The 57,671-nt window shown below is 52.2% G+C and carries 60 protein-coding genes and 2 tRNA genes (1 of these 62 running past the window's edge); 61 read left to right on the top strand and 1 reads right to left on the bottom strand.

Features of this window, described 5'->3' with window-relative positions; translation table 11 throughout:
- From folE to EDM54_RS14500, 41 genes are all read left to right on the top strand, one after another.
- Positions 1-292, top strand: the 3' portion of a protein-coding gene (folE, locus tag EDM54_RS14695) for a GTP cyclohydrolase I FolE (protein WP_003387096.1). 269 nt of this gene lie to the left of the window's left edge; only the last 292 of its 561 coding nucleotides appear in the window; its start codon lies off the left edge, out of view; its stop codon occupies positions 290-292.
- 67 nt (positions 293-359) lie between these two features.
- Positions 360-436, top strand: a tRNA-Pro gene (locus EDM54_RS14690).
- Between the two features lie 263 nt (positions 437-699).
- On the top strand, positions 700-978 hold the full coding sequence (locus tag EDM54_RS14685) for a hypothetical protein (RefSeq protein WP_003387095.1): 279 nt from the start codon (positions 700-702) through the stop codon (positions 976-978).
- A 296-nt stretch (positions 979-1,274) separates the two neighbouring features.
- Entirely contained in the window at positions 1,275-2,546 is a 1,272-nt protein-coding gene (locus EDM54_RS14680; protein ID WP_122958397.1) for an MFS transporter, read from the top strand.
- A gap of 274 nt (positions 2,547-2,820) precedes the next feature.
- Positions 2,821-2,897 (top strand) — tRNA-Pro (locus EDM54_RS14675).
- A gap of 156 nt (positions 2,898-3,053) precedes the next feature.
- Complete coding sequence (locus EDM54_RS14670; protein WP_003387093.1) at positions 3,054-3,728, top strand: lytic transglycosylase domain-containing protein; 675 nt, start codon at positions 3,054-3,056, stop codon at positions 3,726-3,728.
- A 40-nt stretch (positions 3,729-3,768) separates the two neighbouring features.
- Positions 3,769-4,011: a trp RNA-binding attenuation protein MtrB gene (gene mtrB / locus EDM54_RS14665; protein ID WP_003387092.1), complete on the top strand. Its 243-nt coding sequence runs from the start codon at positions 3,769-3,771 to the stop codon at positions 4,009-4,011.
- A 43-nt stretch (positions 4,012-4,054) separates the two neighbouring features.
- The gene (locus EDM54_RS14660; RefSeq protein ID WP_003387091.1) at positions 4,055-4,570 is read left to right on the top strand and encodes a hypothetical protein; all 516 of its coding nucleotides are present in this window, start codon (positions 4,055-4,057) and stop codon (positions 4,568-4,570) included.
- A 103-nt stretch (positions 4,571-4,673) separates the two neighbouring features.
- The gene (locus EDM54_RS14655; protein WP_003387089.1) at positions 4,674-5,507 is read left to right on the top strand and encodes a heptaprenyl diphosphate synthase component 1; all 834 of its coding nucleotides are present in this window, start codon (positions 4,674-4,676) and stop codon (positions 5,505-5,507) included.
- The gene (locus tag EDM54_RS14650) at positions 5,507-6,232 is read left to right on the top strand and encodes a demethylmenaquinone methyltransferase (RefSeq protein WP_003387088.1); all 726 of its coding nucleotides are present in this window, start codon (positions 5,507-5,509) and stop codon (positions 6,230-6,232) included. The genes EDM54_RS14655 and EDM54_RS14650 overlap by 1 nt, the downstream gene beginning before the upstream one ends.
- A 42-nt stretch (positions 6,233-6,274) precedes the next feature.
- The gene (locus EDM54_RS14645) at positions 6,275-7,144 is read left to right on the top strand and encodes a UbiA-like polyprenyltransferase (RefSeq protein ID WP_003387086.1); all 870 of its coding nucleotides are present in this window, start codon (positions 6,275-6,277) and stop codon (positions 7,142-7,144) included.
- Complete coding sequence (locus EDM54_RS14640; protein ID WP_024984992.1) at positions 7,141-7,737, top strand: UbiX family flavin prenyltransferase; 597 nt, start codon at positions 7,141-7,143, stop codon at positions 7,735-7,737. Before EDM54_RS14645 ends, EDM54_RS14640 begins: the two co-directional genes overlap by 4 nt.
- A 4-nt stretch (positions 7,738-7,741) precedes the next feature.
- The gene (locus EDM54_RS14635; protein ID WP_024984993.1) at positions 7,742-8,593 is read left to right on the top strand and encodes a menaquinone biosynthesis protein; all 852 of its coding nucleotides are present in this window, start codon (positions 7,742-7,744) and stop codon (positions 8,591-8,593) included.
- 19 nt (positions 8,594-8,612) lie between these two features.
- Complete coding sequence (locus tag EDM54_RS14630; protein WP_003387083.1) at positions 8,613-9,578, top strand: polyprenyl synthetase family protein; 966 nt, start codon at positions 8,613-8,615, stop codon at positions 9,576-9,578.
- Between the two features lie 103 nt (positions 9,579-9,681).
- Positions 9,682-10,125 (top strand): nucleoside-diphosphate kinase, encoded by a 444-nt coding sequence (gene ndk, locus EDM54_RS14625; RefSeq protein ID WP_003387082.1) that lies wholly within the window; start codon positions 9,682-9,684, stop codon positions 10,123-10,125.
- Between the two features lie 150 nt (positions 10,126-10,275).
- Complete coding sequence (locus EDM54_RS14620) at positions 10,276-11,049, top strand: CheR family methyltransferase (protein WP_003387081.1); 774 nt, start codon at positions 10,276-10,278, stop codon at positions 11,047-11,049.
- A gap of 73 nt (positions 11,050-11,122) precedes the next feature.
- Positions 11,123-11,290, top strand: coding sequence for a hypothetical protein (locus tag EDM54_RS26505; RefSeq protein ID WP_170208335.1), 168 nt, complete (start codon positions 11,123-11,125; stop codon positions 11,288-11,290).
- A 181-nt stretch (positions 11,291-11,471) separates the two neighbouring features.
- Positions 11,472-12,632: a chorismate synthase gene (aroC, locus tag EDM54_RS14615; RefSeq protein WP_003387080.1), complete on the top strand. Its 1,161-nt coding sequence runs from the start codon at positions 11,472-11,474 to the stop codon at positions 12,630-12,632.
- Positions 12,632-13,732 (top strand): 3-dehydroquinate synthase, encoded by a 1,101-nt coding sequence (gene aroB, locus EDM54_RS14610; RefSeq protein WP_122958396.1) that lies wholly within the window; start codon positions 12,632-12,634, stop codon positions 13,730-13,732. The genes aroC and aroB overlap by 1 nt, the downstream gene beginning before the upstream one ends.
- Positions 13,733-13,738: 6 nt before the next feature.
- Positions 13,739-14,104 (top strand): chorismate mutase, encoded by a 366-nt coding sequence (aroH, locus tag EDM54_RS14605; RefSeq protein ID WP_024984995.1) that lies wholly within the window; start codon positions 13,739-13,741, stop codon positions 14,102-14,104.
- A gap of 439 nt (positions 14,105-14,543) precedes the next feature.
- Complete coding sequence (trpE, locus tag EDM54_RS14600; protein ID WP_024984997.1) at positions 14,544-16,061, top strand: anthranilate synthase component I; 1,518 nt, start codon at positions 14,544-14,546, stop codon at positions 16,059-16,061.
- Positions 16,055-17,080: an anthranilate phosphoribosyltransferase gene (gene trpD, locus EDM54_RS14595; protein ID WP_003387074.1), complete on the top strand. Its 1,026-nt coding sequence runs from the start codon at positions 16,055-16,057 to the stop codon at positions 17,078-17,080. The genes trpE and trpD overlap by 7 nt, the downstream gene beginning before the upstream one ends.
- Positions 17,070-17,879, top strand: coding sequence for an indole-3-glycerol phosphate synthase TrpC (trpC, locus tag EDM54_RS14590; protein WP_122958395.1), 810 nt, complete (start codon positions 17,070-17,072; stop codon positions 17,877-17,879). Before trpD ends, trpC begins: the two co-directional genes overlap by 11 nt.
- Complete coding sequence (locus tag EDM54_RS14585) at positions 17,876-18,520, top strand: phosphoribosylanthranilate isomerase (protein ID WP_024984999.1); 645 nt, start codon at positions 17,876-17,878, stop codon at positions 18,518-18,520. Before trpC ends, EDM54_RS14585 begins: the two co-directional genes overlap by 4 nt.
- Positions 18,517-19,749, top strand: a complete 1,233-nt coding sequence (gene trpB, locus EDM54_RS14580; RefSeq protein WP_122958394.1) for a tryptophan synthase subunit beta — start codon at positions 18,517-18,519, stop codon at positions 19,747-19,749. The genes EDM54_RS14585 and trpB overlap by 4 nt, the downstream gene beginning before the upstream one ends.
- Complete coding sequence (trpA, locus tag EDM54_RS14575; RefSeq protein WP_003387070.1) at positions 19,746-20,564, top strand: tryptophan synthase subunit alpha; 819 nt, start codon at positions 19,746-19,748, stop codon at positions 20,562-20,564. Before trpB ends, trpA begins: the two co-directional genes overlap by 4 nt.
- A 30-nt stretch (positions 20,565-20,594) precedes the next feature.
- Positions 20,595-21,689, top strand: a complete 1,095-nt coding sequence (gene hisC / locus EDM54_RS14570) for a histidinol-phosphate transaminase (protein WP_003387069.1) — start codon at positions 20,595-20,597, stop codon at positions 21,687-21,689.
- Positions 21,690-21,759: 70 nt separating this feature from the next.
- Entirely contained in the window at positions 21,760-22,860 is a 1,101-nt protein-coding gene (locus tag EDM54_RS14565) for a prephenate dehydrogenase (protein WP_024985000.1), read from the top strand.
- A 114-nt stretch (positions 22,861-22,974) separates the two neighbouring features.
- The gene (aroA, locus tag EDM54_RS14560; RefSeq protein ID WP_003387067.1) at positions 22,975-24,255 is read left to right on the top strand and encodes a 3-phosphoshikimate 1-carboxyvinyltransferase; all 1,281 of its coding nucleotides are present in this window, start codon (positions 22,975-22,977) and stop codon (positions 24,253-24,255) included.
- Between the two features lie 313 nt (positions 24,256-24,568).
- Positions 24,569-25,690 (top strand): amidohydrolase family protein, encoded by a 1,122-nt coding sequence (locus tag EDM54_RS14555; RefSeq protein WP_170208334.1) that lies wholly within the window; start codon positions 24,569-24,571, stop codon positions 25,688-25,690.
- Between the two features lie 147 nt (positions 25,691-25,837).
- Entirely contained in the window at positions 25,838-26,428 is a 591-nt protein-coding gene (locus tag EDM54_RS14550; RefSeq protein WP_003387065.1) for an RNA polymerase sigma factor, read from the top strand.
- A gap of 14 nt (positions 26,429-26,442) precedes the next feature.
- On the top strand, positions 26,443-27,072 hold the full coding sequence (locus EDM54_RS14545) for a zf-HC2 domain-containing protein (protein WP_231504352.1): 630 nt from the start codon (positions 26,443-26,445) through the stop codon (positions 27,070-27,072).
- 120 nt (positions 27,073-27,192) lie between these two features.
- Positions 27,193-28,131 (top strand): tetratricopeptide repeat protein, encoded by a 939-nt coding sequence (locus EDM54_RS14540; protein ID WP_003387063.1) that lies wholly within the window; start codon positions 27,193-27,195, stop codon positions 28,129-28,131.
- Positions 28,132-28,249: 118 nt separating this feature from the next.
- Positions 28,250-29,365, top strand: a complete 1,116-nt coding sequence (locus EDM54_RS14535; protein ID WP_003387062.1) for a hypothetical protein — start codon at positions 28,250-28,252, stop codon at positions 29,363-29,365.
- Between the two features lie 9 nt (positions 29,366-29,374).
- Positions 29,375-29,590, top strand: a complete 216-nt coding sequence (locus tag EDM54_RS14530; protein ID WP_003387061.1) for an IDEAL domain-containing protein — start codon at positions 29,375-29,377, stop codon at positions 29,588-29,590.
- 81 nt (positions 29,591-29,671) lie between these two features.
- The gene (locus EDM54_RS14525) at positions 29,672-30,079 is read left to right on the top strand and encodes a DUF2487 family protein (RefSeq protein ID WP_122958392.1); all 408 of its coding nucleotides are present in this window, start codon (positions 29,672-29,674) and stop codon (positions 30,077-30,079) included.
- Positions 30,080-30,308: 229 nt separating this feature from the next.
- The gene (locus EDM54_RS14520) at positions 30,309-30,827 is read left to right on the top strand and encodes a QcrA and Rieske domain-containing protein (RefSeq protein WP_003387058.1); all 519 of its coding nucleotides are present in this window, start codon (positions 30,309-30,311) and stop codon (positions 30,825-30,827) included.
- 1 nt (position 30,828) lies between these two features.
- Positions 30,829-31,500 carry a menaquinol-cytochrome c reductase cytochrome b subunit gene (gene qcrB, locus EDM54_RS14515; protein ID WP_003387057.1) on the top strand — a complete coding sequence of 224 codons (672 nt, stop codon included), beginning with the start codon at positions 30,829-30,831 and terminating at the stop codon, positions 31,498-31,500.
- A 26-nt stretch (positions 31,501-31,526) separates the two neighbouring features.
- Complete coding sequence (locus EDM54_RS14510; RefSeq protein ID WP_003387056.1) at positions 31,527-32,324, top strand: menaquinol-cytochrome c reductase cytochrome b/c subunit; 798 nt, start codon at positions 31,527-31,529, stop codon at positions 32,322-32,324.
- 74 nt (positions 32,325-32,398) lie between these two features.
- The gene (locus EDM54_RS14505) at positions 32,399-32,998 is read left to right on the top strand and encodes a DUF1405 domain-containing protein (protein WP_003387055.1); all 600 of its coding nucleotides are present in this window, start codon (positions 32,399-32,401) and stop codon (positions 32,996-32,998) included.
- Positions 32,999-33,046: 48 nt separating this feature from the next.
- Positions 33,047-33,862, top strand: a complete 816-nt coding sequence (locus EDM54_RS14500) for a sporulation protein YpjB (protein WP_003387054.1) — start codon at positions 33,047-33,049, stop codon at positions 33,860-33,862.
- Positions 33,863-34,004: 142 nt separating this feature from the next.
- On the opposite strand, the gene EDM54_RS14495 is transcribed toward EDM54_RS14500, so the two are convergent.
- Positions 34,005-34,862, bottom strand: a complete 858-nt coding sequence (locus EDM54_RS14495) for a YitT family protein (protein ID WP_003387053.1) — start codon at positions 34,860-34,862, stop codon at positions 34,005-34,007.
- 332 nt (positions 34,863-35,194) lie between these two features.
- On the opposite strand from EDM54_RS14495, the gene EDM54_RS14490 reads away from it, so the two are divergent.
- The 20 genes from EDM54_RS14490 to EDM54_RS14395 all read left to right on the top strand — a co-directional run bounded on the left by EDM54_RS14490 (position 35,195) and on the right by EDM54_RS14395 (position 57,526).
- On the top strand, positions 35,195-35,536 hold the full coding sequence (locus tag EDM54_RS14490) for a nucleotide pyrophosphohydrolase (RefSeq protein WP_003387052.1): 342 nt from the start codon (positions 35,195-35,197) through the stop codon (positions 35,534-35,536).
- Entirely contained in the window at positions 35,536-36,288 is a 753-nt protein-coding gene (gene dapB, locus EDM54_RS14485) for a 4-hydroxy-tetrahydrodipicolinate reductase (RefSeq protein ID WP_003387051.1), read from the top strand. The genes EDM54_RS14490 and dapB overlap by 1 nt, the downstream gene beginning before the upstream one ends.
- Positions 36,289-36,342: 54 nt before the next feature.
- The gene (locus EDM54_RS14480; RefSeq protein ID WP_003387049.1) at positions 36,343-36,744 is read left to right on the top strand and encodes a methylglyoxal synthase; all 402 of its coding nucleotides are present in this window, start codon (positions 36,343-36,345) and stop codon (positions 36,742-36,744) included.
- A 5-nt stretch (positions 36,745-36,749) separates the two neighbouring features.
- Complete coding sequence (gene bshB1, locus EDM54_RS14475; RefSeq protein WP_003387048.1) at positions 36,750-37,445, top strand: bacillithiol biosynthesis deacetylase BshB1; 696 nt, start codon at positions 36,750-36,752, stop codon at positions 37,443-37,445.
- Between the two features lie 18 nt (positions 37,446-37,463).
- Positions 37,464-38,585: an N-acetyl-alpha-D-glucosaminyl L-malate synthase BshA gene (gene bshA, locus EDM54_RS14470; RefSeq protein WP_031933270.1), complete on the top strand. Its 1,122-nt coding sequence runs from the start codon at positions 37,464-37,466 to the stop codon at positions 38,583-38,585.
- A 132-nt stretch (positions 38,586-38,717) separates the two neighbouring features.
- On the top strand, positions 38,718-39,941 hold the full coding sequence (locus EDM54_RS14465; protein ID WP_024985007.1) for a CCA tRNA nucleotidyltransferase: 1,224 nt from the start codon (positions 38,718-38,720) through the stop codon (positions 39,939-39,941).
- Complete coding sequence (locus tag EDM54_RS14460; protein WP_024985008.1) at positions 39,931-40,914, top strand: biotin--[acetyl-CoA-carboxylase] ligase; 984 nt, start codon at positions 39,931-39,933, stop codon at positions 40,912-40,914. The genes EDM54_RS14465 and EDM54_RS14460 overlap by 11 nt, the downstream gene beginning before the upstream one ends.
- A gap of 263 nt (positions 40,915-41,177) precedes the next feature.
- A complete protein-coding gene (panB, locus tag EDM54_RS14455) occupies positions 41,178-42,041 on the top strand; it encodes a 3-methyl-2-oxobutanoate hydroxymethyltransferase (RefSeq protein ID WP_003387044.1) in 864 nt (287 codons plus the stop codon).
- The gene (panC, locus tag EDM54_RS14450; protein WP_003387043.1) at positions 42,038-42,898 is read left to right on the top strand and encodes a pantoate--beta-alanine ligase; all 861 of its coding nucleotides are present in this window, start codon (positions 42,038-42,040) and stop codon (positions 42,896-42,898) included. Before panB ends, panC begins: the two co-directional genes overlap by 4 nt.
- A 23-nt stretch (positions 42,899-42,921) precedes the next feature.
- A complete protein-coding gene (gene panD, locus EDM54_RS14445) occupies positions 42,922-43,305 on the top strand; it encodes an aspartate 1-decarboxylase (RefSeq protein ID WP_003387042.1) in 384 nt (127 codons plus the stop codon).
- Between the two features lie 76 nt (positions 43,306-43,381).
- A complete protein-coding gene (locus tag EDM54_RS14440; protein WP_039070942.1) occupies positions 43,382-44,947 on the top strand; it encodes a tetratricopeptide repeat protein in 1,566 nt (521 codons plus the stop codon).
- A gap of 87 nt (positions 44,948-45,034) precedes the next feature.
- Positions 45,035-47,959 (top strand): ATP-dependent DNA helicase DinG, 3'-5' exoribonuclease type, encoded by a 2,925-nt coding sequence (gene dinG, locus EDM54_RS14435; protein WP_031933272.1) that lies wholly within the window; start codon positions 45,035-45,037, stop codon positions 47,957-47,959.
- Positions 47,960-48,000: 41 nt separating this feature from the next.
- Positions 48,001-48,900 carry a ComEC/Rec2 family competence protein gene (locus tag EDM54_RS14430; protein ID WP_024985011.1) on the top strand — a complete coding sequence of 300 codons (900 nt, stop codon included), beginning with the start codon at positions 48,001-48,003 and terminating at the stop codon, positions 48,898-48,900.
- Between the two features lie 16 nt (positions 48,901-48,916).
- The gene (locus EDM54_RS14425; RefSeq protein WP_003387037.1) at positions 48,917-49,540 is read left to right on the top strand and encodes a redox-sensing transcriptional repressor Rex; all 624 of its coding nucleotides are present in this window, start codon (positions 48,917-48,919) and stop codon (positions 49,538-49,540) included.
- Between the two features lie 15 nt (positions 49,541-49,555).
- A complete protein-coding gene (locus EDM54_RS14420) occupies positions 49,556-50,854 on the top strand; it encodes an amidohydrolase (protein ID WP_024985013.1) in 1,299 nt (432 codons plus the stop codon).
- A 375-nt stretch (positions 50,855-51,229) separates the two neighbouring features.
- Entirely contained in the window at positions 51,230-51,922 is a 693-nt protein-coding gene (locus tag EDM54_RS14415; protein ID WP_003387035.1) for a hypothetical protein, read from the top strand.
- A 26-nt stretch (positions 51,923-51,948) separates the two neighbouring features.
- Complete coding sequence (locus tag EDM54_RS14410; protein WP_122958391.1) at positions 51,949-52,437, top strand: cell wall elongation regulator TseB-like domain-containing protein; 489 nt, start codon at positions 51,949-51,951, stop codon at positions 52,435-52,437.
- A 153-nt stretch (positions 52,438-52,590) separates the two neighbouring features.
- Positions 52,591-53,112, top strand: coding sequence for a hypothetical protein (locus tag EDM54_RS14405; protein WP_003387033.1), 522 nt, complete (start codon positions 52,591-52,593; stop codon positions 53,110-53,112).
- Positions 53,105-54,616 carry an AAA family ATPase gene (locus EDM54_RS14400; RefSeq protein WP_024985016.1) on the top strand — a complete coding sequence of 504 codons (1,512 nt, stop codon included), beginning with the start codon at positions 53,105-53,107 and terminating at the stop codon, positions 54,614-54,616. The genes EDM54_RS14405 and EDM54_RS14400 overlap by 8 nt, the downstream gene beginning before the upstream one ends.
- A gap of 111 nt (positions 54,617-54,727) precedes the next feature.
- Positions 54,728-57,526 carry a WIAG-tail domain gene (locus tag EDM54_RS14395; protein WP_122958390.1) on the top strand — a complete coding sequence of 933 codons (2,799 nt, stop codon included), beginning with the start codon at positions 54,728-54,730 and terminating at the stop codon, positions 57,524-57,526.
- Positions 57,527-57,671: the final 145 nt, after the last annotated feature.

Here is a 57,671-nt window from a genome sequence, read left to right as displayed (position 1 = left end):
TGCCTATATTCCCCGCGGAGGTCGTGTCGTAGGATTGAGCAAGCTGGCTCGCGCCGTCGAGACTGTCGCTCGCAGGCCGCAGCTTCAGGAGCGCATTACGGCTCATGTAGCGGATGCGATCGTTCGCAAGCTGGACCCTCACGGAGTAGTTGTCGTCGTCGAAGCTGAGCATATGTGCATGACGATGCGCGGAGTGAAAAAGCCAGGCTCCAAAACAGTCACCTCGGCTGTACGAGGAATCTTTGCAAATGACCCCGCGGCACGGGCAGAGGTATTCAGTCTGATCAAGTAGACGGATGCTGAACGGAAATTTTTTCTTGACAATGTAATTAAAATTTTGTATAGTGATGATGTACAGTCGGGATGTGGCGCAGCCCGGTAGCGCGCACCCTTGGGGTGGGTGAGGTCCAGGGTTCAAATCCCTGCATTCCGACCATTCGTCAAAATCAGCGTCTTCACGCTTGATGCAGGTAACCAAGGTGCACAGCAGCGGCCCGTCGCCGCTTGAGATTATCTGTTGGAGTGAACGAGTGTACACACCGCGAAATAGAACGCTTCTCATTGATCAGTTCCGATCAATAGAGAGGTGTTTTTTGTTTTCGAGAAAGACAAATACATCGGAACATAGAAACCGGAACATAGAAACGAAAGCGACTCCTGGATTCTGGTATAATCAGAATCAAAGGGGGAGAGGAATGCATGCGTTTCAAAACAAGCTGTTCAAACTGCAATCATGCAGGCGGGTATAATATCCACCACTTGGTGGAGGTAGACGACTTATGGTGCCTTGCTTGTGAAAAGTGCGGGAATCGATTGCTCACCTTTTCTCCCGAGGAGCGACAGCAGATTATCCGCGGCATTCAGTTAACGGAAAGCTATGTGCCTGATACTATCGATGCTTACCGTCATATCGGTGTTGACCCACTGCCCTCCAGAGTTCGGTTTGGCGTCATTGCCTCCGAGGAAAATGAGGAGTAGGCCATCCAGGCAGTTAAAATGTTATTGGCACCAACCAGATCCAAAGTCAAAAGTAGTAGCATTCTGGTACGCTTCGGTCATTTCCCTCGCAGGAAGCCGAGTATGCCATTGAAAGAGAAAGGCTGTATACGTTGCCGTGAAAAACCTACTGAGCCCACGGAAATTCCGGGAGCCTGATCATTGTTGAGTGTAAACACTCTCCAATATTCAGGCTCCTTTTATGTTTTTATTAGGGCTGCAAAATGGGTTGAAAATTGATCCCCCATCAGCCCTAATAAACCGAAGGAGTGACGGAAGTGGGAGAGGTTTTTGGCAATCGGAATTTTCGGAGGTTGTTCTTTTCAAATTTATTTTCAGGATTTGGTCAGGGGATGACCATGATTGGGATCTCCTGGCATTTGGTTGAGTCGACAGGCTCAGCCAGCTTGCTTGGCTCTGCGATGCTTATCTCTTCAATATTGACGCTTCTCATCGGACCGTATTCAGGTACACTGATTGACCGCTTTTCGCGCAAGGCGATATTGCAAGTCGAACAGCTGGGAGGCTCTACTGTTTTAGCGCTTTTGACAGTATGGGGATTTTTCGGTGCCTACCATGAGTGGATGATGGTCCTCATTTTTTTGGCATCCACGTTTATGCTCCATATTCACGAACCGGCACAGGCTGCCTTCGTACAGGAAGCATTTGACCAAAAGCATTACAAGTCGATCAACTCCTTGCTGGAGATGGAAAACCAATCTGCTCTGGTCCTGGCTGGAGCATTTTCCGGGCTGCTTTTGGAGAGCTTTGGGTTGCAGGCGGTATTGCTGATTAACTCATTGACGTACTTGCTTGCCTTTCTGATGCAGTGGGGAATGGAGTATGCGTTTTCCACGGAACAACAGAAAGCAACGGCCCCTCGAACATCTTGGATGATGCAATTTCACCAAAGCTGGGTCTATATCAACGAAAGACGTGGTTTTCTGATTTTTGGCGTCTCGGCTCTGATGCCATTTCTAGCCGTGATGCTGGCAAATCTTCTGAACCCTATCTTTGTGAGCCAAGCATTGCAGAGCGATGTAAGGATCTATTCACTTGGGGAGGTTACCTATTCGATTGGAGCAGTGGTGGCAGGAGTGCTGGTTGTCTTGCTTTGCCGAAAATTCGGCGCATTTCCGTATATGGTTTTTACCTACGTGCTGATGGCGATCGCTCTTGTTTTGACAGTTGCCATGCCGAAAGCCTGGGTCTTTGTACTGCTATCTGCCCTATTAGGCTGGTGCAATGTCTCGACCCGGCTTATCCGGCAAACTTTGTATATGGAGCTGGTGCCAAATCGATTTATGGGGAGGGTAATCAGCTTCTTCAGATCGGTCGGTACGTTGATGAGGCTGCTGCTGCTCGCTTTGTTCACCGTCATGCTTGATTACACCGGGGCAGCGGCAGGTTACCTCGTACTTGCTGGCCTATTGCTGATGGCGGCGCTAGGAATAGCCTTTTCTATGGGCAAATTGATGCGGTCGGCAGCCGGTTTGGATAAAGTCAGCAGTGAGCAAGAGCGGGGAGGCAAAACCAAGCAAGTACAATAGGCAAAAGCAGTGATGCCCGCTCATCTGAGTTGAATGAGTCTTCAAGGTGATTTTCTGATTGCATTCAAGGCGGGGTATCGTATTGCTGTAAAAAGAGCTCTGTTCAAAAAACCTAGCCCGTCCGCACTTTTTCATATTATGGCGGGCTGGTTTTTTTCTTGCGAAGGTGAGTAAATGTATGATAAAATAAGTCCTGAAAGCGTGGAATGTCAAGTTCAAAAACTTTCAAGTTTGCTGTGATTGGATATTTCCGAATATACGCTTGAATGATTTTCGGGATGTGGCGCAGCCCGGTAGCGCGCACCCTTGGGGTGGGTGAGGTCCAGGGTTCAAATCCCTGCATTCCGACCATACACACAGCGAGCAGCTCGTTGTGAAAAGAAGCCTCTGATTGTGTATCGATCAGTCAGGCTTCTTTTTTTCTGTCAGTCAAAATGCCTCTTGGCTTCCTTATTTTTCTTCCCTATAATATGATAGAAGAATGACAAGCAGAAAGGTTGTTCACTGATGAAGATGTCACTGCCTATCCAACCCTATCTGTCGGCAATGAACAGGTATGATCTGAGCGAAAGCGAGCCTGCTTCTTATGTGCCTTCAGCAGAGATGCCTTTTTCTGAAGTGCTTCAAGCGGAACTAGCAAATGGTCAAAGGGTTATTCGGGCCGAGCAGATATTGGCCGAGCTAGACGGATCAACAGACTGGGATTTTACTGATGCTTCTGATACATATACAACCGGATCGAGCAGTCAAACACCGCAGAACGTGCAGGGAATATTGGACAAAATTAGCCGAGTCGCCCGTTCGTACGGCGTCGATGAAAATCTGGTTCGGGAGGTCGTTCGCGCAGAATCGAACTTCAATCCCAACGCAGTCTCTCGTGCTGGAGCCAAAGGCTTGATGCAGCTGATGGATGCCACGGCCAAGTCCTTGCATGTGCGAAACGTCTATAATCCGGACGACAATTTGGCCGGGGGAACAAAGTACTTGCGCGGCCTGCTTGACCGTTACGATGGCAACGTGAAGGTCGCTCTGGCTGCCTACAATGCCGGCCCCGGACGGATCAGCCGCCTGGGCATTGATACGGATGATGAGCTAGAGCAAAAGTACGAGCTTCTTCCACAGGAGACCCAGAGGTATGTTGACAAGATCATGAAACGCTTGGAACCAGGCGGGACATCCTAGAAACGAAAAACTACGGAATTGCCAGTTAGGAGGAACTTAGGTGGCACAAACACCGAATGGGCAGCAAGAATATTTTGTGGTGAAGGCAAAAGAAAACGGGGTCCACGTGATCGGTTTGACAAGAGGCTCCGATACCCGTTTCCATCATACGGAGAAATTGGACAAGGGCGAGGTCATGCTGGCCCAGTTTACCGAGCACACCTCCGCGATCAAGGTAAGAGGAAAAGCCGTGATCTATACGCATCACGGGATTATCGATACGTCGGATGAAAAGCAGGCATAGCCTGCTTTTTTTATTTGTACAATGGTGGTGAGGAGGGATGTCTATGCCGCGCAGACTGTTTGTCGCCATCGCTATGTCCGCGTTCCTGGCCGCCATGTTGTCATGGGTTCCGACATTGTCCTGGAAACAGGAGGATGTGCCTGCTTTTCAAGCCGCCAGACCAGTAGAGCTGAGTGAACAAAATGTAGTGGATTTATTTACATTCATGACGACTCATTATAATATTAAGCGTGTAAAATGGGAAAATCCGTCGGTTTTTGTCGATCTGGCGGTGAGTCCAAAAGACCGGATAGATGCAAATCGGGTGTTTCATGATTTTTACGCAGTAACGTACGATCTCTTTCGATTGACCGGCAATGTGGAGCATGTATATTTTCGGCTGCTGGAAAAAGAAGAGGTAGAGAACACGAGCAAACTGCTTGTAGCCATCGAAGCGAATCGTCCGGATCGAGCAGCCTACTTCGTCTCACCGACGGATGTGGAGGATTATGAGACGCACGTCAAGACAAGATTCCCGGTGCGGGTAGAGCCTTATTTTTACGAGAGAGTTAGTCCTTGACGGGTGAAGTATGGTATGATGGTAGGGATGGTATTTTGCCGACACTCGGTAAAAGCATGAAACCGAACGGAACAGGTAATGACCAGGTTGTGGAGGAGGACGCATGAGCAAAGAAAAAAACCCATTCATCGACGAGATCCGTGCCATTATCGATCAGATCTACCAGCGAATATCCATTTCCTATGTGGAACAATACGTAGACGTACCGGCCATAGCTGAGAATCGGCTAGCGCTGTTGTACCTCTTTTTATTGAACCGGGGAATAGGCAAGGAACGCGCACGGACGTTCTCAATTACAACCGGCCTCATGCAATTAGGATTGGACATGCATGAAACTGTCAAAAATGCTTATGGCGATACACTTGTGGAAGAACGGAACAGGCAATTAACGGTTTTGGCAGGCGATTATTACAGCAGCCGTTACTACCAGTTGCTCGCTCATGCCGGTGAAGTAGAAGCCATTCGCGTCTTGGCGGATGCGATTCAGCATGTAAACGAGGCCAAGATGAAGCTTTATTTGGCAGATAAAGAGGGAAAATTGTCCTCCGAAGCGTATTTGGAGCTGCGAACTGTCATTGATACGGGCTTGTACGTCGCGATGGTTGACAAGTATGCCGAATCGGAGGAAGAACGCCGCTTCTGGACGTCGCTCCTAAAGGACACGTCAACGGTGGAAAGCATGATAAACGAATGGGAACAATTAAAGTGGCAAGACCAGGTTCCTGCCGGCTTTGCCCGTTTTTTGCTGCAAAAACCAGGGGCGACACTAGCCCAGGTACTGGCCGGGATTGAAACAAAAGCGACTGAACTGATCAACATGTGCGAACAGCTATTGCGTACCCTTCATCAGACTGAAGCCCAGGACGTGCTCGTTTGGTTTACATCTCGATATTCCCACCGCGTGAATCGTCTGAAACGGGTTATTGAGGAGATGTGATGGAAGTGAACGAGATGCAGATGAGAGAAAAAGCACAGCACGTGCACAGCGTGTTTGAAAGCATCGCGCAAGAGTACGACAAGATGAACAATGTCATCAGCTTTGGCAGCCACGTTGCCTGGCGCAACTATACGATGAAGCGAATGAATATCCAACCGGGCCAAACGGCGATTGATGTGGCTTGCGGCACGGGTGACTGGACGATCGCATTAGCGGATGCCGTTGGCAAGGATGGTCGTGTCGTCGGACTTGATTTCAGCCAGAATATGCTGGATGTAGGCGCATACAAGGTTGCGCAGAGGGGCGTGGGCGGAATCGTGCAACTGGTAAACGGTGACGCCATGAAGCTGCCGTACGAGGATAACTCCTTTGACTTTGCAACGATTGGCTTTGCGCTGCGGAACGTCCCTGATATCCAAACCGTGTTGAAAGAAATGGCTCGAGTGGTCAAGCCTGGGGGCAAAGTCGTGTCGTTGGAGGTGTCCAAGCCTCCTTTTTATCCGTATCGCCAGCTTTTCTATTTGTATTTCTACAAAATCTTGCCATTGATTGCGAAATGGACAGTTAACAAGTATGAGGAGTACGCCTGGCTGCCACAGTCACTGACGAATTTTCCCGATAGCCGAGAGCTTGCCCGCATGTTTCAGCAGGCAGGCCTTGACCCGGTTGAGGTGAAATTGTTCATGGGTGGAGTGGCTGCACTGCATATCGGGACCAAGCCCTGATCAATCATCGGGTATCTCTTCAGTGGATAGGAAGTGTATTTTGTGAGTCTCCGTAAATTAAAAATTATTTTGGAAATGATTAAATTCGAGCACTCTATTTTTGCGTTGCCGTTTGCTTTTATGGGTGCCGTATTGGGTAATATTGTAGTAGAGCAAACGTGGCCGACCTGGATGGAAATTTTATGGGTGACTGTCGCGATGGTAGGGGCACGAAGCGCGGCCATGTCGCTCAATCGGTTGATTGACCGGTTCATCGATGCGAAGAACCCGCGAACCGCGAACAGGGCGATTCCTGCCGGTTTGATCTCGATAGTAGAAGTTGTCGTCTTCATCGTCGTGTCTTTTGCTGTGTTGTTCTTTGCTGCCTTCCAGTTGAATTCACTTGCGGTAAAATTGTTGCCTTTAGCTGTTTTTGTACTCATTCTGTACTCCTATACGAAGCGCTTTACCTGGCTCTGCCATTTTGTGCTGGGTGTAGCGATCGGGTTTGGGCCTCTGGGCGGTTGGGTGGCAACGACAGGGCAGGTAGACGGCACCGGTCTTCTGCTGTTTATCAGCGTGCTGTTCTGGACAGCCGGCTTTGATATTATGTACGCTTGTCAGGACGCGGACTTTGACCGCAAGGAAGGTTTGTACTCCATGCCAAGCCGGTTTGGCATCAGCAAAGCGCTGCTGATTGCCAGAGGCTGCCACGTGATTACGTTCTTCGGCCTTTTGTCGCTGTACATGATCGCAGATTTGTCCATTTGGTTCCTGGTCGGCGTTTTGATCTCCGGGGCCATTCTGCTGTACGAACACAGCTTGGTGAAGCCGACGGATTTGTCCAAGCTTGACGTCGCCTTTTTCAATATGAACGGAATACTCAGCATGGTTATGTTTACTTTTACCATGCTTGATCTGGTGATATCATGAGTACACAAGCATGGGCTGTTGGAATCACAGGTGCTAGTGGTGCGATTTATGGCGTGAGACTGGTTCAGGAGCTCTTGAAGAGCGGGCATACCGTACACTTGATGGTGACGGAGGCAGGCTGGCAGGTGTTTCATGACGAACTGGACTGGAATACGGAAAACCGCGAAGGACTATTGGCGGAAAAGCTTCAGCAGGATTTTCCCGGAGAGCTTCGTTACTGGGGCTTGCGCGATTTTAATTGTCCCGCTGCGAGCGGATCGTACCGCTGCGAGGGGATGATTGTTGTGCCTTGTTCGATGGGAACTCTTTCCGGCATTGCGCACGGTGCCTCAGGCAACCTGCTTGAGCGTGTCGCAGATGTCATGTTGAAAGAAGGACGAAAGCTCGTACTCGTTCCCAGAGAAACGCCTTTGAACGCGATCCAGCTGGAGAACATGCTGCGATTGAGCAGGCTCGGTGTCAAGATATTGCCGGCCATGCCTGGTTTTTATCAAAAACCGCAGACGATGGATGACCTAGTCAATTTTGTCGTAGGCAAAGCATTGGACGCACTCGATGTGCCGCACGCTTTGTTTCGGCGCTGGGGGGAATAAGAATATGCAAAAGTCCTTGCGCATTGGACAAATCCTATACACCAACACCTTCCCTGTCACATTTCATTTTGACCAAGCCCGTTTTGAAGATCGGATTTCGTTTATCCGGCAGGTTCCTGCCCAGTTAAACGAGGCGATGGCCCGCGGCGAGATCGACCTTGGACCAATCTCTTCTTTCAGCTACGCAGAGCATGCGAAGGATTACCTGGTACTGCCGGACCTGTCCGTCAGCGCCAAAGGCCCAGTCGGCTCGATCTTTCTGTTCAGCAAAAAGCCGATCGAAGAGCTGAATGAGGCGCGAATTGCCTTGACCAATACGTCAGCTACTTCCATCAATTTGTTGAAAGTGATTCTGCAAAAGTTTTACGGGCTGCAAGTCTCTTACTCGATGCAAGCACCTGTACTTGAAGAAATGATGCTTGGTGCCGATGCGGCTCTCCTGATTGGAGACGATGCGATCAGGGCGATACGCCAGCGTGTTCCCTATATGATTTACGATCTAGGCGAACTTTGGTATCGCTTCACCGGATATTCCATGACCTTTGCTTTGTGGACAGTCCGCAAGGCGATTCTGGCCGAACATGCCGAATTGCTCAGCGAGGTGCACAATGCCTTTTTGGAGAGCAAACAGAAACATCTAAGCAATCCTGAACCGTTGATCGAGTACGTACATCAGCATTATGGCGGAGAAAAGGCTGATTGGCGCCAATACTTTCAAGGTCTGCAGCACGTTTTTGGCGATGAGCAAAGAACGGGGCTGGAGTACTACTATCGCTGCGCGGCGGAGCAGGGACTGCTTCCGGGACCGGTTACTGTGGAATTGTGGGAGAAGTCCGGACGGCAAAAACTACGTTGAACGAAAATAGGTGGAGCGGATGAACCTAGTCGATATATACTTTGAGATGAAAAAAGATGTGGAGTACATCGAAAATCAGTTGGAGCTGTCCATCGATACGGGAGTGCGGGAGCTGTATCAGTCGTCCACGCACCTGCTGAAGGCGGGAGGGAAGCGCATCCGTCCCGTATTTGTGTTGCTTGGTGGAAAGTGGGGGTCCTATGACGTGACCCGGCTCAAGTACGTGGCAGTTCCGCTCGAACTGATTCATATGGCCACGCTTGTGCACGACGATGTTGTCGACAATGCGGACAAGCGTAGAGGCCGGGATACGGTCAAAACAAAATGGGACAACAAAGTAGCGATGTACACCGGCGATTACATTCTTGCCCGGGCGCTGTCGATTGTGACGGAGCTGAAGATTCCTCAGCTCCACCAGATTTTGGCCAACGCGATCGTCGAAATGGTCAAGGGAGAGATCGAGCAGGTGCGGGCTCTGCACAGCTGGGATCAAAATTTCCGTATGTACCTGCGCAGAATCAAGCGCAAGACCGCTCTCTTGATCGCGATCAGCTGCCAGATGGGGGCGATTGCGAGCGGAGCGACAGAGGATCTCGTCCGCAGGATGTACTGGTACGGCTACAATGTCGGGATGGCTTTTCAAATCACGGATGACATCCTTGACTTTACCGGTACGGAAAAGCAATTGGGCAAGCCTGCGGGAAGCGATTTGCGCCAGGGCAACATTACCCTTCCCGCGATGTACACGGCTCATCACGGCATTGCTCGGGAACAGTTTCAAAAATGGATTCGGGAGGATACCTTCTGGAACCATGTGGACGAGGCGATCCAGCTGGTGAGAAAAGACGAAGGCATCGCTTTTTCGCAGAGGCTGGCGGAGCGCTATATCGCCAGAGCGCGCAGCATTATCGCCGACCTGCCGAACAATTCAACGAAAAAATCGCTGATCGGTGTGGCCGATTTTATTATCGATCGCAAATTTTAGCGTTTTTTGCTGAGGAGCAGGTTGATTGCCCCTCTATCTTTTGATAAAATTTCTGATGGTGTGTGAAATACCAATACATAGCTATACTGGAGGCAACCTTACGATGGAAAAAACGTTTCTGATGGTAAAACCTGATGGCGTACAACGCAACCTGATCGGAGAGATCGTTTCCCGCTTCGAGAAAAAAGGCTTCCAACTCGTTGGAGCAAAGCTGATGAATGTTAGCCGCGAGCTGGCTGAACAGCACTATGCTGAGCATAAAGAGCGCCCGTTCTTTGGTGAACTGGTTGACTTCATTACCTCCGGACCTGTATTCGCGATGGTATGGCAAGGCAACAACGTGATTTCCACCGCTCGTTCCATGATGGGCAAAACCAACCCTGCAGACGCTGCATCCGGAACAATCCGCGGCGACTTCGCAACTTCCGTTGGCATGAACATCATCCACGGTTCCGACTCTCCAGAAAGCGCTGAGCGCGAAATCGCTCTGTGGTTTGGCCAAGGAGAAGTTCTTTCCTACGAAAAGACGATCCAACGCTGGATCTAAGCTCTTGAACAAAGAGCAATCACGCAGATGGATAAAGACTCCGCTAAGGGGTCTTTTTCTTTTATTCGCGAATCTGCAACAAAATTCGGCAGGATTTTGTCAAAAAAACGCGAATCGCATGAGTAAGTCGTCGAAAGGGGATTTCGAAGTATGGAAGACAAGGATTTTCTCCAGTTCATCGCCAGCGTAAAAAAAATGACAGGAATTGACCTCGCACTCTACAAGGAAGCACAGATGAAACGGCGGCTTACTTCGCTCCGCTTGAAACGGGGTTATACGACATTCGCTCAGTACTTCGAGGCGATCGCAAAAGACAAAGAGCTGTTTTACGAGTTTCTCGATCGCATGACGATCAACGTGTCGGAGTTTTTTCGCAATCCGGGGCGTTGGGAAGTGCTTGAAAATAAGATCTTGCCCAGGCTGGTACGTCAGTCTCCGCGTCTGAAATGTTGGAGTGCCGCATGTTCGACGGGAGAAGAGCCTTACACACTGTCGCTCTTGCTGCTGCGCCATCGCTGGGACGCTTCGGTGCTGGCATCGGATATTGACGAAGGAGCGATCGCAAAAGCAAAGCAAGGGGTTTATACAGAAAGAGCCTTGCAGGATTGTCCAAAAGATTTGCTGGACAAATATTTTCAAAAGGACAGCTTGAGCTACCGCATTTCAGATGAAGTAAAAAAACGCGTGAATTTCCGCAAGCACAACCTTCTGGCCGATACGTTCGAATCCGGGTTTGACCTGATCATTTGCCGCAATGTGATGATCTACTTTACGGAAGAGGCCAAGCATGAGCTTTACCACAAATTCAGCCGTGCCCTAAAGCCTGGCGGCGTCCTGTTCGTCGGCAGCACGGAGCAGATTTTTCAGCCGCAGCAGTACCAGTTTGAAACAGAGGATACATTCTTTTACCGAAAATTAGGGTAAAAGGAGCCGAGCGGGTATATCCATGCTGTTTTTTCCCAACACTATGAATAACAAGCCGATAGGGAGGAAGCAGATGGATAAGCATAAGGTCATCGAGGCATATCGAAGAGGCTTGATCACTCTCCAGGAGTGCGGTCAAATTCTTGGTGCGGAAAAAACGCAGGTGGATGACCTCGTCCGCGCAGATCATAGCCGGCGTTCGGTTCCTTCGAATCCTTTGTTTTTGGCTGATTATTACTAAACTGGACGTGACAGCAGACGCTTCTCCGAAAAGAGAAGCGTTTTGTCTAGATTCAGAAAGTTTCCCACTTTTGTATTTCCTCGGGGTAATAGGTATGATATTATAACGCTTAAAAGTGATAAAGGACAGCGCCCCCGTTCGGGAAAAGAAAGTGCTGCCTGGAGGATGGAGGAAGCGAGAGATGCGTTATTTGACAGCAGGGGAATCGCACGGGCCGCAATTGACGGCGATAATCGAAGGGATTCCAAGCAACCTGCCGTTCTCTGTCGAGGCGATCAATGAACAATTGGCGAGACGGCAAAAAGGTCACGGTCGAGGCCGAAGAATGCAAATTGAAAAGGACCAGGTGAAGGTACTCTCCGGTGTCAGACACGGTTATACAACCGGGGCTCCGATCACGCTGGTCGTCGAAAATAAAGACTGGGCCCACTGGCAGGGCATCATGAGTGTCGAGCCGGTCGAGGGTGCTGAAGAAAAACGCCGTGTTTCCCGGCCGCGCCCTGGTCATGCAGACCTGAATGGAGCGATCAAGTACCATCAGCGCGATATGCGCAATATTCTGGAGCGGTCCAGCGCCCGTGAGACGACGATTCGTGTCGCTGTCGGGGCGGTAGCCAGACAATTGCTGGAGGCGTTCGGCATTCGCGTTGGCGGACAGGTGCTGCAGATCGGCAATGTCGTTGCCAAAAGAATCGATCTTCCTCTGGAAGAGCTGATTGCCCGCACGGAAGAATCCCCTGTTCGCTGTCTCGATGAGGAGGCTGCACAGCTGATGATGGCTGCGATCGATCAGGCGAAGCAGGACGGAGATTCGCTGGGCGGAATCGTCGAGGTGATCGTCGATGGCGTTCCGGTCGGCCTGGGCAGCCATGTTCAATGGGATCGAAAGCTCGATGGCCGTTTGGCGCAGGCAGTCATGAGCATCCAGGCGTTCAAAGGCGTCGAAATCGGGATCGGATTCGAAGCAGCAGGACGGCCGGGATCGCAGGTTCATGATGAAATCGTCTGGAGCGAAGAGACCGGATACAGCCGAAAATCCAATCGGGCAGGGGGGCTGGAAGGCGGCATGACGACCGGAATGCCTGTCGTGGTGCGTGGCGTCATGAAGCCGATTCCGACCCTGTACAAGCCGTTGATGAGCGTTGACATTGATAGCCGCGAAGCGTTTTCAGCCAGCATCGAGCGCTCCGACAGCTGCGCGGTCCCGGCCGCGAGCGTAGTGGCTGAAGCAGTGGTCGCTTGGGAAATCGCGTCGGCGATGTGCGAGAAGTTCCCATCCGATTCGCTCGATGACATGCTGGAAAACGTCCGCCAATACCGTGCTTATACGGAGAAATTCTGATGAATAGAGAAATCTTGCGAGTAGAACTGGGCGAACGCTCGTATCCGATCGTCATCGGCGACGGCCTCTTGCAGCAGGCGGGGCCCATGCTGCGGGAGGCGGGGCTGGCCCCGACGTCCAAGTTATTCGTGGTTACGGATGAAAACGTGGCACTGCTTTATCAGCAAACGCTGAAAACCGCCTTGGAAGCGGAGGGATACGCTGTCCATTCCTTTGTGATTGCGTCCGGAGAGCAGTCAAAAAGCCTCGCCGTGTATGAAGCAGTGATGACCGCAGCGATTTCTGCCGGATTGGACCGCAAATCGGCTGTCCTCGCCCTTGGCGGCGGGGTAGTAGGTGATTTGGCAGGCTTTGTCGCTGCGACTTACATGCGCGGCATCGCTTTTGTCCAAGTGCCGACAACACTTTTGGCGCACGACAGCTCTGTCGGAGGAAAGGTAGCGATCAACCATCCCCTCGGGAAAAATCTGATCGGCGCCTTTCACCAGCCGCGGCTCGTTCTATACGACACATCCACAATCCGCTCGTTGCCGGAGAGGGAACGTGCTGCCGGTTTTGCGGAGGTGCTCAAGCACGGTTTGATTGCCGACGAGACGTTTGTTTCCTGGCTGGAGGCAAACGCAGAAAAGCTTTGGCAGCTAGATTCTGAATTGTTGAGCAAAGCGATTTATCGCGGCTGTGAGGTGAAAGCGAACATCGTTTCGGCAGATGAAACCGAGCAGAATCAGCGGGCGCTGCTTAATCTGGGGCATACGTTCGGGCATGCCTTTGAAGCCCTCTGCGAGTATTCGACGCTCAATCACGGCGAAGCGATCTCAATCGGGATGTGCCTCGCAGCGAAGGTGGCGGAGCGCATGGGGATTGCGCAGGCAGGCGTTCACGATCGTACCCGGAGGCTTCTGCGGCAGTATCAATTGCCGACAGAATGGCCGCACAAGCTCGATCCGGCAAAGGTGTTGGAAGTGATGAAGCGCGATAAAAAGGCTGTCGGCGGCAAACTGGCGCTTGTTTTGCCGCGGGCTATCGGCGCCGTAGAATTGTTTTCTCAGGTAGACGAAGAACTTATCTTGTCAGTCATGAATGAAGAATCGGGGGCGTAAGAGAAAATGGGAGTGCGAGGAATACGAGGAGCCATTACGATAGAAAAAGATACGAAAGAGGAGATTGTCTCTTCCACCAAGCTGTTGCTTGAAGAAATGGTCAAGCGAAATCACGTTTTACCAGATGACATCGCCAGCATCTTAATCACGACGACTGAGGATGTAAAGGCGGCATTTCCTGCCCAAGCAGCCAGGCAGATCGAGGGCTGGCAATACGTTCCGTTGATGTGTGCCAGAGAGATACCGGTGCCGGGAAGCCTGCCTTCCTGTATCCGTGTCATGATGCTGGTCAACACCGATAAAGCAGCAGCCGAAATCGAGCACGTCTTTATGCGGGATGCCGTAAAATTGCGGCCGGATTTGGTAAAGTAGATTGACATCATGGGCACCCTCTTTTAGTATAGTAAAAAACGAGGGTGCCTCGTTTTACCGGTAACAAGCAAAACCGGCAGAGTAGAGATTGAGCAGAGTTGAGTGAAGAAGAGTTAGGCTGAGGAGAGAAGAGCAAGCTGGGATTGTGCATGCATACACAATCAATCCAGGGATCCTCCTGGTTTTTTTATTCTCCCCCTATCTCTTCCTCTAACACGCAGGTGTCAAAAGAGGAAGAGGATCAAGAGCCGTGGCGGGATCTGCCCATGCCCCGGGACAGAATCGGCCAGTGCACGCCCTGTGCATCGATAGCAGACAGCATACGAGGAAAAGGCGCACAATTTCGACGACTTGTGCTCGGGTTTCCTTTTGCTCTGCTTGCGAAGGCTTCTTCCCCCTTTACTCTTTTGGCACCTCGACAAAAGAGGTGAGAGTATTCATGTTTACCCCATCCTTGACAGAAGTCCAGTCACTGGCGAAGTCATACTCGCTGATTCCGGTTCGTATGACACTGCTGGCTGACCAAGAAACCCCCATCCGCTTGTATCAGAAGATTCGTACACCCCATTCTTTCCTGTTGGAAAGTGTGGAGGGAGGCTCCCGCTGGGCCCGCTACTCGTTCATCGGGCTCAATCCGTTTCAGACCGTCGAAGCAACCGGCAACCTGATTGCGGTCAAGAAACGAAACGGAGAGCAGTTTACGCTCGAAGGGAACCCAGTCCATTACCTGCGTGAGGAAATGGAGCGCTACAAGAGTCCGAAGCTAAGTCATTTTCCCCGTCTCAGCGGCGGAGCCGTCGGATTTTTTGGCTATAACACCCTGCATTACTTCGAACAATTGCCGCGCCATCGGCAAGACAGCCTGGAGCTGCCGGATATGCGCTTCTTGTTTGCCGACGAGATCATCGCTTTTGATCACTTGAAACAGGAGATCCAGCTGATCGTCAACCTCCACGTGGAGACGGATGACACCCCGGAGCGCATCAGTGAAAAGTATGCGGCAGTATGCAGCAGACTGGAGGAGCTGGCCGTCCGGGTGACAGCCCCGGGACAAGATGGGAATCAACGGCTTCCGTTGGGGGAAGTGCCGGCACGGAAAATAGCGGTTGAGAGCAACATGAGCCGCGAAGCTTACGAGAAGATGGTGGAAGCAGCGAAGTCGTATATTGCCGCAGGGGATATTTTCCAGGTGGTGCTCTCCCAGCGCTTCCGGGCTGCGACAGAGGTTGATCCGTTTTCCGTCTACAGAGTGCTGCGGACGCTAAATCCATCCCCGTACATGTACGTTCTGCAGTACGATCAGGAAACGATCGTCGGCACTTCTCCGGAGCTTTTGGTGAGGGTAGAGAACGGCAAGGTGGAAATGCGCCCGATCGCCGGTACGCGAAAGAGGGGCAGCTCTGCCGAGGAAGACGCCAGGCTGGCGGAAGACCTGTTGAATGACCCAAAAGAGCGGGCTGAACATTACATGCTGCTGGATCTTGGGAGAAATGACGTGGGCAGAGTGTCGCGCTACGGCAGCGTTCAGGTCGAAGAAGCACTTGTTATCGAAAACTATTCACATGTCATGCACATGGTCTCTCACGTAACGGGACAGCTGCGCGAGGACGCCCATCCCTTCGACGCTTTGCTGTCAGCCTTTCCGGCCGGAACAGTCTCGGGTGCGCCCAAGCTCAGGGCTATGGAAATTATCGCTGAATTGGAGCCGGATTCCCGCCATCTGTACGCCGGGGCAATTGGGTACCTGGCGTTTGACGGGACGATGGATACGTGCATTACAATCCGGACGCTGCTGTTCCAGGGAGGATACGCCTACGTCCAGGCAGGTGCAGGGATCGTAGCCGATTCCGATCCGGCGGCAGAGTACCAGGAATCCGTGAACAAGGCGGCGGCGATGCTGGCGGCTTTGGAAAAGGCAGAGCAGCTTTTCGCCCGGAAGGAGGAGCCGATATGCTGAAGAAAGCGTTGGAAAAAATCATTGGCGGATGCGATCTGGACCGAGTGCAAGCGGAAGCAGCCATGGGTGAGATCATGGATGGCAAAGCGACGGCGGCACAGATCGGTGCTTTTATGGCGGGCATGCGGATGAAAGGGGAAAGCGTCGAAGAAATCATCGGATTTGCAAAAGCGATGAGAGACCGAGCGGTGCAATTTCCTCTTGATGTCCCTGGCATGGTCGATACATGCGGTACCGGCGGAGACGGCAGCCACACCTTCAACATCTCGACAGCAGCGGCTATTGTGGCGGCCAGTGCAGGCGTGCCGATTGCCAAGCACGGGAACCGGGCCGTATCGAGCAAAAGCGGGAGCGCCGATGTGCTTGAGGCGTTAGGCGTGCCAATTACCCTTTCCCCGGAAGATGCAGCCGATTGCTTGCGAGCGACGAACCTTTGCTTTTTGTTCGCTCCGCTCTACCATCAGGCGATGAAGCATGCAGCCGGCCCGCGCAAAGAGCTGGCGGTCAGGACCGTTTTCAATCTGCTCGGCCCGCTGACCAACCCGGCGCGCGCAAAGTACCAGCTGCTCGGTATATATGACGCCAAGCTATTGCATACCGTTGCTGAAGTATTGCGTGAATTGGGTGTCGAGCGGGCGCTGGTCGTGGCTGGTGCGGATGGTCTCGACGAGCTGACAGTGACGGGGACCAGTTATATCTCCGAGCTTCGCGACGGCATCATTACCAATTACGAAATCGAGCCGGAGCAATTCGGACTAAAGCGATATTCCCTGGATGCCCTGCGGGGCGGGGACGCCAAGGAAAATGCGAAAATCATAGAGGACATCTACAACGGGAAGCGAGGCGCAGCCCGCGACATCGTACTCCTGAATGCGGGAGCAATCCTCTATCTTTCCGGCAGAGTCAGCAGTATCGGCCACGGTGTCATAACCGCTGCCGAATTGATCGACGATGGCATTGTGAAGGAAAAATTGGAACAATTTCGGCAAGTGGCAGGAGGGCTGATTCATGCTTCTTAAAATTGTGGAGAGAAAACGGGAGGAAGTGGCGCAGCTTCGGGCCGCCACCAGCATGGCAAAGCTGCTGCAGGAGGCAAAGGAAATGCAGCCGGCCAAGGGCTTCGGGAAAGCTTTGCTGCACAGCAGCCGCCCTGTCAGTGTGATTGCCGAGGTGAAAAAGGCTTCGCCGTCAAAAGGATTGATCCGGCCCGATTTTGATCCGGTAGCCATTGCCCAAAGCTATGCTGCTGCCGAAGTTGAATGCATGTCGGTGCTGACCGATACTCCTTTTTTTCAGGGAAGCAAAGCGTATCTGAAGGACATCAGAAAGGCCGTTTCCCAGCCTTTGCTGCGCAAGGATTTTATGATCGACCCACTGCAGGTAGTCGAAGCGAGAGCCTGCGGTGCCGATTGCATTTTGTTGATCGCTGCTATTCTTGATGGGCCACAGCTAAAGGAGCTGGCCGAGACGGCAACGGAGCTTGGCATGGACTATCTGATCGAGGTTCATGACAGGCGGGAGCTGGAATCGGTATTCCAAGTTGTCACACCGACTCTTTTGGGCATCAACAACCGTAATTTGCATACGTTTCAGACCGATCTGGCTGCTACCAGCGAGCTTGCGGCTCTGGTGCCTGCCGGGATTCCGATCATCAGCGAAAGCGGGATAAACAGCGTGGACTGCGTAGCTTATGTCCAAGAAGCCGGGGCGCGTGCGATTCTGGTAGGGGAGCATTTCATGCGCCAGAAGAACGTCACTCAGGCCGTGCTTGATCTGGTCGGGAAAAGAGCGGAGAACAGCGAGCAGGTGAGGTTATGACGAAGATCAAGATTTGCGGCATTAAACGAGCGGAGACACTTGCATGTCTCACAGCATTGGCTGTCGATTACGTCGGATTTGTTTTTGCGCAAAGCAGGCGTCAAGTGACGGCTGAACAAGCTGGAGCCATAATGAACACAGTGCCGGGTCATCCACCTGCTGTCGGGGTGTTTGTAGATCCGACACTGGCCGAACTGGAAGAGGTTCTGGAACAGGCCGAACTTTCCGTGATCCAGCTCCACGGCCGTGAAACCCCAGATTTTTGCCAGCAAGTACAGGAACGCTTCTCCTTGCCGGTCTGGAAAGCAATGGCGGTGGGAAGCGACAACGGCGCTCATGCAGGGGCAGAACAGATAGAAGCGTACCTTGGCGTGACAAATGCCCTGCTGTTTGATACGTATGATCCGGCGCTGGCAGGAGGGACGGGGAAACGCTTTTCCTGGGAGCAAATCCCGCTTCTGCAACAATCGGCGTCGCCGCTCCCCTGTATTATTGCTGGCGGGATTCACGCAGAAAACGTCGGCGAGCTGATCAGGAATTACCGGCCGTCCGTGATTGACGTTTCGAGCGGTGTGGAAACAGAGGGAGAAAAGGACGAACAGAAAATACGAGAATTTGTCGGAAGGGTGAGAGAGGCATGACAACGACGGAAACGCAGGCAAAGCAAGTACCTGATCAGTACGGACGGTTTGGGGCTTTTGGGGGGAAATACGTTCCGGAGACGCTGATGAACGCTCTGGCTGAGCTGGAGGCAGCATTTGCCGATGCGCAGGCTGATCCGGCTTTCCGCAAAGAGCTGGGCGATTTGCTGCGCGAATATGCCGGCAGACCGACTCCGCTCACTTACGCCGATAAACTGACCGAACATCTCGGCGGTGCCCGGATTTATTTAAAACGCGAGGATTTGAACCATACCGGCGCCCACAAGCTCAACAACGCCTTGGGTCAAGGGCTGCTGGCCAAACGGATGGGCAAGACCTCCATTATCGCAGAGACGGGCGCTGGCCAGCACGGCGTTGCCAGTGCAACGGTAGCAGCGAAGCTGGGCTTGTCCTGCAAAGTGTTTATGGGAACGGAAGATATCAAGCGGCAAGCGCTGAACGTCTTTCGGATGAAGATGCTGGGAGCCGAAGTGATTCCGGCAGAATCGGGCTCGCGGACACTGAAGGATGCCACCAATGAAGCGATCCGATACTGGGTGTCCCATGTGGATCAAACCTTTTATGTCATCGGTTCGGTCGTCGGCCCGCATCCGTATCCTTACATGGTCCGGGAGTTTCAAAAAATCATCGGCGAAGAGACACGTGCACAAATACGGGAGATGCTCGGACGGCTTCCGGACGAAGTGATTGCCTGCGTCGGCGGAGGGAGCAACGCCATCGGGATGTTCTATCCGTTCATCCAGGACGATGCCGTTTCGTTGCGCGGAGTGGAAGCGGCAGGACACGGCATCCAGACAGACAAGCATGCCGCGACGCTCAGTCTCGGCAGGCCGGGTGTCATCCACGGGGCCATGACCTATCTATTGCAGGATGAGTACGGCCAGGTACAAGAGGCGCATTCGATTTCCGCCGGACTTGATTATCCGGGCGTAGGTCCGGAGCATTCGTACTTGAAAGATACGGGACGGGTGCATTACACGTCGGTTACGGATGACGAAGCTTTGCAGGCGGTAGAGCTGTTGTGCCGTACAGAGGGCATCATTCCTGCACTGGAGAGCGCCCATGCCGTAGCGGAAGCAATCAAGCGGGCGCCGCACATGTCCTCTGACCAGGTCCTGGTCATTTGTCTGTCGGGAAGAGGAGACAAAGACGTGGAAACGATTCAGCATGCATTGGAGACGAGAGCAGCAGGAGGGGAAGCACAATGAGCCAGAGAGAAAATCGAATTGATCGCCTGTTTGCCGACCGTACACGCAAACGGTTCATCCCTTTTTTGACCGTGGGAGACCCTAGCCTGGAGGCTACATTCCAACTGGCGCACGGCCTTGTAGAAGCGGGGGCAGACCTTTTGGAGCTCGGCGTTCCCTACTCCGATCCGCTGGCAGATGGACCTACGATACAAAGAGCCTCGCAAAGGGCACTGGCCAACGGAGTGACGATCAAGGACGCGCTTGAACTGGTGGAGCGTCTGCGTCAATCCGGGATGGAGACGCCGCTCGTGCTCTTCACCTACATCAACCCGGTCCTGCAATACGGGATCGATCGCCTGTTCGCTGATTTGGCGGCGAAGGGAGCTGACGGGATCGTCATTCCCGATTTGCCCGTGGAGGAGAATGCCCCTGCAGTAAAAGCGGCTACGGCGCATGGACTCCACGTCATTTCACTGGTCGCTCCAACCTCGGAGGAACGCGTTCGAACAATTGGCGAGCAGGCCACCGGCTTTCTATACTGCGTCTCTTCGCTTGGCGTGACCGGCGCGAGAGCCAGCTTGAGCGAGGATTTGGCTGACTTCCTGCAGCGGGTCCGCTCTTCGACAAAGGCACCTACGGCCGTCGGTTTCGGCATTTCTACGCCGGAGCAGGTAAAGGCAGTTGCTCCTCACACGGACGGGATCATTGTCGGCAGCGCCATCGTGATGGAAATCGAGCGTCAGCGCGAGCTGTTGGCGGATCCAGATCGGGTAGAGGAAGGTGTCGAAAGAATAAAAACCTTTGTACATCAGCTGACGAGTGCGCTACAATAAGGGGAAAAATGTGACTGGAGTGAAGTGTGGATGCGACCCAAGCAGCGTATTCTCAGCGCCCCGGTTTACCAGCCGGGAAAGCCGATCGATGATGTGAAAAGAGAATTCGGCTTGACAGAAGTTATCAAACTGGCGTCCAACGAAAATCCTTACGGCTGTTCACCCAAGGCCAAAGAAGCGATTGCAGCGCAGTTGGATTCGCTCGCACTCTACCCGGACGGAGCAAGTCTCCAGCTTCGCTGGGATCTGGCAGACTTCCTCGGTGTAAAGCCAGAGCAGCTGATGTTTGGAAACGGATCGGATGAGATTGTTCTGATGATTTCCCGGGCTTATCTGGAACCGGGAACCAATACGGTAATGGCAACTCCGACGTTTTCCCAATACCGTTCCAACGCAATGGTGGAGGGTGCCGAGCTGATCGAGGTGCCGCTGAAAGACGGCGTTCACGATCTGGAGGCCATGGCGTCCGCGATCAACGGGCAGACGAGGGTAGTCTGGGTGTGCAACCCGAACAATCCGTCCGGAACGATTGTCGGCACGTCCGAGCTGGAGGCGTTTCTGAAGAAGGTGCCAAAAGACGTCCTCGTTGTGATGGATGAAGCGTACTACGAGTATGTCGTGGACGAAGCGTATCCGCAGACCATCCCGATGCTCGCACAGTATCCAAACCTGATCATTCTTCGCACTTTCTCCAAGATTTACGGTCTGGCTACGCTGCGTGTCGGCTATGGTATCGCATCCGAAGAGATCATCAGCCATTTGGACCACGTCCGCGAACCGTTCAACACCAGCTCGCTTGGCCAGGCTGCCGCTCGCGCTGCGTTGAAAGACCAGGAGTTCGTCAAGGAATGCAGCAGACGAAACCGGGAAGGCTTGAAGCAGCTCACAGACCGGTTTGACGAGTGGGGATTGTCCTACTACCCGTCTCAAACGAACTTCGTCCTGGTCAATCTGAACCTCGATTCCGATGAAGTGTTCAAACAACTTCTGCAGCAGGGAATCATCGTCCGCTCCGGCAAGGCGCTCGGCTTTCCGGGATATCAGCGCATCACAGTGGGAACGGCAGAGCAAAACGAAAAGGTATTGCAGGCTTTGGCCAATATCGTCGTGGGAGCAGGAAAATAAATGCAAGAATGCCGGTGTTCAGCATCCGGCATTTTTGTCTAGACATACACAGAGAGGATAGAGTGTGGAGATGAAGACCACCATCGCAATTATCGGGGTCGGTTTGATCGGCGGGTCCATCGCGCTTTCGCTGCGCCAGGACCCGCAGGTGAGTGTCGTCGGCTTCGACGTGCGCCAGGAGTGCCTGGACAAGGCGCTTACTTCCGGTGTCATACACGCCGGAACGACTGATCTGCAGACCGCCGTCAGAGAAGCAAACATTATTTTTATCGCTGCACCGGTGGAGCAAATTTACGCTACATTGGACAGGCTTCCGTCCTTGTCCCTGCAGCCGGGAGTCATCGTCACGGATGTGGGGAGCACAAAATCCGGCATTGTCCGCTACGCACGGGAGAAAATGCCAAGAGAAGTCACCTTCATCGGCGGGCACCCGATGGCGGGATCGCACAAGTCGGGGGTCGAGGCGGCGTCTGACCGGCTGTTTGAAAATGCCTATTACGTGTTGACTCCGGCATCTGATGTTCCGGAGGATCAGGTGGAGAAATTGGCCAGCTTGCTTGCTTTGACACGAGCCAAAGTGATTCGCATGGACCCGGATGAACACGATCAGGTTGTCGGTTCGGTCAGCCACTTCCCGCATATTTTGGCGTCGGCTCTGGTGAATCTCGTCGCCAGCTACGACGACAGCAATCCGTGGCACCATCGCTTGGCTGCTGGCGGCTTTCGCGACATTACGAGGATCGCATCAAGCAACCCGAGGATGTGGCGGGATGTTCTGCTGAACAACAGGGAGCACCTCCTGCGCATTGCCGAGGATTGGGCGAAAGCGCTGGATAATGTCATGGGGCTTGTAAAAGAAGGAGATGCCGAACAGATCGAGCATTTCTTCCGGACCGCCCGAGATTTCCGAGACGGCCTTCCCGAAAGAAAAAAGGGAGCAATGCCTCCGCTGTACGACTTGTATATCGATATCCCGGACCATCCGGGGGAAATCGGCCGGATTACGACTTTGCTTGGCGCGAAAAACATCAACATCACCAATCTCCAGATTCGGGAAACCCGCGAAGATATACTCGGTGTCCTGCGGATAACGTTTCGCAGTCAGCTCGAATTGGAAAAGGGCGAAGAGCTGCTCTGTTACTTCGGATATAACGTATACAGACGGGAGTAGTTTGCTCATACGATCCCGCTTTGGGGGATAGACGCTTTGCTGTGCGAATGCACGTGCGTGGACAGAATATAGCTACGATACGTAGAAATACAGAGAAAAAAGGGGAGAGTCACTGTGCTGCGCGTTCAACGAGCAAGTCAGATCAACGGAACCGTTCGAGTACCAGGAGATAAATCGATTTCCCATCGCGCCGTCATGTTTGGCGCGCTGGCAGAAGGAACAACAAGTATTGAAGGCTTCCTCCCGGGTGCCGATTGTTTGAGCACGATCAGCTGTTTTCGCAAGATGGGCATAGAGATTGAGCAGGACAAGGACCGGGTCACCGTTCACGGCCAGGGCTGGTACGGACTGCAGGAGCCTTCCCAGCACCTCGACGTAGGAAACTCCGGTACGACCATTCGGTTGATGGCCGGCATTCTCGCTACCCAACCGTTTCACAGTGTGATGGAAGGGGACGAATCCATCGCGAAACGCCCGATGCGCAGAGTAATCGGACCGCTCCGCCAGATGGGGGCAAAAATCGATGGGCGAAAGGATGGGGAATACACGCCGCTCTCCATACGTGGAGGGGAGCTGCAAGGGATATCGTATCAATCCCCTGTGGCCAGTGCCCAAATCAAATCGGCGATTTTGCTCGCCGGCATGCAGGCTAACGGCGTTACGAGTGTGACCGAGCCGCATCTATCCCGAGATCACACGGAGAGAATGCTGCAAGCGTTCGGCGTCAAGCTCGTCCGCGACGGCTTGACCGTTTCAATTGAAGGCGGGCAGAAATTGAAGGGGAGAGCCATTCAGGTCCCAGGAGACATTTCCTCTGCAGCCTACATGATTGCGGCAGTGATGATGGTGCCGGGCAGCTCTCTGCTGATCGAAAATGTGGGGATCAACCCAAGCCGCACCGGAATTTTGGATGTCGTAGACAGAATGGGCGGAAAAATTGAGCGGATCAACGAACGAGTGGTCAATGAAGAGCCGGTCGCAGACCTGCTCGTGACCTATTCCGAGCTGCAAGGAATCGAGATCAGCGGCGACATCATCCCCCGGCTGATCGATGAAATCCCCGTTATTGCTGTAATGGCGACGCAAGCTGGCGGACGCACCGTCATCAAGGACGCGGAGGAGTTAAAAGTAAAAGAAACGGACAGAATTGCCACTGTTGTGAGCGAACTGTCAAAGCTGGGAGCAAAGATCATCGCGACGGAGGATGGCATGATTATCGAGGGACCAACTCCGCTGAAGGGTGCAGTCATCGACAGCTTTGGCGATCATCGGATCGGAATGGCCATGGCGATCGCAGGGCTGGCAGCAGAAGGGGAAACGCTGATCGAGAATGACGACGCCATTTTGGTTTCATTCCCTGGCTTTCCTGACGTTCTCCAGAGCATCAGTAAATAGCGAAACGATGAAACAACGAGACGAACCCGTGCTGATCGCGGGTTCGTTTTTTGACTAGTGAAGACGGGATAAGCCTCGAAAAGAATGGACAGAAAAATAGGTAAAAAGTGTTTGACAAGCGCTTACATTCAGATATAATAAAGGTACAGTATGGTTTCTCTCCACTCCTATCCAATATAATAAAGCACAGATGTGCTGCCGCCGTTTGAATGCGCTTACATTGACGGTGGCTTTTTTTTGTCCTTTTTTCCTCCACCCATGCATATGCTCGTACTGGAAGAGCGTCCATCTGCGGATGGAGGAGGGACGAGCTATGGCAATGAACGAACTGGTTATTCGAAATGGAACTGTTGTAACCGCGAGCGGTATTGTCGAAGCAAACATTTGGATAGAGGACGGGAAAATCAAACGGGTGGCCAAGGAGCTGTTACGGGTGTACAGAGATACCGACCAGCCGCTTGAAGAGTGGGATGCCTCCGGAATGTACATTTTGCCGGGCTTTCTTGCCTTGCCCGATAAATCCTATGCGAAAATCAGAAGCTTGGAAGAATATCTGCATGCCGTCCGTTCTTTGGCAGCAAACGGCTACACCTGCATGACCGATGTGCTGCACGTAGATCCTTGGAAAAAATCCGATCAATGGCGGTATCAGGCTGCCATTCATTTCAACAATGTCATCGACTATACGATGGTGGTGGAGGTCTCCGCCAGCCAAATGGCGCATGGACTGGTTCGGCAGCTTTGCTTGGAAGGATACAGGTCGATCAGGGTGACCGTTCGCAAGCAGGAAGAAATTAACCGTCTGGAATGGGAAACGTTTTCCCCGATACTTACGTCTTATAGGGTGCTACTATCTTTGCACATACCGGACGATTCCGCTATTTCACGGGAGGAAAAGCGAAATATGCACAGGCAATGGCTCAGGCGCTGCCGCTTCTGGCAGATTCGCACATGGGTCAAGGCCGATTGGGCACAGGCTTTGGAGTCATTTGATGATTTCTACCATGTGTATCAAGTAAAGGGGATGACTGCAGATCATGCGCTCCGTTTTCTGGCCGAGCATCCTTTCCGCTCGCTTTCCGTAATGGCTTCGCTGGACAGCGTCCAGGTAGATCTGAGGCGTACGAAGTGGCTGGATGCGGAATTGCTCCGCTTACTCGTCAAGCTCTGTTCGACAAATACCGCCAAGGCATTGGGGCTTTACCCACGCAAAGGGTGCATCATTACCGGTGCTGACGCAGATCTTTTATTCGTGAAAAAAGAACAATGGTTGACAAAATTTGATCTTTACACTATTCTCAATTTTAGCGAAATCCGCCTTCCAACATCTGTTATGTCGAACGGAAAGTGGATTTTTGCCGAGCAGCAATTTGCCGCAAACATAGGCATGGGACGATGCCATCTGGACATCAAGCCATACAATTTTGTCATGTGACCCCAGATTTGGGGGTTTTTTCGTAAAGGATTCCGGGTACCTGACGAGAAAAAGATTTGTCAGGTCAGCGCAACTTTTTACATCCCTGGCAGTCTAAACATACAAAGACTGCGGAGGGATCGGAATCGCAAGGAGGTAATCCTGATCATGACCGATTCCCAGCTTATCCGCGAAATAAAAGAAGGTAATCTCGAATGCTATGCCGAGTTGATACGTCGGTATGAAAAAAAGATTCTTGCATTTATCACGCATCTGCTCCGTCAGGCACATCTGGAGCATGTGGCAGAGGATTTATGCCAGGAGACTTTTTACAAGGCGTACAAGAGCATTCATTCGTTCCGTGATGTAGAAGCGACCTTTTCTACCTGGCTCTACACCATAGCCCGCAATTCCGTATTGAGCGAGCTGCGCAAGAGCCGGAATTCGGATGTGTATCTCGAAGATACTTTGCAGGTGCCGTTGGCTTCGTTTGAACGCTTGCCGGAGCAAGTGCTGCTTCGCAACGAGCGGGAGCATCTCGTTCGCCAGGCGATTAACAATTTGCCTGAAAAACAGCGCTCCGCCCTGATTTTGCGGGAATACGAGCAAATGGACTACAATGAGATAGCCGTGATCCTCGATTTGACAGTGAGTTCAGTGAAATCTTTGCTGTTTCGAGCGCGGCAGAGCATCAAGACTCAATTGGAAGCCTACATCCTGGACCCTCATTTGGATGAAGCTGAAGGGATGAATCGATGATGAGATGTGAAGATGTGCAAGATAAGTTGCCGGATTACGCAGATGGACAACTGCCCGATGTAACGCGGCGGCGTGTCGATCATCATTTGGCTGCATGTTCTTCCTGTCGCTCAGATTACGAACTGTGGAAGGACAGCAGCGAGTGGATGGAGACTGACAAAGAGCGGTACCATTCCATTGCGCCCACCAAGTCGATCGTGGATGCGGTCATGGCGCGTATTCTGTCAGAAGAGAAGTGGGCGATTCCGTTTGGCCGAAAGGTGTTTTCGGTTACAGCGAGAATGCGTCGCATCGGTGCGTGCGCCGCTGTCGTTTTGTTGATGCTTTGTACGTTTACGTTGTATGTAAACACAAGCAATGCAGAACAGGCAAACTCTCTTTTGATCGGCGGCGAGGTTTTGGCGATGGGCAAACAGGCGCAAGTCGTTACCTCCTCCATGCAGACCGAAGACGGTACATATATCGTCGAATCGGATCAGTTAGTCTCTGAAGGACAGCCGCTTGCCAATGCGACGGCCTCTATTGTACCGATGGACGGAAAGCAGGGAGCCAGCGAGTATGAAAGCCCAAATTACGCCGTCGTCCTCAGTGTGTTTGGCATTTTGGTAACCGTTTTGACAATGAGCTGGTTTACGCGGGCTTAATGGTTTATCTTTATAGTATCGTCCTATTTGGGAAGACCGTCTTCGGACGGTCTTTTGCAGCTTGTTTTGATATAAAGCTTGTACATAAGAAATGCCACCCTATAGATGAGGTGAACAAAAATGACGAAACAGTGGCTGTATGTGATCGACGAAGCGATCAAGCGGATTGAGAACGATGAAGTGGAGCTAGGGCTGCAAGCGCTCCAAAAGGTTCAGGAGCATGGCAAGGATTTGCCGGAAGTGATGCTGTATCTGGCGGAGGTGTGGTATCGATTGGGCCATCTGGATGAAGCGGCGGAATTGCTTGCAGAGGTCATGAAGGCAAATCCTGAGCTTGATCCGCCGCTGCGACGGGAGTGCCAGCTGCTCCTGGCGGAAATTGCGCTGGATGGGAACGATTTTGAAGCGGCGCAGCACATCTTGTACGAATTGAAGGAGTCCGGCTATGAGAACCTGCGGCTGGACCTATTGCTGACTGATCTGTACGCCATGCAAGGGCTGGATGAGGTCGCCATCAAGTACCTGGAACAGGCGCGCCAGAAGGAACCTGACAACAAGGAAATTCTCACGGCGCTTGGGAACATGTACTTCCAGATCGGCAAAGATGATGAAGCGATGAAAGCGCTGGAACAGGCCGGGGAGCAAAGTGTGGAGCTGCTCCTCTCGAAGTCCCGCGTTCTGGCTCAGAATGGAGACTTTGAGCAGGCTTATCATCTGTACCAGCATGCTCTCGAACAGGAGCAAAGCGCAGAGATTCTGTACGGCTGTGCCCTGATGGCTTTTCATACGGGCAATGTCGAAGAGGCAGCTGATTATGTGGGAAGATTGCTCGCGCTGGATGAAGAGTACGTCGCCGGGTATCCGTTGGCGGCTGACATTTTCCTCTCCATGGGGAAAACGGAAAAATCGATCGAAGCGCTTGAGCAATACGTGGAGCTGTCGGGCTTCGATCTCGATCAAATCCGCAGGCTGGTCGCCCTGTTGACGCAATCCGGACGCTATGAGGACGCAAAAGAATACCAGAAGCTGCTCGATGCTTGGAATGTAGACGAAGAGTAAATGCGGGCAAATTGCTTGTTTCCTAGGGAAGTCACTATTGTGGCTTCCTGTTTATTTTGCCGGAAATTGGACAAGAATGGTGGGTAACAAAAGCCTTCGTTAAGGAAGGGATGCCCAGATGAACTTGGCAGAGATTTTAGTCTACACCGACATCCGGCAGCTCAATCAGATGGCCGACCATTACGGCTGTGAATGCAATCCTCACTCAAAAAACGAATTGATCACTACGTTGCTGGCCAACCTGCGCCATAAGCAGACAATCTCCCGCGAGATCGAACAGCTGTCGCCGGAAGAGACGCATTTTTTTCTGCTCCTGTTCTTGGACAAGCGCACGGAGATGTCTCTGGAGGACCTTCTCGCAAAGGCCGGCGTAGCTTTGGATGCGAAGAAGGAAGGCAAGCAGGAGGAGGCCCGCAAATACGTAGCGAAAGCGATGAAGCGCGGCTGGATTTTTCCGGCAAAAAGCAGGACGATCGGACAGTACCAGGTGCCGCTGGACATCAGAGAGCCGCTTCTTCACACTTGGCTGCAAAAATGGCAGAAGGACGAAAATGCATTCGTTTTGGAGCCGGATGCGTATCGGGATGAAGGCACGGCCCTTGTTGACGATATCATGCAATTTTTGCGATTTCTTCAGCGGGAGCCCGTCCCATTGACTGCAGAAGGCGGGATGTACAAACGGTATCAGCAGCAGGTGCTTCAATTTTTGCAGGTGAAGGAGGAGCCGCTCACGCCGGAGCGCTGGCGCTTTGGCTACGGTCTGCATTTTGATCTGTATCCGGACAGGTTTTCTCTCATCTACGATTTTTGCTACTACCAGAGGTGGATCGAAGAGGTTCCGGGTCAGGTATCACTCACGGAAGCGGGCAATGAACAATTGCAGAAACCGTATAGTGACGCATTGTATCACGAAGTCATCCGCTTCTGGATGAGGCTGTACAAGCGTGCCGTACCGAATCTGCCCATGCTCGTCCAACTGATACCGATGATGGCAGCAAGCGGCTGGGTCACTCAGACGGCTCTTGCGAGAAGTCTTCTTCCCTGGATTCGCGCTTTTTACTATGATGATCCGAACAATATTCTGGTGAATCGGATTTTAAAAATGATGGTCCACCTTGGCTTGATTCGCGTCGGCCAGTCGGGTGAAGAGTGGATTTACTCCGGGACGTACGCCAGCCAATCTTGGCTTCGCAAATACAATGGATTTACAGAATCTACCATTTTATTGAAGTGAGGGATGTGCATGGAGTGGCCAAATTTTTATTCGAATACATATGGAACGAACAATCAGCAAGTATCCGGTTTGCTTTCCGAAATGCTGATCGACGAGCAAGTGCGGCTGTACCGGAAGAGAACGCTGTACCAGGAAATTGACGAAGCTTTAGCGGAAAAGGACAAGGAGCGCTTCCTCGTCTTGACGAACGAGCTGCGTGAAATCATGGCTTACGAAGCCACGTAGTTTGGGAAAGGACAATTGCTAGAGCTGCGGATTTCGTGATACGCTAGTCTCCAGAAAAAAACAGGAAAGAGGAGACGGCATATGCAATGGAACATACAGGAAATGGAAAAGTGGGAGGAGTTGCAGCCCTTCGTGGATACTGCGCTGCTCCCTCTTTATTTGTACCGTCCGGACACAAAGCTCGTGGATCATGTGATGAGAACGAGTTATCTGTTAAATGTGGCAGCCTCGATTGAGCAGAAGTTGAAGGGGAGAGTGCTTCTGTTTCCACTCTGCTACCAATTTGGGCACGAACCGATCCCGCAGCAGTTTCCCGCGGGCTTTCAGCATTGCATCCTGCTTCAGTTCAGCGGAGATGATATCAAGCTGCTCGGTCAAGAAGCGCGCAGGCTGACAGTTGGCGATGAGGACCTCGATTCCCCCCTCCGGTTCGAGGTTACGGTCGACATTTTGACTCAGGAAGTCATCCGCATGTGGCAGGAGAAATAGAGGCATTAATGCTTGATATTTTTGGAGACACTAGGAAAATCAGAGAAGCAATATGCCATATTTGACAAAATGGTAACAATCTCTTCTACTTGCGCGATTGCCATGCGGCATGTCTATTGGACATTCTTGACATCTTTTTAGGCGTTAGCTATGATTGGGATTGACCTAGTGTATATGTATTGAAAACGCCATCGTTGTGCGATTCTACAGGATAAGGAGGGAAAAAGAGATGGGCGATAACAGAGAAATTTCCAGGCGAACATTTCTAAACTACGCACTTATGGGAACTGGCGGGTTCCTTGCTGCGGGTATGATCACACCTATGATCCGTTTTGCGGTCGACCCCTTGCTCAAGGGCCATGCGGGTGGAGATACAGTAGCTGTTGGTAGTGTCGATGATTTTGGTCCAGAGCCAAAGCTTGTGGAATTTAAGGTACATACCAAGGACGGTTGGTATGAATCCGAATCGACCTTGTCTGCATGGGTAACCAAGAATGAGAAGGGTGAGATTCTCGCTCTGTCCCCAATCTGTAAGCACTTGGGTTGCACGGTCAACTGGAATACCGACCCGAATCATCCAAACGAGTATTTCTGCCCGTGCCACCTTGGACGCTATGACATTGAAGGGGCACACATTCTGGGTACACCGCCGACAGCATCCCTCGATGAATACGAGACGGAAGTAAAAGACGGCAAGCTCTATCTGGGCAAACTGAAACCAAATCCACGTCCGGGGGTGAGTGGCTAACATGTTGCAAAAAATGTATGACTGGGTCGATGAACGCTTAAACATTACTCCGATGTGGCGGGATTTGGCCGACCATGAAGTACCGGAGCACGTAAACCCTGCTCACCATTTCTCTGCATTTGTTTACTGCTTTGGTGGCCTTACGTTCTTTATTACAGTCATTCAAATTCTGTCTGGTATGTTCTTGACCATGTACTATGTACCAGATATTATCAACGCGTACGAATCGGTAAAATACCTGCAGAACGAAGTAGCCTTTGGCGTAATCGTTCGCGGTATGCACCACTGGGGAGCCAGCTTGGTTATCGTAATGATGTTCCTACATACATTGCGCGTATTCTTTACCGGTTCCTACAAGCGTCCACGCGAACTGAACTGGGTAGTGGGCGTTCTGATCTTTTTCGTAATGCTCGGCCTCGGTTTCACCGGTTACCTGCTTCCTTGGGATAACACTGCGTACTTCGCAACAAAGGTAGGTCTGGAGATCGCAAACTCTGTTCCCCTGATCGGACCTTATTTGAAGACGCTGCTGACCGGTGGGGACATCGTAGGGGCGACGACGCTTTCTCGCTTCTTCGCGATTCACGTGTTCTTCCTCCCAGGCGCACTGCTTGGACTGTTGGGAGCTCACTTCGTTATGATTCGGGTGCAAGGTATTTCGGGCCCACTATAAGTTTTCGATACTAAGGAGGTATTAGCATGGCAAAACAGGACAAAGATGCTACCTTCGTCGGAGACTCCCGAATATCGGCGAAGCGCATCCCGAATATTGCCCCATCTTATTCGGATTTTCCGGGAAAATCCGAGCCGTTTTGGCCGAACTTCCTGCTGAAAGAATGGATGGTCGCAGCTGTTTGTTTGGTCGGTTTCCTGGTGTTAACGGTTTCACACCCATCGCCTTTGACCGATCTGGCAAACCCGAACGACACTTCGTTCATCCCGCTGCCTGACTGGTACTTCTTGTTCCTGTACCAATTGCTCAAGTATCCTTGGGCTGCAGGGGACTGGGTCGTCCTCGGAACAGTTGTCATCCCAGGTATTGCGTTCGGTGCTTTGATGCTGGCACCTTGGCTGGACACTGGTAAAGACCGCCGTCCGTCTCGTCGTCCTGTTGCGACAGGCCTGATGCTGACAGCGTTGGTTGGTATCTTTTACCTGACTTGGGCAGCTGACCATGAGCACTCTCTGAACCATGCCTCCAGCAAGGGCGGAAGCGGCGGACACGGCGGTGGCTCCGGCGCTGCTGCTCCTGCAGCACCAGCCGACCCAAGCTTCAAGCCAGATCCTCTCTGGACAGCACAAACGGGTTGCATGGGTTGCCACGGCAAAAACATGGAAGGCGCACTCGGACCGAATCTGCAAAAGATCGGTAGCCAGCTCGACGCTGCACAGATTGCAGAAGTCATCAAGAACGGTAAAGGACAGATGCCTGGCGGCCTGATTCAGGACGAGGCAGAGATCCAAAAACTTGCAGAGTACCTGGCATCCTTGAAATAAGCCTATAAAGAAAAAGCTGACTGTCGTTCGGTCAGCTTTTTCTTTAGCGGCGAACATAGCGGGAGACGATTTTCATGAGCTTGTTATGGGAGTGGTTTTGGCAGTCATTAGGGAAAAGGTGGTTTCTCTGGACCCTGTTTGTCGTAAACTTGCTAGGAACCATTTATGGATTCATCTGGTACGGCAATCAATTAGCTGACACACCGGCGTATCTTCGCTTGTTCGTCCCGGACAGCCCGACAGGCAGTGGTTTGTTTACCCTGGTGTTGCTAACGTATTTGCTCGGACGCCACATTCCTGTTTTGGAAGCCCTCGCTGGCATTACTAATTTTAAATACGGCATATGGGCGGTAGCGATTATCATTGCCGGCTGGATGATGGGGAATCCCATTCGCGGAACCGATATTATGCTGTTGGTTTCTCATACTGGAATGGCCGCCGAGTCCGTGTTGTATGCTCGTTTTTATAAATTGAGCTGGCTTCCTGTAGGAATTGCTGCACTATGGACATTGAACAATGATTTCCTCGATTATGTGATGGATATTCATCCGTGGCTGCCTGCCGTGCTCGATCCCTATACGGGTATCATCGGTTTTTGTACAGTGCTTCTCAGTATCGTTTCGATCTCGATTATTTGGTTTGCCAATATGCGATTCGGCAGAAACAAGGTCTAAACATGTCCTCCTTTCCATAGGTTGTACTAAGGGAAGGAGGGTTTTTGTGTGAAGAAGAACATCCGGTTCCTGCTGTTCTTCCTGGTGATCGGCTTGCTCTTATCGTGGCCGATTCATTCATTACTGACGAACCTTGAGCGGCCGGCGGAGGAAAAGCAGCTTGCCGCATTGGATGACATAGCTCACCAGATGTTGGACGCAGCACGAAAAGGGGACCTGGAGTCGGCCCGGCAGCGGGTCCGGATGCTGGCAGAGCAGTTCCCTCATCTGCAGCTGCCGGAAACGCTGAGAATCGAAAGCTTGAATGCGGTCACGCAATCAATTCTTGCTGCCAGGAACGGCTTGAACAACACGGCGCTCGATGAGCAGCAACTGCTGGAGCATGCTACTCGTGTACGAGTCGTTATCGACGCGCTGACACATGATCATCAGCCGATGTGGAGGGGCTATTACACGTCCGTTTCTGCACAGCTGCAGGATTTGTTGGAATCTGCGGTCAGGCGTGATTACGCTCATTTTCGCGAACAATACGAAGAAAACTCTCGGTTGTATCACGTGATCAGACCAGCGATGACGATCCATCTTCCCGAACAACAGCTAAAGAAAATCGATTCGGCATATGACGCCATCTCCAAGGAAATGAGGAACAGCAAAATCGAATGGAATCAAATCCGGAGCGCTCTGCGGGAACTGCAAACCAGCATGCAGGAAGCTTTTATCGGCGAAGACAAGAGCACGATTGCCTACCTGATCAGCAGCGAATCGCCATTTGGATTGATTTTCAGCATCGTAGCGGCTGTTTTGATGACCTTGGCCTACGTAGCGTGGAAAAAGTATCAGGGACAGTTCCGGACGGTATCGTAGCAGCGTGGAGGAGATAGATGCTGAAGCTAACCGCCTTATGCCTGTCCTCTTTTTCTTCTTATTAGGCTTTTATACTTTTCCGAAAAAAACACCTCGAGATGAAAAAATCCCGAGGTGTTTTCCCGTTGATTGGCTTAAATCGTTAACTCCGTATAGGCTGCTTGTTTTCGTCCAATGTAAAGCCTTCGCCAAGCACCTCATGAACATCATTGACGATCACAAACGCGTGAGGATCGATGCCCTGTACGATGCTTTTGTAGCGCATTACCTCATTTCGGCTAACGACGACATAGACGACTTGCTTTTCTGCGCCGGAGAATGCCCCTTTTCCCGCCAAAAGTGTTACGCCGCGGCCAAGGTCAAGAATTTGTTTGGCAATGTCGTCTGCGTGATCGGAAATGATGGTGAGCGCTTTTCCGGCATACGCTCCATCCTGAAAAAAGTCGATCACTCGCGCAGCGATAAATACCGCCACCAGCGTGTACATCGCGCTTTCCACATTCAAATAGACAAGGGATGCTCCGATGACGAGAATATCTCCGAAAAAGAGTGTACGTCCCATGCTAATTCCCATGTATTTTTGCAGCAATCGGGCAATGATGTCGACTCCACCCGTCGTTCCGTCGTATCGGAAAATGATCCCCAGTCCGACACCTACAGCAACCCCGGCAAACAGGGAGGCGAGCAGGCGGTCCTGCATCGGCATCGGGTAGACACCTTCAAACAAGGAGAGAAAAACGGATAACGAGACAGTTCCCAAAATGGTATAGATGAAAGCAGTCCGCCCCAAAACCTTCCAGCCGAGGATGAACAGGGGAATGTTCAGCAAGAAAAACACAATACCTTGGTCGACGCTCGGGAAAAGCAGCTTGATCAAGATACTGATCCCTGTGATTCCGCCTTCTGCCAGGTTATTGGGAATATTAAAGGCGTTAATGCCAAACCCCATGATGGCAGAACCAATGATGATGGCAATAATGCTTGTCAACCGAATTTTCATAAAGTCCTCCTTAAACTGGCGAAACTGCCTCGAATAAGCATCCATGCGCAGCCAGATCCCGTGCCCTTCGGGTGCCTCCTTAAACTGGCGAAACTGCCTCGAATAAGCATCCATGCGCAGCCAGATCCCGTGCCCTTCGGGTGCCTCCTTCATACTGGCGAAACTTTGTTTATCATACCTAGTTGCTTTGATGTATACGACAGCCATTATAATTGAAGGCTGATGGAAATGTCCATATGCTGCCAGTCGCAGCGTATTGAGATTTGGCAAACGGCCCTGTTTCGGTTACGATAAAGGCAATGGCAAATCAAGGCTGCAAAAGGAGTGACCCGATGACTCAGCGCAAAACCCTGGAGGAAATCCAGCAAGAAGTAGATCAATACATATCACAGTTTAAAGAAGGTTATTTTTCCCCCTTGGCAATGATGGCCCGAATGACAGAAGAAGTGGGCGAGCTGGCAAGGGAGATCAATCATTTTTACGGCGAAAAGCCAAAGAAAAAGGATGAGGGCGAAAAAACGGTCGAAGAGGAGCTGGGTGATGTTTTCTTTATTGTGCTCTGTTTTGCCAATTCGCTCGGCATCGACCTGCAAGAGGCATTTGACCGTATCATGCATAAGTTCAACACACGGGATAAAGACCGGTGGACAAGAATAGAGGAGACGGAAGAATGATGGAAAAACAGATTCGTATCGCGGTTGCAGGAGCGCAAGGCCGAATGGGACAAGAAGTCGTCAAAATGCTTGGCGAGGATCAGGAGCTGGTCTATACTGGAGCATTGGACACGAGGGTGAGTGATGAAGAAATTGAGCGGCAGCTGGCAGAGATGAAGCCGGATGTGCTGGTTGACTTCACGACTCCGCATACGGTTTATCGGCATATGGAGCTGTGCTTGCGTCACAATGTAAGACCGGTTGTCGGGACGACCGGGCTTACTCCGGAGCAATTGGAAGACTTGACGGCCCGCTATAAAGAAGCGGGGCTTGGAGCCATTATTGCCCCGAACTTTGCGATCGGGGCCATTTTGTGCATGAAATTCGCGGCGATGGCAGCAAAATACATGCCGCATGTGGAAATTATCGAGCTTCACCACGATAAAAAGCTGGATGCACCAAGCGGAACCGCATTGAAAACAGCAGAAATGATCGCTGCTGTCCGGGAGAACATGAAGCAAGGGCATCCGGAAGAGAAAGAAACAATCGCTGGAGCCAGGGGCGCTGACTACGATGGTTTTCGCATCCACAGCGTTCGTTTGCCGGGGATGGTGGCTCATCAGGAAGTGCTGTTTGGAGCGACTGGTCAGACTCTTTCGATTCGGCACGATTCGATCAACCGCGAATCGTTCATGCCTGGCGTGAACATGGCCATTAAAGCCGTGATGAACCTCAATCAATTGGTCTATGGACTGGAGCATTTGATCGACTAGGTTGCATTTTTAAACGATCGTTTAATTCCTACTGACAGCAAGGGAGAGGTCTGATTGAAAATCGCATTGATTGCCCATGACCGGATGAAAGAAGAGATTGTAAACCTATCCATGGCGTACGAAGGCATTTTATCTGAACACGAGCTGTATGCAACCGGTACGACAGGTCTTCGGATCATGGAGGCGACCTCCTTGACCCTGACTCGTTTCCTTTCCGGACCGCTTGGTGGTGACCAACAGATTGGGGCCATGATCGCACGGAATGAAATGGATCTGATCATCTTCCTGCGCGACCCGCTGACGGCTCAGCCTCATGAGCCGGATATTATCGCTTTGCTGAGACTTTGCGACGTGCACAAAATCCCGTTTGCCACCAATCTGGGAACGGCTGAGGTCTTATTGAAAGCTCTGGAACGCGGTGAGCTTAGCTGGCGGGAAATTGTTCACAAGGAGTGAAACGCATGGATCGTGTAGATATCCTGGCAATCGGAGCGCATCCCGATGACGTGGAAATAGGCGCCGCAGGAACCTTGCTGCTCGCCACAAAACGAGGAGAGCGTGTCGGAATCCTGGACTTGACCTATGCAGAGCTCTCTTCCAATGGGACCGTAGAGCGCAGGCAGCAGGAAGCAGCGGCGGCAGACCGGGCTTTAGGGGGAATTACAAGGTACAATTTCGGGTTGCCTGACCGCGGCCTGGAAGCTGTAAAGGAAGAGGCTATCAGCCGGACGGTCGATTTGATTCGGCAGATCAAACCGCGCGTTGTGCTCGCTCCTTATTGGCAAGACCGGCATCCCGATCACGAAAGCGTGAGCAGAATCGTCCGCGAAGCCGTGTTTTCCGCGGGAATCCGCAAGTACCCGGCTGGCCTGTCGCTTCCTGCTTACCGTCCGGAAAAACTGTTGTACTACTTTATCAATACGACCGTGACACCAAATGTCGTTGTAGACATTACATCTGTCTACAAAGAAAAAATGGATGTGCTGCGCTGTTACCGGAGCCAATTTGAACGTGAAGAGGGGACAGTCGCTACCCCGTTGAATAACGGCTATCTGGAATCAGTGGAATACCGGGAGCGGTTATTCGGACAGCAGTCTGGTGTTATGTATGCCGAAGGGTTTGTCAGCGCCACACCCTATGTGCTGGATCGTTTGTAAACAGAGGTGAAATCAAGAATGAACATCGGAATTACCTGCTATCCGTCACTGGGAGGTTCTGGCGTTGTGGCGACAGAGCTGGGGAAGCTTCTTGCCGAACGCGGGCATCAGGTGCATTTCATTACATCAAGCATGCCGTTTCGCCTCGGGAAGTTTCACCCCAACATTTTTTATCACGAGGTAGAGGTCAGTCATTACGACGTCTTCAAATATCCGCCCTATGATCTGACGCTGGCGAACCGCATGGCACAAGTGGCAAAGAACGAGAAGCTGGACGTTCTGCATGTTCACTACGCCGTACCGCATGCTCTCTGTGCCTATCTGGCCAAACAGATGGTGGGCGAGCAGCTTAAAATCGTCACGACTTTGCACGGGACCGATATCACGGTGCTCGGTTACGATTCGAGCTTGAGCAGCCTGATCCGCTTTGGGATCGAACAAAGCGACATGGTCACGGCGGTATCCCATGATTTGATACGCCAGACAAAAGAATTGCTTCACGTGGAGAAAGACATTGTCCCTGTGTATAACTTCGTCGACAAGCGCCGGTACTACCCCAAGGAAGTAAGCGAAATCAAGCGGGTATTTGCCCCGAACGGCGAGAAAATTATCATGCATATTTCCAACTTCCGACCGGTCAAGCGTTCACAGGACGTGATTGAAGTCTTCGCAAGGGTCCGGGATCAGATGCCGGCAAAGCTGCTGTTGATCGGAGAAGGGCCTGATCTGAGCATGGTACGCCAGAAAATCGTTGAAAAAGGCCTGGAGGGAGACGTTCATTTCCTCGGGAAGCAGGAGGATGTTGCCGAAGTCATCTCGATGGCGGATGTGATGCTGCTTCCTTCCGAAAAAGAGAGCTTTGGACTCGTAGCCTTGGAAGCGATGGCATGTGGCGTACCTGTGGTCGCTACACTGGCTGGCGGCTTGCCGGAAGTCGTGTTGGACGGCGTGTGCGGGTTTCTCCGCCCAATCGGAGATGTGGCTGGAATGGCTGAACAGACGCTGCGTTTACTGCAGGATGAAGAATTGTACGCCCGCTTTTCCCGGAGCAGCATCGAGCGCTCATGTGAAACATTTTGTCACGACAAGATCGCTTCGGAGTACGAGTCGCTCTATCTGCAATTAATCAATCAATCTTGATTTATGGACGGAACGGACCGGACTGCTTTTTGCAAGCTGAAACAGCTTCGAAATCATAATAAATAAACCCATGAGAAATTTCATCAACTACGCCTCCTACTAACCAGGGCGGACGAAAACGGAGTGTAACGTGTGGGAAAGAAACAGGCAGAAATCATTTTGAAAATACTGGAGGAAAACGGGTACGAGGCTTATTTCGTCGGCGGTTGCGTCCGTGACTGGCTGCTGAATAGACCTGTGCATGATATAGACATATGTACCAATGCCCATCCAGGCGACGTGATGCGCTTGTTCCCCGACCATGTGCCGACAGGACTCAAGCATGGGACTGTTTCTGTCAAGCTGGACGGCTCGCTCTATGAAGTGACGACCTATCGCACTGAAGGAAGGTATGAAGATTTTCGCAGGCCGAGCGAAGTCAGTTTTGTCTCGGAGCTGCGAATCGATTTGGAGCGAAGGGACTTTACGATGAATGCCATTGCCATGGATCGGAATGGCTGTTTGAAAGACCCCCTTCAGGGCAAGGCTGATCTGGAAAACGGTCTGATTCGCGCGGTAGGCATACCGGTTCAACGCTTTCGAGAGGATGCGCTTCGTATTTTGCGGGCTGTTCGCTTTGCCGCACAATTACACTTTCAGATCGAGCCCGCAACTCTTGCAGCCATGAGCGAAACCTCTTTTCTGCTGTCCCATATCGCGATGGAGCGAGTTCGTGATGAACTGCATAAAATCATGGACAGTCCAGCGCCGGAGGTAGGGGCAAGGCTTTTGGCGGAGACGGCAGCACTGCACACATCACCTTTGCTGCAGCGCCTTTTCTCGGTGAGACAGGAGTATGTCTCGCGATTGCCTTTCCTTGCGAACCTTCCGCAAAAATGGGCATTGCTGATGTATGCGGCCGGGCTTGACCCCGATCAGGCAAGAGGCGTTTGCCATGAGCTGAAGCTGTCAAAACGGGAGACAGAAGCGGTCTGTTCCTTTGTCCAGCATATTACGCAATTGAAGCCGAAATGGGATGAACCAACTGTGATCGACTGGAGGCCCCTGCTCTTGCAAACGGGTTTGCCGTTCTGTCTGGAGCTGTCGAATCTTCTTGAGGCCGTATGGAAAAACATGCCGGCTCTTGATTTGAAAAAATCATTGGAAGATACCTGCGAAAAAATGCCTGTCAAATCGGTGCAGGAATTGGCCTTGAACGGAAAGCAACTGTATACGTTGCTGGACAAAAAGCCCGGCCAATGGGTACAGCACATGCTGCAGCATCTGTGGGAGCAGACGGCATTTTACGGTTTGGCGAATACGCCGGAGGCATTGCTTGAGGAAGCGAAGAAAGAGGTTGCCCGTCATGAATATTAAGCAAGAGATTATCAAGGCATTTCATGAAAAACCCGGGGAGTTCATCTCCGGGGAGGAGCTGAGTCAGACCTGTGGATGCTCGCGTACAGCGATCTGGAAGCATATCGAGGAGCTGCGCAAGGACGGGTATGAGTTTGAGGCTCTGCGGAAATCAGGCTATCGCTTGATCGCTGCACCCGACCGCCTTTCAGCGGAGGAGATCAGAGCCGGACTCAGCACCTATCGGATCGGCCAGCAGGTTCTGGCGTATGACACCGTTCTCTCGACGCAGCCATTGGCGCACGAGGCTGCCGCCAAAGGTGCGCCTGAGGGAACACTAGTGATCGCGGAGCAGCAAACGGGCGGAAAGGGACGACTTGGCCGCCCCTGGCATTCTCCGAGGGGGACCGGTATCTGGATGAGTCTGATCATCAGACCCGAAATTCCGCTGCCCAAAACTCCGCAAATGACGCTGTTGACCGCGGTAGCGTTGGCCAAGACGATGTGGGAAGAAACCGGCGTTGACATCAAAATAAAGTGGCCCAATGATCTTTTTATCGGCGACAAGAAGGTCAGCGGAGTTTTGACGGAATTGAATGCAGAGTCGGACCGCGTCAACTACCTGGTGATCGGAATGGGGATCAACGCCAATCTCGAGCAAAAGGACGTCCCGCCGGAGCTGTCCTCGATCGCGACTTCCCTTCGCATCGAATCGGGCAAGCCGATCAAGCGGGTCGCTTTCATCCAGCGCTTTTGCGAGAATTTTGAGCGGGAATACGATCACTATTTGCGGGAGGGCTTTGAGCGGGTCAAATCGGAATGGGAGCAGCACTCCTATACGATCGGCAAATGGATTACCGTGAGCACGATTCAGCATACGCTCGAAGGAAGGGCGATTGGCCTGGACGAGGAAGGCGTGCTGATCCTGGAAGACGCCACTGGAAAGAGGCACAAGGTGTACTCGGCAGACGTCAATTATGGTGCAAATTCCTGATTCTTTTGATATACTCCATGAGTGGAGGCTGTATCGGGTTTCCGACCGGCACTCCCGTATGTGGGGTTTTTCTTTTCATTCTGTGTAATGCTATGGACAACAATCTGCTCAGAGCCTGTGTGGACCGAGACAGAAGGAATCCGGCGACATTGATGATGTTGCCAGGTATTTGCGTGGACAACCTTCTCCCTTTATCGGCGAGAAGGTTTTTTTGTTTCCGTACTGGTCTCACGGGAAAGGGCGCATGTAGAGGTGGGAGAGAGATGACAAACAACCTGGCGCCGATCACAACGTCTGATCTGCGCGCAAAAAAACATGCGGGCGAACCAATCGCCATGATTACCGCTTACGATTTTCCCTCAGCCAAGCTGGTGGAAGAGGCCGGGGCCGAAATGATCCTTGTCGGTGATTCACTCGGCATGGTCGTACTCGGATACGACTCGACGCTGCCAGTGACAATGGATGACATGCTGCACCATACCAAAGCTGTGACCAGAGCGGCCAAGAGAGCGTTCGTCGTGGCGGATTTGCCGTTTCTCAGCTATCACGGTACCGTAGAAGAAGGCGTGAAAAATGCGGGCAGGCTCTTGCAGGAAGGGTTGGCAAAGGCCGTCAAAATGGAGGGGGGCACCGAACTTGTTCCGCTCGTAAAACGTTGCGTGCAGGCGGGCATACCCGTGATGGGTCATATCGGCTTGACCCCCCAGGCTGTTCATCAATTAGGCGGCTACAAGGTCCAGGGAAGGGATCTGGAAGCGGCGCGCCGGCTGATGGACGAGGCGGAAGCATTGCAGGAGGCAGGCATTTTCTCCCTCGTGCTGGAATGTGTGCCGGAAGAGGTGGCAGCGCTTATTTCCGCCAAACTGGACATTCCGGTTATCGGCATCGGCGCTGGCAGTTCTTGCGATGGACAAGTCCTCGTTTTTCATGACCTGGTGGGGTACGCATCGCAATTGCAGCCGAAGTTCGTGAAACGGTACGCGGATGTCGGCACTTCCATCCGGGACGCAGTGCGTGATTATGTATCCGAAGTAAAGGAACGCCGTTTCCCCGCTCCGGAACATGTCTTTCATGCCAAAGAAGAAATGGTTTCGAAGCTGTACGGAGGAGGGGGATTACGGTCATGATGCAGACCATGCAGCAAGTAGTGACGATTGCCGAGCTGCGGCAGCATCTGAAAGAAGCTCGTCGTCAGGGAAAACGGGTTGGGCTCGTACCGACGATGGGTTACTTGCATGAGGGACACCTCAGTTTGGTGAATGAAGCAAAAAAACACTGTGAGATCGTCGTAATGAGCATTTTCGTCAATCCGCTGCAGTTTGGGCCAAACGAGGATTTTGACCGTTATCCTCGCGATATGGAGCGGGATTTGAAGATGGCGGCGTCTGCCGGTGTTGACTTTGTGTTCTCGCCCAGTGTAGGGGAAATGTACCCGCAGCAAGTAAAAACAAACGTCTCTGTCTCAGGCGTCTCGGAACCGCTCTGCGGCCGCTCCCGTCCCGGTCATTTTGACGGCGTGGCGACAGTCGTTTTGAAGCTGTTCCAGATCGTGCAGCCCGATTACGCCTTTTTTGGACAAAAGGATGCGCAGCAGGTTGCTGTTGTGGAGCAGATGGTACGGGATCTTTCCGTGCCTGTGACCATCATCCCTTGCCCGATTGTCCGCGAAGCAGACGGCGTGGCGATGAGCTCGCGAAATGTTTATCTCAGCGCCGAAGAACGAAAACAGGCTGCTGTCTTGTACCGCAGCCTGCAGCTAGCCGAAAAGAAAGTGGCGAGCGGAGCAGACCTCGATAGCGTCCGGGATGAGATGATCCGTACCATCGAGGCCGAGCCGCTGGCGGACATCGATTATGTAGAGCTGTTGCGATACCCTGATTTGACAAAGCCAGAAGCACCGGAAAAGGGAGACCGGGTATTGATCGCCCTGGCTGTGCGATTTGGCAAAACACGCTTGATTGACAACGTGATTGTGACAGTTTGATGCAGGAAAAGGAGGATTCCCCTTTGTTTCGTACGATGATGAAAGCAAAGATTCACCGGGCAACGGTAACGGAAGCGAATCTGAATTACGTAGGAAGTATTACGATTGACAAGGACATTCTCGATGCCTTGGACATCTTGCCGAATGAAAAAGTGCAGATTGTCAACAACAACAACGGAGCTCGTCTGGAGACGTACGTGATCGAGGGAGAACCGGGAAGCGGCGTTATTTGCCTGAATGGAGCGGCAGCCCGGTTGGTGCAGCCCGGCGATATCGTCATCATCATTTCCTATGCGCTGGTAAGCGATGAAGAAGCCCGCAGCCACAAACCGCGGGTTGCGATCATGGATGAGCACAATAAAATTGCACAGCTTCTCGCCGAGGAAGTACACGCCACCGTCTATTAATCGGGAGAATCTGCATAGAGCCCCATCCCTTGTGAAACAATGAGACTACACACGCCTCACAGGGGGTGGCTTTTTTTTGAAGCTGGAAGAATGGTTTGATACATTGCAAACAAAAGCGGAAACAATTGAACAAAGGTGGCCGGCGGCTTCCGAGCATGAAAAGCTTCAGCTTGCTGATCAGTTGTTTCAGCTTCGCCAGGTAAGCGACAGAGTCGTCGATCTGTGGCTGCAGTTTGAAGAGAAGCTGTCTGCTGCAATTCGGCAGATTAAAAAGATGGAAGGCCAGGATGATGAGCAGGAAGAAGCTTTTGGCGAGCCTCTTGCTGGACAATCGTATACATCACAGGACAAGCCGAAGACCGAGGGGAAACAGCCAAAAGCAGATCAAAACGCTTCCACATCTGCGTGGAAGGATTTGCAATCCGCTTTGACAGACGGCGCGACTACGGCCGAAGAGCAGTCCTTGGCACAAGCAGCTTCCCAGCAAAAGCAGGGTCACCTCGAGTTGCATCGGGAATATGAGCATATGTTTCGGAAAGGAGAGGGCTTTTACCACCTCCGGATGTACCAGGATGCCAAACGCTGTTTTGCCGAGCTGGTAGACCAGTCTCCGGACTGGGAAAGCGGGCGGTTGTATTACGGGTACAGTCTCTTGTTTTGCGGTGAAAAGGAAACGGCGCTGCGGGAATTTCGCCTCCTTAGCAGATCGGCCAGCTCCCCTGCGGTCACGGCGATCAGCTATAATGCCATCGGATGCATCCTGGCCGAAGAACGGCAGTGGCTGGAAGCTGCCCAAGCGTTCAAGGAAGCCGTTTCGATCAAGCCCGATCACCGGGATGCCTGGTTTAACTTGGCGCTGTGCTATCTGGAAGACGGATACATCCACGAGGCCATGGAGACGATCGAGAAGGTGCTCGATGAAGGAGAACAGGATTGGGAAGCGCAGATGCTTTGGCTGCGGGCAGCCCGTCTGCTGCAAATGAGCGACCCGGCAGCGGAGCTGGCGCCGCCTGGCGGACTTAGGCTGCCCAACCGCAATCTTGACAGCGCGACGCTGCAGGAGATGGCCTCCCTCTATGAATCGTTGGGGAATTACCACCGGGCACAGATCTGCTATCACTTCCTGACCGAGCGTTATCCGCAAGACGGCCATGCTTGGCATGGGCTGGCCTGGAACACGTGGCTCATCGCCGGAACGCGCCGCGCTTTGACATTGATGAAAAAGGCGATCGCCCTGGCCCCCGATCAGCTCGACTTTACCTTTAGCTATGGCTGGATGCTGTTATTTGACGGCAAAATCGAAGAGGCATTGGCAGCCTTCCGGTTCATTTTGCTGAAGCAGCGGGATCATCGCCTTGCCCAATCGGGAATGATCACGGCCTATGAATGGATGGGGGATATTTTGGCGGCCAAACAACTGGCAAAGCCGTTTACCGAAGACCAGGATCCATACGTCCGATCACTCGGATACTACCACCTGGGGCGGATCGCCTTGGCAGAGGAAAACTGGCGACTGGCCGAACAATATTTCCGCCGGGTATTGCCGCACAGCGATCACTTCAGGGAAATACCGTTTTATCTGCAAATGTGCGCAGGCAAGCTGGGGGAACCCGTAACCGAGAGCGAACTATTGCATCCTTGAACGGGGAGCAGGAAATTTCCCGGTCTTTGCCGAAGTGTTAGGGAAGCGGACACGATACGGGCCGCGCAAGTACGAGGTGACCATAGCTTGAATCGTTTCATCGTAGTAGACTTCGAAACCACGGGGAGCCATCCCAGACAGGGAGACAGCATCATTCAGATCGGTGCCGTTACGATTGACGACGGACATATTACCGAGTCATTTTCCACCCTGATCAATCCGGGACAGGCGATTCCCCCTTTTATTAAGCAATTGACTGGCATTACCGACGAGATGGTAGCGGATGCGCCAACAATGGAGGAGGTCCTGCCGCGATTCCTTCGCATGCTGGAAGGACGGGCATTCGTCGCGCATAATGCCAGCTTCGATCTTCAGTTTTTGCAAGAAGCCCTGCTGAGCCAGGGCTATTATACGTTTGACGGATATGTACTGGACACGGTCGAGCTCTCTCGTTTCCTGTTGCCGATGCAAGGCAGCTATCGGTTGGGAGAATTGGCTGATGACCTGCACATTGAACATGATCGTCCGCACCAGGCGGACAGTGACGCTTTGGCTACGGCCCAGCTGTTTTTGCATCTGCTGGACATTATAAATGAGCTGCCTCTGGTGACCATCCAACGCCTGCAGATGCTGGTCTCTTCTTTTCGTTCCGATATTTCGGAGCTCTTGCGGTTCTTTGAGATGAAAAAATGGGGATCGATGGACCAGTTGGATACGCTCGGGCGGGACGCTGACGGGATGTCAGACCCGGACGATTCCGAAAAATGGGATGTGTACAGGCAGCTTGCTCTGCGCAAAAAGCCGGAACGCCTCAAAGCTTCTCTGAAAAGGGAAGAAAGCCCAGGCTTGCCGGCCACTTCTTCGTTTGAGGACATGATCGAACAGATGATTGGGGAAGAAGCCGCATTTTCCCGCAACCTTGCGGGGTACCAGCGGAGGGAGGCCCAAGAATCGATGATGCGGGCCATTTTTGACTCGATGGAGAAGGGATCTCACTTGCTAGTGGAAGCGGGGACCGGCACCGGCAAATCTCTCGCGTATTTGCTGCCGGCCATCCTCTGGTCGAAGCAGCGGCGCGAGCCTGTCGTCATCAGTACGAATACGATTCAGCTCCAGGAGCAGCTGTTTCACAAAGAAATCCCCGCGCTGCAGCAGTCGCTCCCGTTCTCCTTCCGGGCTTCCACGCTCAAGGGGAGAGGGAACTACCTCTGTCTGCGAAAATTTGAACAGAGTCTGGAAGAGTCCATGGAAGGCAGCAGCCAGGAGCTCCGGCTGGTGAAAGGCCAAATGGTGACCTGGCTGACCCAGACCGAGACCGGGGATGTCGAAGAATTAAGCATGCCGTCAACCGGCCAGTTGTACTGGCAGCAGGTGAAAAGCGATACGGATTCATGTCTTCACCGGAATTGTCCATGGTTTAGCCGCTGCTATTACTTTCAGGCGCGGGAAAGAGCCGCCGAAGCAGATGTTCTCATCGTCAATCACGCATTGCTCGTCAGCGATCTGCAGGCTGAGAAAAGAATCCTGCCTGCTCATGACATCACGATCATTGACGAGGCCCATCATTTGGAGAGTGTGGCAACCCACCATCTGGGCAAGCAATTTTCGACGGCCCAGCTCTTGTTTTTGCTGGAGCGAGCCAATCCGGAGGAGGGCAGCTATCTCCACCGTTTTGCCGAGCAGCTCTTGGCTTGGCCAGGAAATGAGAAGGCAGCGGCTGTCAATTCGGTGCGGGCAAGCATGAATGAGCATTTTCTCCGGCTCAAGGAAAAGGCCCAGCAACTGACGCAGTTGTTGTATCAGTGGGCGGCAGACCGAGGAGAAGAGACCTCCGATACCGGAAGAGATACGGTCCGTTACCAGACGCTGTCTTTTTCCGGCAAGCACGAGCGAATCCGAAAAACGGCCCGGCGGGTAATCGAATCGATGTCGATCTACGCGTCTGACCTGGAATCGCTTTTGTCTTCCATGCCATCCGGCGAAAAGCCGTCTTTTGAACTGCAAAGTCTTCATACCGATGCTGCAGGCTTGCTGAAGGAGTGGCAAGAAGGGATGGAAATGGTTCACTTCTTTCTCCTGGAGCCGGATGATGAGTATGTGTGCTGGATGGAAATCGAGTCTCGCACCCCGAAAAAGCAAGTGTACTTTCATGCTGCGCCGCTGCAAGTGGCAACACGCTTGGCGGAACCGCTTTTTGACGAGCGCAGAAGCGTGATTCTCACCTCGGCGACGCTGACAGTCAAAGACAGCTTTTCATATATTCTGGAAAGGATGGGGCTCGACCGGCTGCCAGAGGAGCGCGTCCGAACACTCCAGCTGCCGTCTCCGTTCTGTTATGAAAAGCAAGGGCTCCTGCTGATTCCATCCGATCTGCCTACATTGGGCAAAGAGAGCGAGCAGCAGTACCTCGAGGCCGTGATTCAGGGATGCGTGGATGCCATCAGGGCAGCAGGCGGCCGGACAATGATCCTGTTCACCTCCTATTCGATGCTGCGTGTGGTGTACCAAGGCTTGAAGGAACAACTGGACAACGAGCCTTATACACTGCTCGGACACGGAATCGACAGCAACAACCGGACAAAGCTGGTGCGCATGTTCCAGAGAGAAACAAACAGCGTTCTCCTGGGGACGAGCAGCTTCTGGGAAGGGGTAGATATCCAGGGCGAGGCATTGAGCTGTCTGGTGATTGTACGCCTTCCGTTTACTCCGCCGAACCACCCGATTTATCAGGCGAGGGCAGAGCAGGTAAAAGAGCAGGGCAAAAACGCGTTTATGTCGATCGCTTTGCCTCAGGCTGTCATCCAATTCAAACAAGGGGTCGGAAGACTGATCCGCCACCAGGACGATCGCGGTGTAGTTGTCGTGCTTGATACACGCATCGTGGAATCCCGCTACGGACGCTCGTTTCTCAAATCGCTCCCACCTTTCGATACGAGAACAGGCCCCTGGACAACCCTGCGCGAAGACATCGCTCCGTTTCTTCGGGGCATGCAATCCCTGTCTGATTCATAAAATGAATCAATAGTCTCACAGGGATATAGGTGATAAAATAAATGCTGTGGAAAGCGGGAAGAGCTTGGCTGTTGGTGTTGGCTGTCACAATGCTTTTGATACCCGGCTGCTCGATCGACAACCACTTGCAAAAGGCGGTAAAAGTAGAAGATCCGTTCGCAAGTGAAGACGAGAGTGAATTCATCGGGCTTGTCATCCACTATCTGGAGCTGCCGCACGGGGAAGCAACCTTGATTCGATTGCCGAATGGAAAAAACATGCTCGTTGATACCGGAAGCGCTGAGGATTGGCCCCGCTTGTTTGCGGCGCTGACCGAACGGAAAATTACCCGGTTGGATTACGTGGTCTTGACAAATGATTTGCCGGGGCACGCAGGGGGCTTCGCTTTTCTTGTGGAGCGGGTGCTTGTAGAGAACGTCATTTTGCCCCGTCCGATTGAGTCTTCGATTCGCAACGCGGCCCCGCTCAAAGCAGCAAAAAAGGCAGTGACTGTTACTGACGGAGAAGCAATCAGACTGGACGAAGACGTGATGCTCCAGGTCCTGCACCCGAGTGAACCGCTGTTCCTGTCTCCGCAAGACAACTCCCTTGTCTTTCAATTGCGGCATGACAAGTTGTCTTTTCTCTTCGCCAGTGCGATGAATGAAAAGGCCGAGGAGAGGCTGCTTGAGAAACACGCAGATCAATTGAAAGCAGCGGTTTTGAAGGTTGCTGCTCAAGGCAGCAATCAGGCTTCCTCGCAGCCATTTTTGAGCAAGGTGGATCCGCAAGTGGCGGTCATTTTAACCGGAAAGCCGAGAGAAAAGCTAAAGGATGGCCAGGAAGAAGTGCTGGAGCGGCTCGGCGAATCCTGGGCTGAGACCTACATTACCAGTCAGAACGGAACCATCACGATCCTCTCCAATGGAAAGGATTATCGCGTTTTGAAAAGAAAAAAGTAAGGAGGATCGACCGTACGTGGCCAAAAGTGAAAAGATTTCGGAAGCGGTTGTGCGCCGGTTGCCGATTTATCTGCGCTACCTAAGCTATCTGCAGCAAGTGGGCGTGACGACGGTGTCCTCCCAGCAGATGGGCAAAAATCTCGACGTCAACCCTGCCCAAATCAGAAAAGATCTCTCTTCCTTTGGGGATTTCGGCAAAAAGGGCATCGGCTATGACGTGAACTATTTGGTAGAAAAAATCCGTCAGATCTTAAAATTGAGCGAGGAAATTCGCGTGGCGCTGATCGGGGCCGGGCATCTGGGACACGCCATTAGCAATTACAATGCGCAGGTAGAGGATTACATGCGGATTGCGGCTATCTTTGACAATGACCCGGCCAAATGCGGAAAAGTGCTCGCGGGAATCACCATTCAGCCACTGGAAGAGCTGATTCAGACCGTGAAAGAGCAGAAAATTCGTCTTGCCATCCTAACAGTGCCAGCAGCGGCGGCCCAGTCGGTCGCCAACCTGCTGTTTGAGGCCGGGATTGAAGGGATTTTGAATTTTGCTCCCACCACGATTCGCACCGAACGCGATGTCAGGATCCACTATGCCGATGTGACATCCAGTTTGCAGAGCCTTGCTTATTACTTGACGTAAGAATGGAGTGTAACGATGAAAAAGACCATATTGACCCATGCAACGGTAATTACCGCAAATGACCAAAATGAAGTGATTCAGGACGGAGCTGTCGGATTTGAAGGAGCGGGTATTACGTACGTCGGTCCGACCCCCGATGATCTCTCCGGCTATGACGAAGTGATTGATCTGAAAGGGGATTATGTGCTGCCAGGCTTCATCAATACACACGGGCACGCAGGAATGTCGCTGCTCCGCGGTTATGCGGATGACTTGCCGCTCCAGCAGTGGCTCGAAGACAAAATGTGGCCGCTGGAGGCACAATTCACGTCCGAGCATGTGAAATGGGGCACATACATATCCCTTATCGAAATGATTCGGACCGGTACGACGACATTCGTCGATATGTATGATCATATGGATGAAGTGGCAAAAGCCGTGCAAGCGTCCGGGATGAGAGCGCGTCTCTGCCGCGGAATGATCGGCCTTTGCTCCGAGGAAGAGCGTCAGGCAAAGCTGCGGGATGCCGTTTCTTTCGCCCGTGAATGGCATAACCAGGCGGATGGACGCGTGACCGTCATGATGGCTCCACATGCTCCGTACACTTGCCCGCCGGAATTTATCACACAAATTGTGGAAAAAGCGGAGGAGCTGTCTCTGCCGATCCATATCCACATGTCGGAGACGGAGTGGGAAGTTGGTCAGAATGTAAAGGATTATGGGGTTCGCCCGGTTGCTCACCTGGAAAAGCTGGGTGTCTTCAATCGTCCAACTTTGCTCGCCCACGCCGTTCACCTCACGGATGAAGAGATCGACGTCTTGGCAAACTATCACGTGAAGGTATCGCATAATATCGTCAGCAACCTGAAGCTGGCAAGTGGAGTGGCGCCAGTACCGAAAATGCTGGCAAAAGGGATTCACGTTTCCCTCGGAACAGACAGCAGCGCGAGCAACAACAACCTCAACCTGTTTGAGGAGCTGAAGCTGGCTGCCATTTTGCACAAGGGCGTAAACAACGACCCCGTCGCAGTTCCAGCCGAGGAAGCGCTGCGCATGGCAACCCGTTATGGCGCAGAGGGCGTATTCCAGCCGGATACACTCGGAACGATCGAGACTGGGAAACAAGCGGATTTGATTGTGCTTGACAGTCATCAGGCGCATTTCCATCCGGCTCATGATCCCGTGTCCCATGTCGTGTACGCAGCAAATGGCCGCGATGTTAAGGATACGATTGTGGCCGGTTCTTTCCTGATGCGCAACAGAGAGCTTCTCACCGTCGACGAGGAGCGCGTTATTTTTGAAGCCAACCGGATGTTTCAGCAATTGAAGCGATAAGGGAAAAGGCTCCTGTCATGGGGGACAGGAGAAAGGTTGTAGGTGTAGGTAGAGGGATTTTGATTGGTCACCATGCCGACTTATTTTCGCCATACTTCCGCAAGCGAGGTATGGCGAAATTCCAGTGGGGATGAGTGAGACGATGCTCTTAGAGGTGAAGACAATGCTGCCCAGGAGACGCGATAATCCTGCAGCATAGACCCTAAGAGGTCAGGAGATGTCGTTTGGTTTGACAGCTTCACGCGCTCACCTCCTCGGGGTGTATCTGTAGTATGGCCCAGGTGCCGGGTCGTATGTTTAGCAAGTTTTCCGTCCTGTTCTAAAACCTTCCCAGAATTCATACGCATAAGGAAAAAGGGACAGGGGTGAACGGACTTGTATATTAAGCCCAAACAGCTCTGGTGGCTTCCGTCATTATTTCTCGTCCTGTTTGCCTTGGGCACCTTGCTTGGAGAACTTCACAATCGTCTGGATATAAAAGAAGCGCATGTAATCTCGACGACACAGCGAGAAGAGGCAGACCGGGCGATCGTTGCCAGTTTGCTGGATCAGGTAACCAAAGATACGGAGCGGCCATTCTCCGTTTTCGTAAAGGATTACGTTCTGAGCGGAAAGTACAAGGGTGAAAATTTTCAGCTGGCCGGGGAAATAGCCGGACATCGCTTTGAACTGCAAAAAGAAGCGGAACAGGTCAATGTCACGATTGACGGAGAAATTCAAGACCACCAGGCTTTGCCATACTCGCTATATACGCCCCAGCAGCATGCGGCTATCTTGAAAAGCAAGCTGGAGCGGGTTGCGCCGCTTCCGGTCGCAGATGGTTCCGGTCAGGGCTGGCAAGGCTATCGTCTCAGCGTGCCTTCTACAGAGGTGACCGATCTGTTGTCCATGTGGCTCGGACCATCTTTTCCGATCAAGGATATGACTCAGCGTCTGGCCAATCAGATTGCAGTCGAGTACCAATTATGGTACGATGGACCGACGCGTGAATTGCGGCAATTGGAGATCTATTTGCAAATGGAGACAGCTGCGGGACTCAAGCAGGATCAGCTTCGCTTTCGGTTGTAATGTAAGGGGATAAAGGAGTTTTACCGGTGTATGTAAAAATCGTTACAGGAGTAATCGCCGTTATTCTTGTGCTCGTTCTAGGCTCGGCCTATCATCTGGGCGCAACCGTTGTGGGGAAGCAGGATGATTTTGAGGCCCAGGTACGGCAATGGGTCCAGGAGCGGACAACAGTCGCGCAGATCGATTCCATAGACGAGTATCGCGGGAATCAATCCTATGCGGTAGTGCTGGGAAAAAACCAGGCGGGCACCCCTGTGGTGGTCTGGTTGACGGCCGAAACAGTCGCATTTGATTCTCTGGAAAAAGCCGTTACCCGTGAAAGCGTGGAAGCGGCCGTTAAAAAAGGATTTCCAGATGGAGCGATTCGCCATATCGTTCCGGGTATTGACGAAAAGAATCGCTTTTGGGAAGTAACGTTGCAGGACCAACAGGGCCGTTTTCATTATTTGCACTACGATCTGTTTACAGGTGCCCTGCTTACCTCTTACGTCGTTTCTCCCAAAATAGTCAGATAGCCCTTCCATTTTCGGAAGGGCTTTTTTCATTTCCATCCAACAACTGTAAGCAAAAAATAATATATCAGTATGATATACTAAAACCGTTGACAAAAAGAGAAAAAGTTGATAGACCATAGCATTCTGAGATAGTTTGGGGGGAAAACTGTGCAAATGCGCAAAGGGGCAATCGGACTCTCACTGCTGGCGACCCTGCTGCTATTGTTCGGCGGTTGGTTTTTATATCAGAAAATAGAGGTCGAAGAGCCTATCCGCACCCAGATCGGACAATTGCAGTCGGCAGAGCTGGCTCATCTACACGTGGGAAAAGATCACATCCAAATAGATTTGAATGTAACGCATCCGGAGCTGTTCCCGCAGGAATATCGCAAGCTGATGCAGCAAGCAAAAGAAATGGCAGGGGGCAAAGAGATTCAGGTCACTCTTGGCAACCAGTCAAAAGAGCTGGAAAAGGTATGGATGAACGGCTTGTTTTCGTTCACGGAAGCCGTTGATTTGCATCAGTACAGCCGGATTCCGCAATTGGTGGGCGAATGGAAAACAGCTTATCAATTGGACCAAGCGATGGCGCAGATGGATGCAGAGCATGTATACGTATACCTGAAGCGAGGGGCAGACGACTATTACGCGATCGTCCCTCGTTCGTCCGGAAGCGAGGTGGCAGTTCGTGGGTAAGGAAATCGTCTGCGGAGCAATACCGGCCATACTGGTGTTTCTCTGGTTTTTAGGCATCAATGTAACGCCCCTTCTCGTCTTTGGTGTCGTTCTGCTCGCCCTTTATTTTTTGGTCGTCCGACAAAGCCAAGGAAATGTATCGTTCGGTGGCAAAGGCAAGCAAACGAAAAATGTGGTTCCCAAGTCGAATGTTCAGTTTGCGGAGATCGGGGGCCAGGAAAGAGCCAAAAACGAACTGAAGGAAGCACTTGATTTTTTGAAGCACAAGGATCAAATCGCCCAGTACGGCATCCGTCCATTGAAAGGCGTGCTGTTAACAGGACCGCCGGGGACAGGGAAGACACTGATGGCGAAGGCGGCGGCAAACTACACGAATTCCGCTTTTGTCGCAGCGTCCGGTTCCCAATTTGTGGAGATGTACGTGGGTGTCGGAGCCCAGCGTGTCCGTGATCTGTTCAAGGAAGTCAAGGCATTGGCTGAAAAGAACGGTCAGGACAGCGGCATCATTTTCATCGACGAGATCGATGTGATCGGCGGAAAGCGTGACGGACAGCAGCAGCGAGAGTACGATCAGACGCTGAACCAGCTGTTGACCGAGATGGATGGCATTGGAACGAGCGAAAAACCGCGCATCTTGATGATTGCGGCAACGAACCGGAAGGACATGCTGGACTCGGCGCTGCTGCGTCCGGGACGCTTCGACCGTCATATCAGTGTCGATTTGCCTGACAAGACGGCGCGGGAGCAAATCTTGGTGATTCATACGGCCAATAAACCGCTCGCACCCGATGTTTCCCTGGAGCAAGTCGCTCAGGAGACATTTGGCTTTTCAGGTGCCCAGCTTGAAAGCGTAGCCAATGAAGCAGCCATTTACGCAATGCGCGAGAAAAGCCCGCAAATTGAAGCGCGTCATTTTGCCTTTGCCGTAGACAAAGTCATGATGGGAGAAAAAGTAGACCGGGAAGCTTCGGCTGAAGAGAAAAAGCGTGTGGCTTTGCACGAATTGGGCCATGCTATCGTAAGTGAAACCGTACGTCCCGGTTCAGTCTCCCAGGTGACGCTTAGCCCTCGCGGCAAAGCATTGGGATACGTCCGGCAAAATCCGATGGAAGACCGGTACTTGTACACGAAGGAAGCCTTGGAAAAGCAGATTATGGTATGCTTGGGCGGGGCCGTGGCTGAGGAAATCTACTACGGCGGCCGCAGCACAGGCTCCAAGAACGACTTCGAGCAGGCGCTGAATATGGCACAGGAGATCGTGCAGAGCGGCATGTCCGGATTGGGCATCGTTCACCTGCAGTACGTGGCCAAGGAACGGGTTCACGACGAGGTGGAGCGCATACTCGAAGACCTTCTGGAGAAAACCCGAACGCTGCTAAGCAAGTACGACTCTGTTTTTCAAGAGGGTCTTCATACGTTGCTTCAAGCGGAGGTTTTGCATGGCGATGCTTTTCGCAGCTTGCTTGCCTCTGTATCCACCCCTGAAAAGGAGCTGGCGGTATAACGCCGGCTTCTTTTTTTTCTTTGCATTATTTTATATTGACGGTGCCCAATGAGCGGTCTGGTGAATATCCTACAGAAGGACATGGACGATTTCAGGAGGGAAGAATATACCATGGCGAAGGTGAACCGTCGAAAAGTAAGCAAACCGTTGGGGAAAAGGTCAGATAGGCTGGAACTCCCTTTGCTGCACAACGATATTGACGTGGACTGGCTCGAGGATTTGGAGTCAGACCGGCAGTTGGCCAGCGGGGGACAAGAGTCATTTACTGTATCAAGCGTGAAAAAGGAGCCTGTCAGTGTCAATCCGCCTCTGCAAAAAATCCCGAAACAGCAAGTCAATTCAAACCAGACGACTTTTTCCAAAGTCCTCAAGGAACGTCGGGATGAGACGAACAATTCGGTGGTCTATACGGATGATTTGACCGATCAGGCTGTCACTACCGAAAAAATCGCCAATCGGGCAGTTGACGCTTCCAAAATCAAACCGGGAACGATCGACAACAATTTGCTGAAAGATTACGCTGTGGACAGTTCCAAGCTGGCAGACAGGGCAGTAACGTCGAACAAGATTGCACCTGAAGCAATCCAATCCACACATATCGGCAAGAATGTGATCGGTGGCGACATGCTCCAGGACCGTTCCATTTCGGGCGACAAGCTGCAAAACAACAGCATTACGTCTGAGAAGCTTGCCGACAAGACGATTGACGCAATCAAATTTGCTGAAAGTTCCATTCAGACGAAGCACATCCAGGAGCAGGCCATCACGACAGAGCTCATCCAGGATCAAGCGATTACCGCAGAGAAAATCAAGATGGGTACCATCCAAAAAGGAAATTTGGCCAACTACATTATCAACTCTGTCAAATTGGAAGACAACGCTGTCAGCAATGAAAAAATTCGCGATGGAGCAGTCACCGGCAGCAAAATCGACGAGGATGCCATTGAGTCGCACCATATCAAACGCGGTGCGATCCAGCACGAACATTTGAATGACAGAGCCGTTGACGCCAGCAATATCATGCCGGGCAGCATCCAGGACCAACATCTGGCTTCCTTCAGTGTCCAATCACAGCACTTGTCGCCAGAGTCGGTTACGGGCCAAAAAGTGGCACCTTATGCCATCACAACCGAACACCTTGATGAGAACAGCGTGACCTCAAGCAAACTGGCTAAAGAGTCGGTAGCCAGCGTTCATTTGCAACCATCCGTCATTCAAACGGCCCATCTTCAGGACAACAGCGTCACCCATAAGAAAATAGGCGATGCCCAGGTCACGACCGCAAAGCTTGCTGACAAGGCAGTGAATGCCGACAAGTTGGCCCCGCGTTCCGTGAACAGCCACCACATAAACGAGGGAACGATCGATGCAAAGCATTTGGCTGACGGTTCGATCACCAAGGATAAACTGGCGAAGGGCGTGATCGATGCCACCCATTTGGGTGAACGGGTTGTCAGCAATATTCATTTGAAGGACAATATTGTGCAAACGCATAATTTGGCCGACCACGTCATTACGACCTCCAAGCTTGCGGCAGAATCCGTGTCGACCGACAAAGTGACGGAGCTGAGCATAACGACGACCAAACTGGCTGACGGCGCCATCACCTCCGCGAAACTGGCCAGCGAATCGGTCAAAGCAAGACATCTCTCCCGAAATATCGTTACAGAGGAGAAGCTGGCCGACAAAGCTATACAGTCAAGGCATCTGACGAATAACGCCGTTCAAACCGAGCACTTGCAAAATCAAGCAGTCACGTCTGAAAAGCTTGCACCCAGCAGTGTAACGCGGGAAAAACTGGTTGCTCGCAGCGTGGACGGCACCAGGCTTGAGCTGCAGTCGGTAACAGGTGGCCATGTAGAGAAAAACACCCTGAGCGGAGAGCATCTCATCGCTGGCGCCATTACGTCCGACCATCTGGCTCCAGGGAGCGTACATGGCATTCACATTGCCAACAAAGCCGTCGACTCGCAGCATCTAAAACCGCTTTCCATTACGACAGAGAAGCTTGGCGAGGAAGCAGTCGTTACTTCGAAAATAGCGATACGCAGCGTAACCGGAGAAAAGATCAGCCTGTTTGCGATCTCGACTGATCACATCGAGGATCGGTCGATCACGAGGGACAAAATTACGCCAGGAGCGATCAGAGCAGAACACCTCCTGGATAATTCTATCGGCAGCGAGCAGTTGATGGAAAGAAGTGTAGGCGCCAAACATCTGAAGACCGAAAGCGTAGCAGGCGAACATATCGTCGACGGAGCGATCACGGCTAACCATCTGGCGGACGGCACCGTTACAATGGATAAACTGGCGTTTGTTCCGGTGGAGACCAGCAGGCCGCAAGGGGTCACTTTGCAGCAATTCGGGTTCCTTTCCTTCCGGATCCCTGCCAGCAAAAAGTCAGTTGACGTAACGATACGGCTCGACGCTCCGTTCGCAAATGCCGACTATTGTCTGGTGGCAATGACAAACCGGATGGGCTGCCATGTTTCCTTTAAATACGGCAATCGGACTTCTGCAGTAGTCACTGTGTTTCGAAATCGCTCCGGACAAGAGGAAAAAGGAGTGATTCAGTGGATTGCAGTCGGAGAGAAAGGTGGCACCATCACCGGTGAGATGAGGGAATATTTCGAGCAGGAGCTGGAGGAGAATGATCTGCTCGAAGCACTCGAAGAGGATGGCGAGATCGCACAGGAAGAGTTAAGTGCAGAAGATAAGGACGAGGAAGAGAATGCCGTCCTGTATGTGCATGATGATGGCGAGCATGAGTCAAACGGGGACGCTGATCAGGAATTTGCAGATGAGGATGCCATCGAGTCCAGGAGGGCAGCGCAAAGACATCGGAACAAGGGCCGCAATCGGGAGGAATTAACCATTAGCGAAGAGATTGATGAGAATTACGAAGACTAAATCGAAGCGCAGCCATTCAGAGTGTGGGCAACAGACCGTCAACTCTTTGCGTGGCTGTTGACGAATAGGAGTGTCGGACAGATATACAGGCAAAGGCCAGGCTCCCGGCGGAGCAGGGCCTTTTATTTTGGTGCGCCCAGCATGG

It is taken from the genome of Brevibacillus borstelensis, assembly GCF_003710865.1.
Taxonomy (GTDB): domain Bacteria; phylum Bacillota; class Bacilli; order Brevibacillales; family Brevibacillaceae; genus Brevibacillus; species Brevibacillus borstelensis.
The sequence above is the reverse complement of the archived record's forward strand: the minus strand, read 5'-3'. Positions and strand labels throughout refer to the sequence as shown.

Excerpts from the sequence above, each read along its gene's own strand:
- EDM54_RS14685 (WP_003387095.1), top strand. The coding sequence starts at position 700 with ATGCGTTTCAAAACAAGCTGTTCAAACTGCAATCATGCAGGCGGGTAT.
- EDM54_RS14670 (WP_003387093.1), top strand. The coding sequence starts at position 3,054 with ATGAAGATGTCACTGCCTATCCAACCCTATCTGTCGGCAATGAACAGG.
- EDM54_RS14660 (WP_003387091.1), top strand. The coding sequence starts at position 4,055 with ATGCCGCGCAGACTGTTTGTCGCCATCGCTATGTCCGCGTTCCTGGCC.
- EDM54_RS14655 (WP_003387089.1), top strand. The coding sequence starts at position 4,674 with ATGAGCAAAGAAAAAAACCCATTCATCGACGAGATCCGTGCCATTATC.
- EDM54_RS14650 (WP_003387088.1), top strand. The coding sequence starts at position 5,507 with ATGGAAGTGAACGAGATGCAGATGAGAGAAAAAGCACAGCACGTGCAC.
- EDM54_RS14640 (WP_024984992.1), top strand. The coding sequence starts at position 7,141 with ATGAGTACACAAGCATGGGCTGTTGGAATCACAGGTGCTAGTGGTGCG.
- EDM54_RS14635 (WP_024984993.1), top strand. The coding sequence starts at position 7,742 with ATGCAAAAGTCCTTGCGCATTGGACAAATCCTATACACCAACACCTTC.
- EDM54_RS14630 (WP_003387083.1), top strand. The coding sequence starts at position 8,613 with ATGAACCTAGTCGATATATACTTTGAGATGAAAAAAGATGTGGAGTAC.
- ndk (WP_003387082.1), top strand. The coding sequence starts at position 9,682 with ATGGAAAAAACGTTTCTGATGGTAAAACCTGATGGCGTACAACGCAAC.
- EDM54_RS14620 (WP_003387081.1), top strand. The coding sequence starts at position 10,276 with ATGGAAGACAAGGATTTTCTCCAGTTCATCGCCAGCGTAAAAAAAATG.
- EDM54_RS26505 (WP_170208335.1), top strand. The coding sequence starts at position 11,123 with ATGGATAAGCATAAGGTCATCGAGGCATATCGAAGAGGCTTGATCACT.
- aroC (WP_003387080.1), top strand. The coding sequence starts at position 11,472 with ATGCGTTATTTGACAGCAGGGGAATCGCACGGGCCGCAATTGACGGCG.
- aroB (WP_122958396.1), top strand. The coding sequence starts at position 12,632 with ATGAATAGAGAAATCTTGCGAGTAGAACTGGGCGAACGCTCGTATCCG.
- aroH (WP_024984995.1), top strand. The coding sequence starts at position 13,739 with ATGGGAGTGCGAGGAATACGAGGAGCCATTACGATAGAAAAAGATACG.
- trpE (WP_024984997.1), top strand. The coding sequence starts at position 14,544 with ATGTTTACCCCATCCTTGACAGAAGTCCAGTCACTGGCGAAGTCATAC.
- trpD (WP_003387074.1), top strand. The coding sequence starts at position 16,055 with ATGCTGAAGAAAGCGTTGGAAAAAATCATTGGCGGATGCGATCTGGAC.
- trpC (WP_122958395.1), top strand. The coding sequence starts at position 17,070 with ATGCTTCTTAAAATTGTGGAGAGAAAACGGGAGGAAGTGGCGCAGCTT.
- EDM54_RS14585 (WP_024984999.1), top strand. The coding sequence starts at position 17,876 with ATGACGAAGATCAAGATTTGCGGCATTAAACGAGCGGAGACACTTGCA.
- trpB (WP_122958394.1), top strand. The coding sequence starts at position 18,517 with ATGACAACGACGGAAACGCAGGCAAAGCAAGTACCTGATCAGTACGGA.
- trpA (WP_003387070.1), top strand. The coding sequence starts at position 19,746 with ATGAGCCAGAGAGAAAATCGAATTGATCGCCTGTTTGCCGACCGTACA.
- hisC (WP_003387069.1), top strand. The coding sequence starts at position 20,595 with ATGCGACCCAAGCAGCGTATTCTCAGCGCCCCGGTTTACCAGCCGGGA.
- EDM54_RS14565 (WP_024985000.1), top strand. The coding sequence starts at position 21,760 with ATGAAGACCACCATCGCAATTATCGGGGTCGGTTTGATCGGCGGGTCC.
- EDM54_RS14555 (WP_170208334.1), top strand. The coding sequence starts at position 24,569 with ATGGCAATGAACGAACTGGTTATTCGAAATGGAACTGTTGTAACCGCG.
- EDM54_RS14550 (WP_003387065.1), top strand. The coding sequence starts at position 25,838 with ATGACCGATTCCCAGCTTATCCGCGAAATAAAAGAAGGTAATCTCGAA.
- EDM54_RS14540 (WP_003387063.1), top strand. The coding sequence starts at position 27,193 with ATGACGAAACAGTGGCTGTATGTGATCGACGAAGCGATCAAGCGGATT.
- EDM54_RS14535 (WP_003387062.1), top strand. The coding sequence starts at position 28,250 with ATGAACTTGGCAGAGATTTTAGTCTACACCGACATCCGGCAGCTCAAT.
- EDM54_RS14530 (WP_003387061.1), top strand. The coding sequence starts at position 29,375 with ATGGAGTGGCCAAATTTTTATTCGAATACATATGGAACGAACAATCAG.
- EDM54_RS14525 (WP_122958392.1), top strand. The coding sequence starts at position 29,672 with ATGCAATGGAACATACAGGAAATGGAAAAGTGGGAGGAGTTGCAGCCC.
- EDM54_RS14520 (WP_003387058.1), top strand. The coding sequence starts at position 30,309 with ATGGGCGATAACAGAGAAATTTCCAGGCGAACATTTCTAAACTACGCA.
- qcrB (WP_003387057.1), top strand. The coding sequence starts at position 30,829 with ATGTTGCAAAAAATGTATGACTGGGTCGATGAACGCTTAAACATTACT.
- EDM54_RS14510 (WP_003387056.1), top strand. The coding sequence starts at position 31,527 with ATGGCAAAACAGGACAAAGATGCTACCTTCGTCGGAGACTCCCGAATA.
- EDM54_RS14505 (WP_003387055.1), top strand. The coding sequence starts at position 32,399 with ATGAGCTTGTTATGGGAGTGGTTTTGGCAGTCATTAGGGAAAAGGTGG.
- EDM54_RS14495 (WP_003387053.1), bottom strand. The coding sequence starts at position 34,862 with ATGAAAATTCGGTTGACAAGCATTATTGCCATCATCATTGGTTCTGCC.
- EDM54_RS14490 (WP_003387052.1), top strand. The coding sequence starts at position 35,195 with ATGACTCAGCGCAAAACCCTGGAGGAAATCCAGCAAGAAGTAGATCAA.
- dapB (WP_003387051.1), top strand. The coding sequence starts at position 35,536 with ATGGAAAAACAGATTCGTATCGCGGTTGCAGGAGCGCAAGGCCGAATG.
- bshB1 (WP_003387048.1), top strand. The coding sequence starts at position 36,750 with ATGGATCGTGTAGATATCCTGGCAATCGGAGCGCATCCCGATGACGTG.
- bshA (WP_031933270.1), top strand. The coding sequence starts at position 37,464 with ATGAACATCGGAATTACCTGCTATCCGTCACTGGGAGGTTCTGGCGTT.
- EDM54_RS14460 (WP_024985008.1), top strand. The coding sequence starts at position 39,931 with ATGAATATTAAGCAAGAGATTATCAAGGCATTTCATGAAAAACCCGGG.
- panB (WP_003387044.1), top strand. The coding sequence starts at position 41,178 with ATGACAAACAACCTGGCGCCGATCACAACGTCTGATCTGCGCGCAAAA.
- panC (WP_003387043.1), top strand. The coding sequence starts at position 42,038 with ATGATGCAGACCATGCAGCAAGTAGTGACGATTGCCGAGCTGCGGCAG.
- EDM54_RS14430 (WP_024985011.1), top strand. The coding sequence starts at position 48,001 with ATGCTGTGGAAAGCGGGAAGAGCTTGGCTGTTGGTGTTGGCTGTCACA.
- EDM54_RS14420 (WP_024985013.1), top strand. The coding sequence starts at position 49,556 with ATGAAAAAGACCATATTGACCCATGCAACGGTAATTACCGCAAATGAC.
- EDM54_RS14405 (WP_003387033.1), top strand. The coding sequence starts at position 52,591 with ATGCGCAAAGGGGCAATCGGACTCTCACTGCTGGCGACCCTGCTGCTA.
- EDM54_RS14395 (WP_122958390.1), top strand. The coding sequence starts at position 54,728 with ATGGCGAAGGTGAACCGTCGAAAAGTAAGCAAACCGTTGGGGAAAAGG.